The sequence below is a fragment of the Alteromonas macleodii ATCC 27126 genome (assembly GCF_000172635.2).
In the GTDB taxonomy this organism is placed as follows: Bacteria; Pseudomonadota; Gammaproteobacteria; order Enterobacterales; family Alteromonadaceae; genus Alteromonas; species Alteromonas macleodii.
The window spans coordinates 4,556,047-4,613,717 of sequence record NC_018632.1 but is presented as its reverse complement, the minus strand read 5'-3'; the positions used below and the strand labels follow the sequence as shown (position 1 = coordinate 4,613,717).

The 57,671-nt window shown below is 45.3% G+C and carries 50 protein-coding genes and 1 pseudogene (2 of these 51 only partly in view); 21 read left to right on the top strand and 30 right to left on the bottom strand.

Going from position 1 to position 57,671, the window contains the following annotated elements; genetic code table 11:
- Both pyrE and tusA read left to right on the top strand, forming a co-directional pair.
- A protein-coding gene (gene pyrE / locus MASE_RS19605) for an orotate phosphoribosyltransferase (RefSeq protein WP_014951431.1) crosses the window boundary here: on the top strand, positions 1–42 show its 3' portion. The gene continues 600 nt to the left of window position 1, outside the view; the window shows 42 of its 642 coding nt (coding positions 601–642); the start codon falls outside the window, past its left edge; its stop codon occupies positions 40–42.
- Positions 32–292: a sulfurtransferase TusA gene (gene tusA, locus MASE_RS19600; RefSeq protein ID WP_014951430.1), complete on the top strand. Its 261-nt coding sequence runs from the start codon at positions 32–34 to the stop codon at positions 290–292. The genes pyrE and tusA overlap by 11 nt, the downstream gene beginning before the upstream one ends.
- Before the next feature lie 21 nt (positions 293–313).
- Here the strand turns inward: tusA and MASE_RS19595 are convergent, their stop codons facing one another.
- From MASE_RS19595 to MASE_RS19570, 6 genes are all read right to left on the bottom strand, one after another.
- Positions 314–493 carry a hypothetical protein gene (locus tag MASE_RS19595; RefSeq protein ID WP_014951429.1) on the bottom strand — a complete coding sequence of 60 codons (180 nt, stop codon included), beginning with the start codon at positions 491–493 and terminating at the stop codon, positions 314–316.
- 25 nt (positions 494–518) lie between these two features.
- Complete coding sequence (locus MASE_RS19590; protein WP_014951428.1) at positions 519–980, bottom strand: hypothetical protein; 462 nt, start codon at positions 978–980, stop codon at positions 519–521.
- A 162-nt stretch (positions 981–1,142) separates the two neighbouring features.
- Complete coding sequence (locus MASE_RS19585; RefSeq protein ID WP_014951427.1) at positions 1,143–1,733, bottom strand: YqaA family protein; 591 nt, start codon at positions 1,731–1,733, stop codon at positions 1,143–1,145.
- 24 nt (positions 1,734–1,757) lie between these two features.
- On the bottom strand, positions 1,758–3,050 hold the full coding sequence (locus MASE_RS19580) for an amidohydrolase family protein (protein WP_014951426.1): 1,293 nt from the start codon (positions 3,048–3,050) through the stop codon (positions 1,758–1,760).
- A gap of 149 nt (positions 3,051–3,199) precedes the next feature.
- The gene (locus MASE_RS19575; RefSeq protein ID WP_014951425.1) at positions 3,200–3,784 is read right to left on the bottom strand and encodes a DUF1285 domain-containing protein; all 585 of its coding nucleotides are present in this window, start codon (positions 3,782–3,784) and stop codon (positions 3,200–3,202) included.
- Positions 3,771–4,631, bottom strand: a complete 861-nt coding sequence (locus tag MASE_RS19570; protein ID WP_014951424.1) for a DUF3014 domain-containing protein — start codon at positions 4,629–4,631, stop codon at positions 3,771–3,773. The genes MASE_RS19575 and MASE_RS19570 overlap by 14 nt, the downstream gene beginning before the upstream one ends.
- Positions 4,632–5,012: 381 nt before the next feature.
- Between MASE_RS19570 and MASE_RS19565 the strand changes: the two genes are divergently transcribed.
- Together MASE_RS19565 and MASE_RS19560 are read left to right on the top strand one after the other, a co-directional pair.
- A complete protein-coding gene (locus tag MASE_RS19565) occupies positions 5,013–5,405 on the top strand; it encodes a hypothetical protein (protein WP_014951423.1) in 393 nt (130 codons plus the stop codon).
- A 90-nt stretch (positions 5,406–5,495) separates the two neighbouring features.
- A complete protein-coding gene (locus MASE_RS19560) occupies positions 5,496–5,804 on the top strand; it encodes a DUF6482 family protein (protein WP_014951422.1) in 309 nt (102 codons plus the stop codon).
- 174 nt (positions 5,805–5,978) lie between these two features.
- Here MASE_RS19560 and MASE_RS19555 read toward each other — a convergent pair whose 3' ends face one another.
- The 4 genes from MASE_RS19555 to MASE_RS19540 form a co-directional block, all read right to left on the bottom strand.
- Entirely contained in the window at positions 5,979–7,346 is a 1,368-nt protein-coding gene (locus MASE_RS19555) for an ABC1 kinase family protein (protein ID WP_014951421.1), read from the bottom strand.
- A 375-nt stretch (positions 7,347–7,721) separates the two neighbouring features.
- The gene (locus MASE_RS19550; protein ID WP_014951420.1) at positions 7,722–8,141 is read right to left on the bottom strand and encodes a hypothetical protein; all 420 of its coding nucleotides are present in this window, start codon (positions 8,139–8,141) and stop codon (positions 7,722–7,724) included.
- Positions 8,142–8,424: 283 nt separating this feature from the next.
- Complete coding sequence (locus tag MASE_RS19545; protein WP_014951419.1) at positions 8,425–9,009, bottom strand: DUF6702 family protein; 585 nt, start codon at positions 9,007–9,009, stop codon at positions 8,425–8,427.
- A complete protein-coding gene (locus MASE_RS19540) occupies positions 8,999–11,461 on the bottom strand; it encodes a M1 family aminopeptidase (RefSeq protein ID WP_014951418.1) in 2,463 nt (820 codons plus the stop codon). The genes MASE_RS19545 and MASE_RS19540 overlap by 11 nt, the downstream gene beginning before the upstream one ends.
- A gap of 193 nt (positions 11,462–11,654) precedes the next feature.
- Between MASE_RS19540 and proB the strand changes: the two genes are divergently transcribed.
- The 4 genes from proB (at position 11,655) to MASE_RS19520 (ending at position 15,250) form a co-directional block, all read left to right on the top strand.
- Positions 11,655–12,755 carry a glutamate 5-kinase gene (gene proB, locus MASE_RS19535; protein ID WP_014951417.1) on the top strand — a complete coding sequence of 367 codons (1,101 nt, stop codon included), beginning with the start codon at positions 11,655–11,657 and terminating at the stop codon, positions 12,753–12,755.
- A gap of 125 nt (positions 12,756–12,880) precedes the next feature.
- The gene (locus MASE_RS19530; protein WP_014951416.1) at positions 12,881–13,318 is read left to right on the top strand and encodes an acyl-CoA thioesterase; all 438 of its coding nucleotides are present in this window, start codon (positions 12,881–12,883) and stop codon (positions 13,316–13,318) included.
- A 3-nt stretch (positions 13,319–13,321) separates the two neighbouring features.
- Positions 13,322–14,338 carry a D-2-hydroxyacid dehydrogenase gene (locus MASE_RS19525; RefSeq protein ID WP_014951415.1) on the top strand — a complete coding sequence of 339 codons (1,017 nt, stop codon included), beginning with the start codon at positions 13,322–13,324 and terminating at the stop codon, positions 14,336–14,338.
- Positions 14,339–14,347: 9 nt separating this feature from the next.
- On the top strand, positions 14,348–15,250 hold the full coding sequence (locus MASE_RS19520) for a DMT family transporter (protein ID WP_014951414.1): 903 nt from the start codon (positions 14,348–14,350) through the stop codon (positions 15,248–15,250).
- Positions 15,251–15,266: 16 nt separating this feature from the next.
- On the opposite strand, the gene MASE_RS19515 is transcribed toward MASE_RS19520, so the two are convergent.
- A complete protein-coding gene (locus tag MASE_RS19515; protein WP_014951413.1) occupies positions 15,267–15,542 on the bottom strand; it encodes a hypothetical protein in 276 nt (91 codons plus the stop codon).
- Between the two features lie 210 nt (positions 15,543–15,752).
- On the opposite strand from MASE_RS19515, the gene MASE_RS19510 reads away from it, so the two are divergent.
- On the top strand, positions 15,753–16,259 hold the full coding sequence (locus MASE_RS19510) for an RNA polymerase sigma factor (RefSeq protein ID WP_014951412.1): 507 nt from the start codon (positions 15,753–15,755) through the stop codon (positions 16,257–16,259).
- The gene (locus tag MASE_RS19505) at positions 16,252–16,872 is read left to right on the top strand and encodes a hypothetical protein (RefSeq protein ID WP_014951411.1); all 621 of its coding nucleotides are present in this window, start codon (positions 16,252–16,254) and stop codon (positions 16,870–16,872) included. Before MASE_RS19510 ends, MASE_RS19505 begins: the two co-directional genes overlap by 8 nt.
- A 42-nt stretch (positions 16,873–16,914) precedes the next feature.
- Here MASE_RS19505 and MASE_RS19500 read toward each other — a convergent pair whose 3' ends face one another.
- The 6 genes from MASE_RS19500 to MASE_RS19475 form a co-directional block, all read right to left on the bottom strand.
- Positions 16,915–20,787 carry a translocation/assembly module TamB domain-containing protein gene (locus MASE_RS19500; RefSeq protein ID WP_014951410.1) on the bottom strand — a complete coding sequence of 1,291 codons (3,873 nt, stop codon included), beginning with the start codon at positions 20,785–20,787 and terminating at the stop codon, positions 16,915–16,917.
- On the bottom strand, positions 20,784–22,622 hold the full coding sequence (locus tag MASE_RS19495; RefSeq protein WP_014951409.1) for an autotransporter assembly complex protein TamA: 1,839 nt from the start codon (positions 22,620–22,622) through the stop codon (positions 20,784–20,786). Before MASE_RS19495 ends, MASE_RS19500 begins: the two co-directional genes overlap by 4 nt.
- Positions 22,623–23,017: 395 nt before the next feature.
- Positions 23,018–26,446: a M36 family metallopeptidase gene (locus tag MASE_RS19490; RefSeq protein ID WP_014951408.1), complete on the bottom strand. Its 3,429-nt coding sequence runs from the start codon at positions 26,444–26,446 to the stop codon at positions 23,018–23,020.
- Positions 26,447–26,639: 193 nt separating this feature from the next.
- Positions 26,640–27,050, bottom strand: coding sequence for a hypothetical protein (locus tag MASE_RS19485; RefSeq protein WP_014948440.1), 411 nt, complete (start codon positions 27,048–27,050; stop codon positions 26,640–26,642).
- A 79-nt stretch (positions 27,051–27,129) separates the two neighbouring features.
- Positions 27,130–28,059 carry a PA2778 family cysteine peptidase gene (locus MASE_RS19480; protein ID WP_014951407.1) on the bottom strand — a complete coding sequence of 310 codons (930 nt, stop codon included), beginning with the start codon at positions 28,057–28,059 and terminating at the stop codon, positions 27,130–27,132.
- 4 nt (positions 28,060–28,063) lie between these two features.
- Positions 28,064–28,444, bottom strand: coding sequence for a PA2779 family protein (locus MASE_RS19475; RefSeq protein ID WP_014951406.1), 381 nt, complete (start codon positions 28,442–28,444; stop codon positions 28,064–28,066).
- Positions 28,445–29,047: 603 nt separating this feature from the next.
- Here MASE_RS19475 and MASE_RS19470 point away from each other — a divergent pair.
- Positions 29,048–30,583, top strand: coding sequence for an esterase/lipase family protein (locus MASE_RS19470; protein ID WP_014951405.1), 1,536 nt, complete (start codon positions 29,048–29,050; stop codon positions 30,581–30,583).
- Between the two features lie 144 nt (positions 30,584–30,727).
- Positions 30,728–32,320, top strand: a complete 1,593-nt coding sequence (locus tag MASE_RS19465) for an ABC-F family ATPase (protein ID WP_014951404.1) — start codon at positions 30,728–30,730, stop codon at positions 32,318–32,320.
- Between the two features lie 96 nt (positions 32,321–32,416).
- On the opposite strand, the gene MASE_RS19460 is transcribed toward MASE_RS19465, so the two are convergent.
- The 3 genes from MASE_RS19460 to MASE_RS19450 are packed head-to-tail and all read right to left on the bottom strand — an operon-like array spanning position 32,417 to position 35,384.
- A complete protein-coding gene (locus MASE_RS19460) occupies positions 32,417–33,322 on the bottom strand; it encodes a hypothetical protein (protein ID WP_014951403.1) in 906 nt (301 codons plus the stop codon).
- 47 nt (positions 33,323–33,369) lie between these two features.
- Positions 33,370–34,512, bottom strand: a complete 1,143-nt coding sequence (gene nagA / locus MASE_RS19455) for an N-acetylglucosamine-6-phosphate deacetylase (protein WP_014951402.1) — start codon at positions 34,510–34,512, stop codon at positions 33,370–33,372.
- Positions 34,509–35,384: a glucosamine kinase nucleotide-binding domain-containing protein gene (locus tag MASE_RS19450; protein WP_014951401.1), complete on the bottom strand. Its 876-nt coding sequence runs from the start codon at positions 35,382–35,384 to the stop codon at positions 34,509–34,511. Before MASE_RS19450 ends, nagA begins: the two co-directional genes overlap by 4 nt.
- A 253-nt stretch (positions 35,385–35,637) precedes the next feature.
- Between MASE_RS19450 and MASE_RS19445 the strand changes: the two genes are divergently transcribed.
- Positions 35,638–36,435, top strand: coding sequence for a MipA/OmpV family protein (locus MASE_RS19445; protein WP_014951400.1), 798 nt, complete (start codon positions 35,638–35,640; stop codon positions 36,433–36,435).
- A gap of 78 nt (positions 36,436–36,513) precedes the next feature.
- Here MASE_RS19445 and MASE_RS19440 read toward each other — a convergent pair whose 3' ends face one another.
- The 4 genes and pseudogenes from MASE_RS19440 to MASE_RS19425 all read right to left on the bottom strand — a co-directional run bounded on the left by MASE_RS19440 (position 36,514) and on the right by MASE_RS19425 (position 41,378).
- Entirely contained in the window at positions 36,514–37,056 is a 543-nt protein-coding gene (locus tag MASE_RS19440) for a CreA family protein (protein WP_014948438.1), read from the bottom strand.
- Positions 37,057–37,124: 68 nt separating this feature from the next.
- Positions 37,125–38,708, bottom strand: a complete 1,584-nt coding sequence (gene hutH, locus MASE_RS19435; protein WP_014948437.1) for a histidine ammonia-lyase — start codon at positions 38,706–38,708, stop codon at positions 37,125–37,127.
- 2 nt (positions 38,709–38,710) lie between these two features.
- Positions 38,711–40,448 (bottom strand): annotated as a pseudogene (gene hutU, locus MASE_RS19430) (urocanate hydratase).
- Positions 40,449–40,553: 105 nt separating this feature from the next.
- Positions 40,554–41,378: a UTRA domain-containing protein gene (locus MASE_RS19425; RefSeq protein WP_080589195.1), complete on the bottom strand. Its 825-nt coding sequence runs from the start codon at positions 41,376–41,378 to the stop codon at positions 40,554–40,556.
- A gap of 192 nt (positions 41,379–41,570) precedes the next feature.
- On the opposite strand from MASE_RS19425, the gene hutI reads away from it, so the two are divergent.
- Both hutI and hutG read left to right on the top strand, forming a co-directional pair.
- On the top strand, positions 41,571–42,830 hold the full coding sequence (hutI, locus tag MASE_RS19420) for an imidazolonepropionase (protein WP_041693681.1): 1,260 nt from the start codon (positions 41,571–41,573) through the stop codon (positions 42,828–42,830).
- Entirely contained in the window at positions 42,823–43,791 is a 969-nt protein-coding gene (hutG, locus tag MASE_RS19415; protein WP_014948433.1) for a formimidoylglutamase, read from the top strand. The genes hutI and hutG overlap by 8 nt, the downstream gene beginning before the upstream one ends.
- Before the next feature lie 35 nt (positions 43,792–43,826).
- Here the strand turns inward: hutG and sstT are convergent, their stop codons facing one another.
- From sstT to MASE_RS19400, 3 genes are all read right to left on the bottom strand, one after another.
- The gene (sstT, locus tag MASE_RS19410) at positions 43,827–45,047 is read right to left on the bottom strand and encodes a serine/threonine transporter SstT (RefSeq protein ID WP_014948432.1); all 1,221 of its coding nucleotides are present in this window, start codon (positions 45,045–45,047) and stop codon (positions 43,827–43,829) included.
- A 141-nt stretch (positions 45,048–45,188) separates the two neighbouring features.
- Entirely contained in the window at positions 45,189–46,451 is a 1,263-nt protein-coding gene (locus MASE_RS19405) for a sensor histidine kinase (protein WP_014948431.1), read from the bottom strand.
- A gap of 1 nt (position 46,452) precedes the next feature.
- Positions 46,453–47,127 carry a response regulator transcription factor gene (locus MASE_RS19400; protein ID WP_014948430.1) on the bottom strand — a complete coding sequence of 225 codons (675 nt, stop codon included), beginning with the start codon at positions 47,125–47,127 and terminating at the stop codon, positions 46,453–46,455.
- Between the two features lie 149 nt (positions 47,128–47,276).
- Here MASE_RS19400 and MASE_RS19395 point away from each other — a divergent pair, with 149 nt between their 5' ends.
- From MASE_RS19395 to MASE_RS19385, 3 genes are read left to right on the top strand one after another with little or no spacing between them, the layout of a single operon-like run.
- Positions 47,277–48,281, top strand: coding sequence for a glycosyltransferase family 2 protein (locus MASE_RS19395; RefSeq protein ID WP_014948429.1), 1,005 nt, complete (start codon positions 47,277–47,279; stop codon positions 48,279–48,281).
- Positions 48,278–49,699: an ArnT family glycosyltransferase gene (locus MASE_RS19390; RefSeq protein ID WP_041693375.1), complete on the top strand. Its 1,422-nt coding sequence runs from the start codon at positions 48,278–48,280 to the stop codon at positions 49,697–49,699. The genes MASE_RS19395 and MASE_RS19390 overlap by 4 nt, the downstream gene beginning before the upstream one ends.
- Positions 49,696–50,094 carry a GtrA family protein gene (locus MASE_RS19385; RefSeq protein ID WP_014948427.1) on the top strand — a complete coding sequence of 133 codons (399 nt, stop codon included), beginning with the start codon at positions 49,696–49,698 and terminating at the stop codon, positions 50,092–50,094. The genes MASE_RS19390 and MASE_RS19385 overlap by 4 nt, the downstream gene beginning before the upstream one ends.
- A gap of 33 nt (positions 50,095–50,127) precedes the next feature.
- Here MASE_RS19385 and MASE_RS19380 read toward each other — a convergent pair whose 3' ends face one another.
- Together MASE_RS19380 and MASE_RS20095 are read right to left on the bottom strand one after the other, a co-directional pair.
- Entirely contained in the window at positions 50,128–51,549 is a 1,422-nt protein-coding gene (locus MASE_RS19380) for a S41 family peptidase (protein ID WP_014948426.1), read from the bottom strand.
- Positions 51,550–51,674: 125 nt separating this feature from the next.
- Positions 51,675–51,839, bottom strand: a complete 165-nt coding sequence (locus MASE_RS20095; RefSeq protein ID WP_014951399.1) for an exonuclease SbcC — start codon at positions 51,837–51,839, stop codon at positions 51,675–51,677.
- Positions 51,840–52,029: 190 nt separating this feature from the next.
- Between MASE_RS20095 and MASE_RS19375 the strand changes: the two genes are divergently transcribed.
- Together MASE_RS19375 and MASE_RS19370 are read left to right on the top strand one after the other, a co-directional pair.
- Positions 52,030–54,021, top strand: a complete 1,992-nt coding sequence (locus MASE_RS19375; RefSeq protein ID WP_014951398.1) for an alpha/beta hydrolase family protein — start codon at positions 52,030–52,032, stop codon at positions 54,019–54,021.
- A gap of 140 nt (positions 54,022–54,161) precedes the next feature.
- A complete protein-coding gene (locus tag MASE_RS19370) occupies positions 54,162–55,409 on the top strand; it encodes a multidrug effflux MFS transporter (RefSeq protein WP_187289704.1) in 1,248 nt (415 codons plus the stop codon).
- Positions 55,410–55,542: 133 nt separating this feature from the next.
- Here the strand turns inward: MASE_RS19370 and ilvC are convergent, their stop codons facing one another.
- Entirely contained in the window at positions 55,543–57,021 is a 1,479-nt protein-coding gene (gene ilvC / locus MASE_RS19365; RefSeq protein ID WP_014951396.1) for a ketol-acid reductoisomerase, read from the bottom strand.
- A gap of 157 nt (positions 57,022–57,178) precedes the next feature.
- Between ilvC and ilvY the strand changes: the two genes are divergently transcribed.
- Positions 57,179–57,671 carry the 5' portion of an HTH-type transcriptional activator IlvY gene (gene ilvY / locus MASE_RS19360; protein ID WP_014951395.1) on the top strand. 380 nt of this gene lie beyond the right edge of the window, so the window shows 493 of its 873 coding nt (coding positions 1–493); the start codon lies at positions 57,179–57,181; its stop codon lies beyond the right edge, outside the window.

Genomic DNA, 57,671 nt, shown 5'->3' with positions numbered 1-57,671 from the left:
ATCAGCGCCATTAACACCTATCGTGAAAATTATGGCATCTGATTTTGACAGCGCATTTAGCGCGGCTAGTCAGCATTTAGATGCGCTAGGATTGCGTTGCCCAGAGCCAGTAATGATGGTGCGTCTGAATATTCGAAAGCTGGCCGATGGGGAAACTTTATCGGTCACGGCTGACGATCCCTCAACGGCCAGAGATATTCCTAGCTTTTGCCGCTTTATGGACCACACGCTGGTTGCGTCTCAAACCGAGACCATGCCTTACCAATACGTTATTAAGAAAGGGCGCGCTTGAGCGCCTTTTTTGTTACTGATTCTATTCGCGGCCGCTAGCAGCCTGCAATAAAAGTTGCTTCAAAACTTGCTTGCTTCGCGAACAGGTACAGTGAATATCTGTCATGTGTAGCACTTCACCATTAAGCATTTTTTGAAGTACAGAAGCTCTAACGTTTAATGAGACAAAGCCGTCTTCGCTTGAAATTTGTTTCGACGCCATAACTATCTCCTTTGATCTAAAGTATTTAATGCACGGCCACAGAAGCGAGTCGTTTGCTTGCTTGGGGGACATAGGTTTGCTCAAGGGTATGCTGAATGGCCGCGATTAGCCTGCATATAGAAGGATTGGTGGCATGCAGGGGTAATATGGCAATAAGCTGTTGCTGACATTCTTGTAAAATAGCGTGAGATTCTCGCTTCCTATGTTCTTCGGCAAGCAGAGAAGATAAGTACATTCCCATGGTGGAAAAAGCGAGTACGTCTTCTTGAACTACACTGACTTTCTGCAAAGAGGTAGGCTGAAGCGCATTAAGGATAACCTTTGCGGCCTCAAAGGTTTGATAGCCTAACTCTCTCGCATAATCCAATCTGCCCTGTTGATGGGCTTGCTGCGTCTGGGCTTGCATAGCATAGCGATGCTGTCGCGCGTTTGAAGGGTTTAGCTGTAGCCACTTTTTGTAAACTGGGCATAGCCGCTGAACATTCATATAAGCACCTCCTGTTTTTTATTACATTAGTGCAAATAGGAATCATTATCAAATGTAAAGTTCAAAAAATCTATTGGGTTGATTTGATATTTACGTTGTCGTGAACCAACGGCATCGTTTGTTTCGCCTATTAAGTGCTTTGAGTCACTAGTACAGGCAAGCTTATTGGCTGATTAAATTTGAAAGCCACCATAAAAGAAGCACTGCAACTGTGATAGCAATAACCGCTTTCATTTTGTAGCGCTTAATGAGCTGCTCAGCTTTGTCTCCTGCGTAATAGACCACGGCTGCGAGTCCGAAATAGCGAATTGAACGTGCAATAACAGTAGCTAAAAGAAAAAGCGGAAGTGAGTATTGGGTTGCACCTGCTGCAAGCATCGCAACCTGAAAAGGGATAGGGGCAATACCTAAGGTCATTACGAACCAAAAACCTTGGTTTTGCATCTGCTGTTTAACATTATCAAATTGTTCCTGGCTGAAAAAAGTATCTATAAGCCACTGACCAACCATATCGAAAAGATAATAGCCAAGAGCATAGCCGAAGACTGCGCCAATCACGCAGCCTATGGTGGCCATCAATGCAATTTGCCAAAGCGACTCCCGTCTTGCTTGCATTAGTGGCACCATTACGGCTTCTAGTGGTATAGGAACAATGGTTGATTCTAAAAATGAGGCAAGAGTGATGCCCTTTAACATATGCTTAGAATCGACAAGTTTTTTGGTTTTGTGCTTAACCTTTTTACCTAGTTCCATGTAATCCCTACCACTTTATTTTCTCTACTGCTTGTAAACAACTCCGTCTTTCATCACAAAAGACACGCTTTCCATAAGCGATATATCGTCAAGCGGGTTGCCTTGAACCGCAACAATATCAGCCAACTTACCCTCTTCCAGCGTGCCAAGAATATCGCTGATACCTAGTAAATTCGCGCTATTCACGGTGGCACTTAGCAGCGCGTCGGCAGGCTTCATACCAGCTTCAACCATTAATGAAAACTCTTGCGCATTGTCGCCGTGGGCTGATACACCACTGTCTGTACCAAAAGCAATTTTTACGCCTGCTTTATGCGCTTGTTCAAACGTATTTTGGATAAGCGGGCCGATAGCGGCAGCTTTCGGGCGCACCAATTCCGGAAAGAAGCCATCAATTTTGGCTTTGTCTGCTACAAACTTTCCTGCCAGTATTGTTGGTACATAGTAGGTGCCGTGCTTCTTCATTAATTTGCGGATTTCGTCATCCATATAAGTGCCGTGTTCGATAGAATCTACACCGGCTTCAATAGCCCGCTTCATGCCTTCTTTCCCATGAGCATGCACTGCTACTGTCATACCGTAGTCTTTTGCCGTTTCAACAATTGCTTCTAGTTCATCGGTCATGAACTGCGGGTTTTGGCCGCTTTTGGCAACGCTTAATACACCGCCGGTTGCCGTAATTTTGATCAAGTCCGCGCCATCTTGGTAACGAGTCCTTACTGCTTCACGGGCTTCAGCTTCGCCATTAACCACACCTTGCTTAGGGCCTACGTCTGGGCGAAGTAAATGAGATAAGCCATTACTTGGATCGGCATGTCCACCTGTAGTAGCAATAGATTTAGCAACGGTATAAATACGCGGGCCTGTTGCATAGCCTTTACTAATAGCGTTCCTTAGCGCAACGGTTTCGTTGTAACCATCCCCTAAGTTGCGAACCGTGGTGAAGCCCGAATCTAACGTAATCTTAGCGTAGTTCGCTGCTCGTAATGCATAGTCGGCTTCATTTAGTGAAAAGCGCTCCAGATACGTTTGAGGCCCACCATGTTGAGAAGACAAATGAACATGCATGTCCATCAGACCAGGCATAACGGTTGACGTCTTCAAGTCGATGACAGTATCGCCTTCTTGGGCTTCAGCAAACCCCTTCTTTACTGCTTTGATCTTGTTGTCTTCAACAACAATAGTCACATTTTCCTGAAGAGAGTTTGATGTGCCAGTAAACACTTTTCCTGCATGAATCAGCGTGTCGGCTACAGTGGAAAAGGGCGATGAGAGTAAGGCACTGGCAACAGCCAGCGTAATCAGAGGCTTTTTCATGATATAGGTCTTCTTGTTGATTGTTTTATAGACTATATCGAATGTAATGCAGTCAGAGGTATAACGCAAAACAAAGCGCTGTTAACGGTGCTTTATTGAAGATGAATTACGTTTTGATATGTTCGAAGAGACAGAAGCAACAAAGTAGGCTAGTTGCTTACTTCACCTAAAATAAAGATGATGCCGTTTGACTGAATACTAAATTGCGTGCCGGCTTCATCCGGTTTTTCATCAGCTTGTTCAAGCAGTTGATAATAGGCATTTTGATGTAGTCTTGCCCACAAGTTTCTGCGAACGCATAGGTAGGGAATGGGCGTTGCCTCTGGATCTTGTATGGCTTTAGGCGGAACGCGAAGTTCGAGCTGATCAGCACGCTCTAACCTTACGATGTCGCCTGTTTGTGTGGTAAACACATAGGTGTTATCACTCGCTGATTCACCCTCTTCCCTATGCCATTGAGTTACAAGAAAAGGTGTGTCTTCAACGGTAATGCCTACTTTCTCTACGGGAGTAACTAAGAAGTACTTGTCACCTTCCCGCTTTAACACCGAAGCAAAAAGCTGAACCAAGCTTGCGCGCCCAATAGGACTGCCTTCATAAAACCATCTTCCATCAAGCGCTATAGTTAGATTAATGTCACCGCAAAAATCGGGGTTCCATTGTTCAACAGGAGGTAAAGGGCGCGCTTTTGACGACGTGCCCTTAAGCTGCTGCTGAAATCTAGTTAGATCCACGCTCTTCAACCAATACTTTCAGTTCGCGTAGCTTTGCCTTTATGCGACGCATGTTATCTGGGCCAGTACGAAGAAGTTGTTTCTGTGGCTCGTTTAAACTCTCTAGACGATCATCAGCATACTTGTAGGCGACCGAGTCGGTGTAAACCTCTACAGGAACCGGCACTTCAGGTGTATCAAGAAGCTGATCAATCGCTTCAAGCAATACGCTGTTGAAGTCTTGGTCAGGGCTTCCAATTTCGGCGTACTTCGCCTGAATATCGTCTTTATAAATACCGTATATGTTAAGCAGTGCTTCGTTATTGAATGACTCCAACATATCTACGTATGGTGTATAACGTTTATAGCTTGCTGCATCAATCCATTGCTTGCCTGCTTGAGAGTATACGCGGAAGTTCTGCTCAGGTGGCGTTAGTAACTGGTGATTAGGCGCCATTTCATCATTTGCTAGATTCGTAACCGACACCACAAACCGTTGAATTAGACCTTCATCAACCAGCATGCGGTTAACGGTTTCTTTGCTTGCAGACGAACTCTCAATAAGTGAAGCTTTCACAGCAGGATCGCTGGTATCCAGAGGTTCCGGTTCTGGTTCAACTGGCTCAGGAAGCGGCTCAACCTCGTCTTTTTCTTCAAGCTCTACTGTTGGGGCGGGCTGAGTAGGCTCAAATACTTCAGGCTCTTCTGGCGTAGTCACTTCAGGTTCAGTCACTTCGGGCTCAGGAGTAACTACAGGCTCAGGCTCATCGTCGCTGGGCCAAAACACAACAGCCAGAATAACAACAAGAAGGATGCCTACAATGATAAAGTGTGGGCCTAACGATTTCTTTTCCGACGATTCGCTCATAATGACTCCGCTACAAAACTATCCTTTTGGTAATACTACCAGAGATAACACTCAAATTTAGAAAATCAATCAAGAGAAATGTTCCCTTAGATTGTAAATTCCTTATTTTGAACACTTTTTAACGTAAAAAAGTCACTTTCCGATTTCTTTTTATACAAATTTAGTGGAAAACCCTCATTTTTTCTTCTCATTCACATTCGATATTATGTAAATGCAAAAATAATTTTAAAACAAATGTTTAACAAATTGGGTTTGTGTACTAATGTGTTGATTAGTCATTGAAAAGCAAATGCTAGCTCGTTGTTATCTATAATAATTAATGAATATTTCGAGCCTCACGACCCCGTTTCAACTTAAATGTGCCCTTATAGGATAATTAGCGTGAGTAAGTTTAGACAGTATCACCCTAAATTACACCGAGCAGTAAAACGCTACAGTGTTATGCAGCATCTAATCATGCTGGGAGTAATGCTTTATCTCCTTTTAAATATCAATAACTTGTCAACTAAGCATCAGATCATTGCTGTAGCGACTGTCATTGTTATGAGTATACAAAATGGCTTTATACTGTCCAAAGCGAAAGTCGCTTTAGCTGTTGAAGGCCCTAGGTTGCTGGTATTTCCATTACTATGGATTGCTTCTGGAATGGGAACGGCGGCGTTCCTATACAGTGCCTGCTCTCTTGCATCCTTACTGGTGTTGGCAAATGCAGTACGGTTTAAAAACCATCGACCTCCGCTAGATCTATCTAATGAACCTGAGCACCTTGCCTAACGTATATATTCTGCTTTTTAGCCCTAACTTCCATCATTAAATAAGAATATAGGGCGTGCAAGGTGCATACTTGGTTCATGAGGTAGAAAAATGCAGAAGTTCTATTTTCGAGATATTGAAGAGTCGCCTACCGCGATAGATTATCTGGAAGTTCAGTCGTATGAGATGAATGTTTACCTGGTTTATCTCACTATCGGCAGTCAAAGTGGCATGCTTTACGACAACAAAGATAAGCCCATGCGTTTTTTTAGTGCCGGCCACATTCGCGAAGCCTTCGCGCATTGCCATGTTCAGCAGGCGGTAATGAAGCACGATACGCCATACGATGAAATGATTGGCAACCCGCCAAAAAGTAAAGAGCAGATGGCGCTACCGTTCAGCATGGATTTGCCTTACTAGACTGTTGTGCGAGTGCTATAGGCTTTTGAAGTGGGTCCTATTTGAGTTCTGTAAGGTCGCAGCGCAACGTTTTCACAGTAAAACATGACACAGCACCGCAAAACCGATACAAACGATAGATAAGCTGTGTAATAAGTAGTTTCTTACTCGCTTAACACACCAACGAAGTGCAGGTTATAGATTCAGCCATGTGCCTGCTGCCTTTCGCATATCTACTTTAGCTTTCAATCGTTTAGCCAACAGAAATAAGCCACCTAGCTTCCTGTGTATAAACAGGGCATCTACTGGCGGCGTATGCCAAAAATTGTGCTCCATAGTCAGCGCCATTCCCTTTTCGTGAAGCCTTGCAATAAGATCGCTTTGTCCAAAGTCATAAGCGCCCTCGCAGCGAATCGCTTCACACGCCTCCATACCAATGTTTATGACGGCGTCGACTTGCGTTTGAGAGTGGCTTTCGTCAATTAATCCTATGCGAAACGCGGCTTGCTGCATCATCGCTCTATCGTTGGCTGCGGCGCTGTTGAGTAACGCTTGATACTGGGCTGAAATGGCGTCAGGCACATCCCGTGTAGCACCAAAATCTAACAGAACGATTTCTTTTGTATCGGGTTTAAACTGGTAGTTGGCTAAGTTAGGGTCGCTCTGCAGCAGCTTAAAATGAAAAATTTCATTAAAAAATAAAGTCATTAGCGCCGTCATCACGGCATCTCGGACGTCCTGAGGCTCGTTTAATAGCGCATCTAAGTCTTGCGCCTCTATGAAATCCATCGCTAACACGGTACTGGTGGTAAGGGGAGCAAAGGTTTGCGGAATGACAAACGCATTATTCCCTTTGCATAGGATGTCGGTGCTTTCAACCAGCGCGCGATAACGGTTGAGCATGTCAGCTTCTCGCACATAATCAGCTTCTTGGTGAAGCTGTGCTTTAGCCTCTTGTAAAAGCGGGTTGATATCTAATGATTTAGGTACCAAGCCAGTGAGTTTTATGAGTGTAGCTACGTTGTCTACATCGCTATCTATGCTTTTTTTCACACCAGGATACTGCACTTTTACTGCTAACATCCGACCGTCCATCGTAATGACTTTATGCACCTGACCAATAGAGGCCGCAGCTATAGGGGCAAAGGAAAAGTAAAGTAAGTCATCTTGCCATTTTTCGCCCCAAGACTGATTCAGCGTGGCAATTAGCTGGTCTTTTGGCATCGGGTCAGCGTCGTCCCGTAATCGCCCTAAAATTACCGCAAGCTCTTCGGGGAGAAAATCTCCTGCATCCATTGAAATAAGCTGCCCGAGCTTCATAGCTGCACCACGCATACTGGCAAGCTGATCTGCAATGTTTGAAATGTTTTTGGGCGTTAAGAGCAGCGAAGACAACGCGGGCTTCTCGCCCTTTAACAGTTGTCCTGCACCTTGTGATACTACGTTACCTGCAATTCTACCTGCCAGTGAGCCCAAGCGGCCTATGCGCGATAAACGCGACGACGGTACCGCTCTACTAGAGCGGGTTGGTGATTCAGCGGATTTATTGGGCTTCTCTGCCATAGGCTCACTCAGTTTTATTAAGGGCGAAGGGTAACGTTTGGTTTTTTATTGGCTAAACATAACCTAAAAAAGTAACTGGATTTTATAAATTATACTGTCGGACAAAACGTCTGGATCGGGTTTCCAGCCAAAAGTCATTGAGGACCTGTTGACCATTGCTGTACATCAAAGATCAACAGGACTTAATGTTTAGGAAGTGAGGTTGCCAACAGGGCAATCAACGGATAAGACAGCTGTTTAAACAGAAGTCTGATTTAAAAGCCGCGTTTAGATTGCCCATAATGTACTTAAAAGAAATGTGTACTTGCCGTTCCTAGTCGCTCAGCGGTTTCTTACTAGGCGAGTTGCATAAGGCAATTGTATAAACACTGTGTGCTAGATTATCTGTGAAATAAATTGAATCACTAGTCCAACAACGCTTCCATAAGCAAACCCAGCCCAGCCACTTGTCGCTCTATAACGCCAAAGTGCTGCACCAAAAAAGCCACACCAAAGCATGGCAGAATAGGTGGAAACAAGGCCGCCGCCCATCCCTGTATCTGGCAAAAACAGCATGACGACAAAGGTTAGCGCCATTGCGCCACTTAACAGCACCCACATGATATTTTTCTTATCAGCGAACGCATTGTTTTGTTTGACGTTCTTTGCATCGGCATCTTGCATTTGCTGCGCATCTTCTGCTTGAACAGCGCACTGAGCTGCTTTGGATGCACGTAGTTTTCGTGCACTACGCTCACTTCTTGATTGGGGTTTCTTGACCTGTGAAGGCAACGGTGATGCAGCGCTATGGGTCATGATGTACCTCATTAACTGAATTTAGTAACTGTTTATCCATAGTTAAGGTAGAGCATGCATGCCAAGATGACTATACGACTTCGGTCTCACACGACAATTAGAAAACGTGTTTTAGGATTTTCCCTATTCGAATGCGGCGCTCGAATTAGAGGGGCAAAGGCTGAGGTAGGCATACATTATCTATAAGAACACCGTGAAGCACGTAAACAAAAAAGCCCACCCGCAATCACTGCCGTTTGACAAGGAATGCGGGTGGGCTTTCATAAACTTATACCGTTAGGTATTAGTGATGGTCGCTATTTTGGCTTTCGAAGCTTACTTCCAGCAAATTTACGCTATCAGCAAATGTCAGGGTTTTGATATCACCCTTGCCTTCTACATTTAGCGTATTCACTTGTTTTGGCCACAAGTCACGCAATGCATCATGGCGAATTTTAACGCCTTCAAGTACAGGCGGCTCAGCAGTTTCCTGATAAACCCAAAAGTGCTTACCTTCAACTTCAAAGCCAACATCAGCAAGCTTTAATGGCTCGCCTGCTGCATTTAAAATTGCAAAGTGGTGGGCGACGTAATCAGCGAATTGTTGCTGCGTTTCTATGTCGTCCATAATATCTGCGTGCTTGTCGAACAGTGCCTTAACCGCGTGTTCAGCATCGTGCAAATTAAAGCGGTGCATCACCTCAATATTTTCTGTTCTAGGATTGAACAATACCGTGGTAATTGCTGCTTTTATTTGATGCGCTTGGGCTGCAGTGCTGTACGACATTGCGCTAACTAATAGCGCAGCCGTAATTGCGAATGCACTTACGCTTGCAAGCAGAGCATGAGCGCTCTGCTGCAAGCGAGCCAAAGACAACTTATTCGTCATCTTTGTCCTCGTCGTCGGTTTTCAGTTCGGTCCTTGAGTCGTGCATAAGGTCACGGTACTCGTAAGTGTTACGCGGCTTATTCTTATACGCTTCAATACGCGAAGGAATGATACGACGCGGGTAGTGGTTATTTTCCACATCTACGTCTGCGGTTTCCCAGTGCGGATCAACGGTTACGCTTACCAGCTCTTTGTCTTTGTCGGTAACAATAAGCTTGCTTACGGCTTTAGGTGTACGACGCCAGATTTCCGCAGGAATACGCATTTCTTCTTTCGTGCCGTCTTCAAACGTTAGTTCAAGAATGATTGGCATCACCAACCCACCCTTGTTGCTGAAATCTAGCACGTAGTAGTTTTTGTCTTCTTTCACCGCACGCTCAAACGCTTTACGCTCCCAAGGCTCAAGATCTTTCAAGAATTTCTTGTACTTGTTACGCTCTTTGTTAGTTACGGTGTAACGATCGTTTTCGTCGTAGAAGTCACTGATATCTTCAAAGCGATCTACCCAAAGCTTTTTGCCTTCTTCTTTATTACGAAGGTCGGTAAGTGACTTCGGTTTTTCCATTTCTGCTTCGCGCTCGCGAGCAAAATCGATATCTGGATCTTCAGTGTCTAAACGAAGCTTATATACGCTGTCTAGGCTAATATCTACATGGTCTGTGGTGTAAAACCAACCACGCCAGAACCAGTCTAGGTCAACGCCTGACGCTTCTTCCATAGTACGGAAGAAATCTGATGGTGTAGGACGTTTAAACATCCAACGCTGCGCGTACTCTTTAAACGCGAAATCAAACAGCTCACGGCCAAGAATAGTTTCGCGAAGAATATTAAGTGCTACTGCAGGCTTGGTATAGGCATTTGGGCCAAGGCGAAGTACTGAGTCAGACTGGGTCATAATTGGCACCTGTGTCTGAGACTTCATGTAGCCAGTGATATCACGTGGCTCAACGCCCCAAGGGATCGTAGGATCCCACTCGCGACCGGCAACGCCGTCTAGGAAGCTGTTCAGACCTTCATCCATCCATGTCCACTGGCGCTCGTCAGAGTTAACTGTCATAGGGAAATAGATATGACCTACTTCGTGAATAACCACACCAATAAGGAAACGTTTCTCAGCAAGCGAGTACGTGCGTGAACCATCGTCACGAAGCTCTGTACGCGGGCCGTTGAAGGTGATCATGGGGTATTCCATGCCGCCAACTGGACCATTTACTGATTGGGCTACTGGGTATGGGTAATCGAAGCTAAAGCGGCTATAAACATCCATGGTGTGGATGATTGATTCTGTAGAATACTTCTGCCATAGCTCGCCACCTTCTTTCGGGTAGAAAGACATGGCCATTACCAATGGTTGAGTGTCACCGCCTTGCTGATAACCACGCGCATCCCACGCAAATTTACGCGAAGAGGCCCATGCAAAGTCACGTACGTTTTCTGCCTTAAAGGTCCAGGTTTTAAGCTTAGTCGTGCCTTCTTTTTCGTTCTCAATTGCTTCTTCTGGTGAAACAATGAATACGATACGGTCAGCTTTTTCTGCCTTTTTCAGACGGTCGCGCTGTGTTTTAGTTAACACGTCTTTCGGGTTTTGAAGCACACCCGTTGACGATACGATGTGGTCAGCAGGAACTGTAATATCTACTTCGTAGTTACCGAACTCTAGCGTGAACTCACCACGGCCAATAAATTCTTTATTAGTCCATGCTTCGTAGTCGGTGTATGCAGCTAGGCGTGGGAACCACTGTGCTAGCAAGAAGATGTCGTTACCACCTTCACGTTCGTCATCTGGGAAGTGCTCGTAACCTGCACGTGCTGAAACAGCGTCTTCTTCTACAATGTTAAACGCAAAATCGATATCGAACGTAACTTTGCTGCCTGGCTTCAACGGTTGAGCCAAGTCAACACGCATTAAGGTGCCAACTACTGTGTGACGTAAGTCATTGCCCGCTTTGTCTTCAACACGAGAAATGGTATAGCCCAGCTCGTTGTCGTCAACAAACTGCTGACGGCGCAATGCACCCATGCTTAGCTTAGCTGGCGCATCGCCGCTAGCAGCTTGCGTACCCGGCCCGCGGTTACCGATACCGCCAAACGTGGTAGTAAGCGCAGACATTGAATCGTCGCGGAATTTGTTTTGGTCAAGCTGGATCCACAAGTACTTAAGCGTATCTGGCGCGTTGTTGTGGTAAGTAATGGTTTCGCTTGCTTCAATGCGGCGTTTGTCTTCAAGTAGCTTTACGTCAATATCGTAATCTACTTGTTGTTGCCAATATTGGTGGCCTGGCTCACCAGCGGCGTTACGGTATACGTTTGGAGTAGGGAGAACTTCGTCCAGCTGACGGAATTTATCTTCGAAATCGCCTTTAGTTTGTTTAATAGCGGCGGTACTAGGAAGAGAAATCAGCATAGACAACACTGGCGCTAGCCAGAAAAAGTGTCGTTTTGCGGTGCTCATGCAGGTTCCTTGCAACTTGTAAGTTAGAATTGTTATAAGATAACACCGCCTAGTATATAAGTATGCCTGTCACAATCCAATTTTTTGACCGTAAACTAACCATGTTTTAACGCAAAAAAACTGTAACAGATCGTTTTGTTTCGCGCTTTAACTGTCGTATTCTTAAGCTCTTGTTTTCTTTTTTCTTCCCCCTATGAACCGTTTTAATTGGCAACGTGCCGTTATAAAAGTTGGCAGTGCGCTTATTGCTCCTGAAGGCAATGAGTGCAGTGGGCGTTATTTACTGTCTCTTGCTCGATTTATTACTGCTAGTCGCGAAGCTGGCAAAGAAATTATTCTTGTCTCTTCTGGCAGTGTTGCCGCGGGCCGCAGCAAAGTGAAGGTTCGTCACAACGCATCTATTGCAGAAAAACAAGCCATGGCTGCGATTGGCCAGAATTTAATGATGGCCAACTGGCAGCGCTTTTTCGACTTTCCCTGTGCACAAGTATTGTTAACGGCGGATGATCTACGCGATAGAACCCGCTACGTAAATATTAAAAATACCTTGCGCGAAATTTTGAATCACAATGCGTTACCTATTGTGAATGAAAACGACACCGTAGCTGTCAACGAACTCAAAGTGGGTGATAACGATAACTTGGGTGCTTACACTGCCCTGGTCGCCCAAGCAGACACCCTCATAATCTGCTCAGATATCGACGGTTTATTTACCGCAGACCCAAGAAAAGACGCCAGCGCCACACTCATTCCACAGGTAGATAAAATAGACAGCACTATTTACGGCCTTGCCGGCGGCGCTGGAACTGCGGTAGGAACTGGCGGCATGCGCACAAAAATTGAAGCGGCAGACAAGTGCACCAGTAGCGGTATTCAAACTCTTATTGTAAACGGTCGAAAAGGCGAAACCTTCGATGCATTACTTGAAGGTAAAGTGCCGGGAACCCTATTCAATGCTAGTAGCACTCCCGCCAGCGCGCGCAGACTGTGGCTTACCCATACTCTAAAAACCGCTGGCAGAATAGACGTTGATAGCGGTGCGAAAGAGGCGTTAGTGCGAAAAGGTGCGTCATTACTGCCATCGGGTATTGTTGATGTCGTCGGTTTGTTTGAACAAGGCGACGCTGTTGAAGTGGTGTGCCAAGGCGAAGTTATTGCCAAGGGGCTTTGCCTGTATAACGCAAAAGACTTAACGCTTATAAAAGGGAAAAAGTCGAAAGAAATTGCCAGTGTGTTAGGTTATGAAACAACGGATGTTGCCATTCACCGTGACGATATGGTGCTTTACTCATAGCGCTACTCAAAAGAATCGCTGCAATAGACTACCGCACATTAAACATTAATTGGCGTTAGTCGTTCATCGATTTTCATTATTTGCGCCAACAACAAAGCGATACATTTATTCACTAAGGGACGATCATGACTGATATCACACCTACACTTGCCGACTACCCTTACAAAGTCACTATCGCCACGCGTTGGCAAGACAATGATGCGTACGGACATATCAACAATGTTGTGTACTATGGTTTCTTTGATACCGCGGTAAACCGTTTTTTAATCGAAGAAGGTGGGCTAGATATACACAACGGGCAATCCGTGGCGTATGTGGTAAGCAGTCAGTGTCAGTACATTGCTCCGGCAGCCTACCCTGAAGACATTTTTGTAGGCTTGCGCGTTATCAAAATTGGTAGAAGTTCAGTGACTTATGGTCTATCGGTTTATGCCGGAGAGAATAAGCGACGCGTGGCTCATGGCCAATTTGTGCATGTGTTTGTAGATAGAAAAACCGACAAGGCCATTCCTATTCCTGTTAATGTGAAAACAGCGTTAGAGTCGATTGTGGAAGTAATGTAGAGCATGGCAAAAATGACGAAACACAATGCATCACAAGCGATGAGCAACGGCAATCAAAAGCAGGTTGTCTTTCTAGACGCCGAAACCATGGATTTGCCCAGCCTTGATACCTCGTCACTAGATGACTTACAAACTAATTTCGGCGCAGGTATTACGCTTCATCAACAAACTCAAGCCGAAGATGTGGCCGAGCGCATTAAAAATGCCGATGCTGTGCTGGTTAACAAAGTCGTGCTACAAGCCAAAGATTTACAGCAGGCCACTCAGCTTCGCTATATTGGTGTAACTGCGACCGGCATGAACAATATCGACCGTGATTACTGCGAACAGGCTGGTATTATCGTTCAAAATGTAGAGGGCTACGGCACTGATAGCGTTGCTCAACATACGTTGACCTTGGCGTTGAATTTGGCCACCAATTTTGTGACGTATCAGCGCGATATGCGCAACCAAGCATGGTCTAGTTCTTCTCATTTCTGCTTACTCAATCATCCCGTGGTGGAATTGGCGGGTAAGCATGCGGTAATTGTTGGGCATGGCGAGCTTGGCAAGCGTGTAGAGGCATTGTTTAAGGCTATGGGTATGCAGGTGAGTATCGCTGCTCGCCCAGGTAAACAAGACGACCCTCGTCCAAGTCTTGCATCGCTTTTACCAAATGCCGATGTGGTAAGTCTTCATTGCCCGCTTACTGAAGCCACCGATAAGCTGATTAATGCCGAGACGTTGTCGCTGATGAAGCCAACCGCTTTTCTCATTAATACGGCTCGCGGCGGTTTGATTGATGAGGAGGCACTCTATCATGCGCTTAAAAACAACCAAATTGGTGGCGCGGGATTAGATGTATTAAGTGTCGAGCCTCCGCCTGTTGATCATATATTGCTTAAAGAGGCACTACCTAACTTGCTGGTAACGCCGCATAATGCGTGGATTGGTAATGGCGCTAGGCAAAACCTGCTAGATAGTGCTATCGACCATTTATCTGCCCACTTATCTTCTTGTTTATCAGCTTCCCAGGGCTAGAACACCGCTATGAATAACGCAACCTTATTTGCTCTGTGCTGCCTGATTTGGGGCTCAACCTGGATAGCCATCACTTACCAAATAGGGCATACCTCTGAAACGTTTGCCATTGCGCTGCGTTATTTATTGGCGTCGGCCTGTTTAGGGATTTACTGTGTTATTAGGCGTTTGCCGCTTAAGCTACCGGTACATGTTCATGTGAAAATGGCCGCAGTCGGTCTCTTTTTATACAGCTTAAATTACACGCTCCTGTATATGGCGCAAGCGCACATAATTAGCGCGCTGTTAGCCCTTATGAGTTCTTGTATTATCTACATTAATGTTGTGCTTCGGCGATGGTGGCTTAAAGAGCCTATAAGAAAAGAAGTGGTTATAGGTGCTACATTTGGCTTGCTGGGCATTGTGTGTTTGTTTGTGCCGGAGTTTTCCAAAGTCTCCATGGATGCGGCGCTTGCCACCGGCCTCGCTATAGCGTTTGTCAGCTTTTTCTGCGCCTCAACAGGTAACGTTATCTCCGAGCGTATTTTGACCTCGGGTACGCCTGTTATCCAAATGAACTTCTATGCCATGAGCTATGCCATGGTGCTGCTTTTCATCACCTCACTGGCAATGCCGGGTAAGTTGGTCATTCCTACCCATACCGAGTTCTATCTGTCGCTGCTTTATCTGGCTATCTTTGGCTCTGTGTTTGCGTTTGGCGCGTACATGAAACTGTTAAAGCAAATGGGCGCTGACAAGGCTGCATATGTGGTCTTGGTATACCCCATGGTTGCACTGGTTATTTCTACCTTTTTCGAAGGCTATACCTGGAGCGTTTTATCTGTGGTTGGGGTGGTCATTGTGCTGGTAGGCAACGCCATTGCAATGGGGAAAGTTCCCCGCTTTATGCGTCGCCCACCGGTGTCGAGCTAGGAGCTGGTAAAACCGTTTATTTGAGCGCGTTGATTTTCTTATTCAGTTCGTAAGCAGGCTCGGTAACAATGGTTTCAAGGGTTTCGATTCGCGCCATCAAAGCTTCAATCTGCGCATCTTTTTCCTCTAAACGCTGCTGCTGTTTGTCGGTCACGCTTTTAACGAACGGGTTGCTGCACTCGCCGTTCATCCAGTCGTTTAGTCGCCACTGAAATTTTGCGTCTAAGTAGCTTGCCAAAAGCACAAGCGACGTCAGGCTGCCAATTAACAAAACTATACTTAACGTAGACATAATTTTTTCCTAATCCAAATTTCAAGGTTGAAGGCTTTTAGGGAAAATGCCCTAAACGCACGTTACTGCACTTACTGTTTTAACTAGTCGTTTGTTGCTTAAAAAAATTACAGCATTGACGAAAAAAGTTTGTAATAAAAATTCGTGGGGGCAGACTGATAGAAGTAACACAATAAAATAACAACAGTTTTTGTGATTAGGGATGTGACGTTGGGGCAGGGTTTTGAAGATGTTTTTGCGCAATACGGGGCAATACTGAGCCGTGTAGCCAACAGCTATGAAGCAAACGAAGCGATGCAGCAAGAATTATTGCAAGAAATTGCTATTGCCGTCTGGCAGGGGCTGTCTCGCTTTAAGGGCGATAGCAGCGTGAAAACCTATATTTTGAAGATAGCTCATAACCGCGCAGTTACTCACGTAGCAAATCAAGTGAAGCGTCTCGATACCCATCAATATGACCACGATGATTTGGGCTCTGACAGGTTCGTGAGTACTACCCATTCACCAGAGGAAATGTCTAGTCAACACCAGTCATTAGAACGCCTACTTCGCGCGGTACGGGCACTTCCATTGCAGTCAAGACAAGTGCTAACGCTTTCTCTTGAAGGCTTAAGTTACGATGAAATTGCAGACGTCTGTGGTCTGACTAAAAATCATGTTGGTGTGATATTAAAGCGCGCCAAACAAAGTATCATGCAGGAGCAACCGCATGCATAATTCAGATAATGAGAATCAAACGAACCCGCCCGTATCAGTAGACGATGCGCAAAATGATGGCCTTTCTGCGCTATGGCAAGCTCAGCCAGTTACGACTATCAACCTCTCTGAAGTAAAAGCCAGTTTAAGCAGCGAGCGAACCAAGCAACGCTGGTATATGTTGGTTGACTCCTTAGCGTTTATCCCAGCGATCTACTTGCTAGTTGTTACTTGGGAAAAGTTCACTTTTGTCGCCCACGCGATGTTTGTTTTTATGCTGGTCACGGCTCTTCCCCTGCTTGTTTATCAGCTGTGGTTAAGAAGAGTGGCCGCATTTTCAAAAGACACTCAAACCGCTGACCACCTAACGCAGCTAATAAAGCAAATTAAGAATAACGTTAAGATTGCTGTAATCACTAAACACTCGACATGGACTGCAGTGTTATTTGGATGTGCCTTTCTGGTGGAGCGCTATTTTTATGGGGAGCTTACCCCAGAGAAAGTTATGAAGATGGCTATAGTTATGACGTCCATGAGCGTTGTGATGATAGTGTGGTATGTGTGGGCGAGCAAAAGACAAAAGCGTTTTGAGCGTCAACTCGAAACGCTTGAGAAGATGGCACAGCAGCGTTAAGGGCGCATGAGTGCAAAAGTACGATGTTGTGACTTTGAGCGCTTAATTGTTATTACTTGTGCTCGGAGTGCTCACATTATCTTTCAGATCTTGCTCTGCGCTTTCATTGGACTCGTCAGCTTCACTGTCGTCTTCATCACTATCTCTACGGGTTCTGTTATCACCCAAGAAAAACTCATAATAAAGGTCTAACGCGAACTCAGATTGGTCTTCCAGTGTGGTTTGAATGGCTTCTAAATATAAACTAGGTAGAAGCTGATATTTTACCGCCAAGTCAGGCGGCAGTTGTCTGCGTCGTAGCGTGCTATTGGCGTCGTTGTTACTTAGACCAACGTCTACATTGTATTCCACAGATAATCGCTCGTTAATCTGCCCTCTTACCGACAGTAAATCTTCGTTAGTGCTTAAACTAAAATCATCAATACCTAGCGCGCTTCCTACTTGTCCTGTCAGGGTTTTGGTGTTGGATAAACCAAAGCCTACCAGCAGCGCAGCGTAGTTAGGATCTTGTGTGCCCGAGTTCGGTCCAGAACCTGTAAGTAGATATGACAATACGCCCTGTTGATCCATCGCAGGCTCAGAGAACAGGTTAATACTCGGCGAGTCAGCCGCGCCATCAATTCGGATACCTGCAATTACGTCGTCATCGGTTTTAGCCGGGTCGCGGATGGCTTCGACCAGCAACAAAGGTTGGTCAATTGGGCCGTTAAATTGTACTTCACCGGTTTGAATAATTAACTGTTGTCCGTAAGCGTTGTATCGACCATTTAAAATTTGAAGGTCACCATAGCCCACAAGTGCAGGTTGAGTGTTTACGCGAATGCCACCATATAAACTTGCAGTAAGGCCAAACGCTTCGAGTTTTACTTCTTCGGTTTTGTTTTTGTCGATGTTGACCAATACCGAAGCGTGGACGATATCTAGCGGTTCCTCTCTATCCGGTTCGCCACGCAGGTGCACGTCTTTTGATGGGGAAACAGCACTCTCAGGTAGCGACTCTATTTCAATTCTCGCCCAAGGAATATTTACCTCGCCACTCACGTCCACTTTTTCTTTTGTGGCGGCGATATCGATATTCGGTGATACCTTGAGTCGAATGTTTGGCTGACGAATTTCGAAACCGTTTCCCTTTAAATTAAATGTCGCACTGGGGTTGGATGACCAGTCTAACTCGCCTTTTAACGCCCCTTTTCCTCCGCCTAGTAAGAAGGTGCCGTCTAGAGCAGCGGTTTGACCATTAAGCGATACTTTTTGATTCCAATCGGCCAGTGTCACAGGTGTATCTTGTATATCGATAGCGCCATTTGAAACCGTCAATTCACCGTTAAGCGTAGGGTCGTCAATGTAACCACTCAACGATACGTTCCCGTTTAACTTTCCTGTAAGGGTTCTGATAGCAGGGGAAAGAGGTTTGAATGGTGCAACATTAAGCCCTTGCATCTCTAGTTTACCATCAAGTGGTATACGCGATTCGAAAGGACGGGTATTTAAGGTTAGTGTTGCATCCCCAACATCTTGGCTTGAGATCACAGATGTTGATGCTAACTGCCCCTGCTTTATCTCTCCTTTAGTTTCTATGGAGTTAATAGTGAGCGTTAGCGGGCGCGTTTCACCAAGTTGCCATGGCGCAGAACTCATAGACGCAGTAAATGTGGCATCGATGGGATCGTTAGCTGAGTAGCTGCCTTTGGTTTTTACGGTAAGTGTTGCTTGTGAGGGACTTGAAACAACAGTAGGCGCTAACTCGTTTGCCCACAACCCGATGGGCAGCGCCGTCGCGCTGATATCCCAACTGGCTTTGTTTTGTTGATAATTCACGTTTGAAATACACAGCTCACCTTCTTTTCGAGAGGTCCAACAGTGCTGACCTATTTTAGCCGTTATAGGTGTGCTGCCTATGTCTACACTGAACGGGCTTGATAGCGTCCACTGCATATTAGCGAGCTTCAATGCGGTATCACTAATTTCCCCCACCCAGTGATTGTTCGTCCATGCACCTTTTAAAGACAGCCCAATATTATTGTTGGGCACAGCTAGGTCAATATCTGCGGTGTGATCGCGATAGGTACCGTTAACTTTGATTTCGCCGTTCAATGGTCCTTGCTGCGCGGCAGAGGCATTTAAATTGGGTGACACAGCGATATTAGATAGAGCGAGTGTGCCGTTAGCACTTGGGTTTTGCCAAGGACCGGCGGCTGTGATATTGCCACTTACCGCACCTGTCACTTCTGGGTACAGGCTTGAAATAGCGTTAACGTTTATCGCAATATTTGCATTTAAATGCCGCTTATTCAGTACTTGAGCAATGGCGCGTATCGTGTTTCGCTCTTGCTCGTGTTCTTGAATGATATTGACGTTAGTAACGAATAAGTCGCTGGGGCCAGCATAAACCGCATTCCCCTTCACCTGAAGCGGTTTGCCCTGAAGTACGCCCGAGACAGACATATCTCTTAGGCTCATGTGTAATCCGCCGCGCTCAGAGTATTGCAATATACTGTCTATTTCTCCGCTAATTTTTTCAGGCGCATAAGTGCTGAATTGCCGCCCTGATACATTCTTAAGCGTTGTCTTACCTTCCCACGCGATACTTTCATTTAGATAAAGGGTACCTGTGTTGGTTAAGCTCCCCTCCAAAGCGTTTATATTGGCTTGATTAACAAAAATATTGTTCTTTTTCAGCACCACATCAAGTGATACCGGTACATTGCCAATGTCAGGCAATGTAGCTGCGCCAGCTCCTTTAAGTACGTAATCACCCATGGTGCCGGAAAGCGTTAACTGTCCTTCTTTGAGCGTAGTGTTTTCCACTGTCGGTATGGCTTGTTCTTGCCAGTTCGCAGTGAATTCTATGGGAAGGTTACTGTCTAGAATGTTGGCCATTAGGTTAGCGTTTGCGGTTACCGCGCCTTTGGCTACAACTGACAGCGTTAAGTCGTCCAACGCACCCGCGGCCGCTACACTCAGTTCTTGTGGTGTGTCGCCAAGCTTCGTTTTCGCGTTAATAGCCACATTTAATGGGAAGTTTCCGTCAAGTGTTGCGCTCGCTTTTCCTTTCACCTCACCTTGTTCATGTACAACGGTCATTTCTTCAATAGCGACATCGCTGCCCTTAAAGTGAGCCTCTAACAGCGAGATGAATGAAATGTGTTGTTTGCTCTCCCCTTGAATTATGTGTAGATCTTCTACTAAAAAAGTACCAAGAGACAAAGGAATAGGCGTAGCTATATTTGGTAGTAAGGGGACGTCGTAGCTTAGTGAGTATGACGTAGGCAAAGCGCTATCAGCACTTGGAGCCTGTTCTTTTTTGGGAGCAGGCTGCTCACTATTAGTTTCCGATGCATTGGTCATGGCTGCCGGTGAAGAGCTGGCAGCTTCATCTTGGTTTAGCAGAGCAATGCGAACACCTTTCGCGGCGATGCTGTCAAGTATGAGGTCGCTATTTCCTTCAAAATCGGTTAGCTCTAGTTCATCAATTTCTACTGTTGTCGTAAGTAGAGCAAGTTTGATATTCGTTAGCGCTAAATACCCAACATCAATAGGCAGCGGTAATTCAATCTGGCCACCTGCAGGTGCATCATCGGAAGAGTCAGGCGCGTTTGAGCGCTGTGTAAGCGTAGCGTTTTCCAGCGTGACTTCATTGACACATACTCTAGGCTCAAACAAACAACGCCAGGTAATATCAATGTAGGTATATTGTGCAGACACCTTCCATTGCGGGTTTTCCCACTCCACGTTATGCACTTCTAGTGTGTCAGCAAACCCACCGTCAATGGCATCGATGGAAAGGTTTTCAACAAACGTGTTGGCCAGTAACTTAACGGTAGGGCCGCCTAAGGGACTTATCAAAACGGCATACAACGCGACCAGTATAAGAACCGGTGAAAGTAAAATAGCCGAAAGCGTACGTTTTCTCATAGCTCAGGCCCCAACAAAATATGTAACTGCCATGTATTCTCGTCTGGCGCAAAGCCTCTTGCCACGTAAAGTCTGACTGGACCAATTGGTGAAAGCCAATGTACACCAGGTCCAACGCTATATGTCAGCGTTGTGCTGGTGTCGTTTGTTGCTGTACCTGCATCGACAAACGCTGCCACTCTCCAATTATCTGCCACTTGATAGGCATACTCTACACTCGATGTAGCAAGGTACTTCCCTCCAATAGAGTCAACAATGAGTTCTCCTGTTTCTGGATCAATGACTTCAGCTGTCGGAGAAATTTCGCGATAGTCGAAGCCGCGAACACTTTTATCGCCCCCTGCATAGAAACGCAACGACGTTGGCACTTCATCAAAACTATTGGTTTTAATAACCCCCGCTTCACCGCGTATGGTTATTCTGTGCACATTGTTAAAGGTACGGATAAGCGTGGCTTCAACCACGGCTTTGGCAAAATCGATATCAGAACCATAACCTTCTCTGCCTATTTGAGTGAGCATTTGAAGGTAGGTACCATTATTAATGTTGAGCTCACTGTCTTTATCGCGATAGGTTAACGAGTACCCGGGTAATACTAGGGACGTGGTGTTTGTACTCAATTCCCCTTGATCATAAGTTTCACGTAGATAGGTCACCGAGCCATCGTGTTGCCATGGTGAATTGTCATGTTGCCAGTAACGGTGTGCAGACAAAGATAGGGTTTCACTCTCAAAGGAAGTGTTGCTGTACTCTATAAATTGGTAACCCGCCTCTATACTCGCGTAATCCCGCGTTATGTTTCTCATAGGTATACGGTAGTCGGCAGTCACTGATTGTTCTGGCGCTGAAATGAAAATATCAGATGAAACAGAGTGCCCTTTACTATTTACCCAAGGACGCTCCCATCCTAAGCGAACCCGTGGGCCCGTGTCAGTGGCTGCGCCAACAGAAATGTTAAATGCGTCTGTGGGTCTGTGAAGTAACGATACCTCAACCGGTACCAGCAAACCATCAGCCTCACTTACAACCGGGCGTGCAATAACGCGGGTAAAATACCCAGATTGATTAAGGCTTCTGTTGAAATCGGCAAGTGTTGCTGAAGAGTACGCATCGCCTGTTTTAAACGGCTTTAGCCGCTCAATGATGGCTTTCGCTTTGTCATCGCCAATAAATTTTAGCTCTCCAAATTGGTACTGGGGCCCGCTTTGCGCAATCAAAAGTACGTTTGCTTGTTTTTCGTCACGCACTAGGTCGAGACGCGTCGCCTGCCAAAAATAATCAAAATAGCCATTAGATAAGGCGTAGTTAAACATGGACGACTTAAACGACTCGTAAATGGTTTGGTTTAACACGTCGCCTTCTTTAAGCTTTAGTGAATTAAAACGTTCTCTGAAAGCCTTATCTTCACGTCCTGCACCTATTATTTCGCGAGTCACTTTATTTATGGTAAGCGGCGCATTCAAAGCAACATTCACTGTAACCTTGTCGCCCTCTTCAATACTTACCTTGGTCTCGCTGTTGTAATAACCATAGGGTTGAACCGCTGTCGCTACTGTTTCGCCCACTTCATCTTGCCAGTAAGGGTCAGTAAGCAACGATTTTTCCACGTCGAGACTGTTTAAATGCAGGCGGATATTATTACGCAGTTTGTCGTCTTCTACGCCCTGAATGTTATAGGAAATAGGGTCTTGGGCAAGTGAAAAAGTAAAGAGAGCACACACTAGCGTGCACAATGTACTGCCCACCAAAACTCGGACTGCTTTGGTGATTCTAAACATAAATTGTCGGAAAAGATGGTCTTGCAAACTGGCAAGCCCGCTCCAAATCGAAGGCATGAAAAGGCTAAGTCCTTAAGGTAACGCTGGGCTGTGAAGCTTACCGCTTGATGGTAAAATCCATATTATGTCTGTGGTTAATGATACCACATTTGCAATTTGTATCCGCAAACTACGACGAGAGATCAAATAATTGCGCTGACGTCGGTAAATAATACCAATCCGCATAGATAATTGCCCACTCAGAAGGCGCAGGCAAGTTTCCTAGCGAAGCGCGGGAATGAACGAAGCTAGGATACTTGCCAGACCTTCCCGGAGGGCGAGTTTAATAAAAAAACCCCATGCAGTTTTCACAACATGGGGCTTTGGTTTGTTTTATAGGCCTTTAGAAAGGCAGTTGTTGGTAGGTGACCTTTCTTCTAGTTAGCCTAGATTCTTCGTGTTTTCACGGGCGACTAATTAAGTAAGTTCAAAGGTATTACTTTCCCTGTTACGGGATTAAACTCAAACGTTACTGTTCCCGTTGTCGCATTACCATTTTGATCAACGTTTGCGTCGTTAATATCACTTACAAACTGATCAATAACAACCCGGTATGACGTCGGGCCGTTAGCCCAACCATTCACGCGAACCCGATAGGTTTCTCCGGGGACAATGCCACCGCCAACTTGCTCATTAGAGCCCAAGTTGCCGGAGCTCGCCATAATATTGCCTTCGGCATCGAGCAGTTCAAAGTCAAGATCTGGCACCGCTACTACCTCAACATCAGCGCTCAGCGTTGCAACTACACTTGATGCACTAGGCAGCGCTGTAAACGGGATATCAACATAGTCAACGCCATCAACCAATGCTTCATCCGCTGCACCAATTAAGACAACACCCGTGTGCTCCTCAATATTATGGTAAACCACAGACTGTTCTTTTGGCTCAGACGTATCAAAGGTAGGCGTTTCTCCTCTACCGGTTGACGAAGCGCCAGCTTCGTAGCCGCTGATCCGCGCTTGGAACGTAAAGAGTTTTCCATTTGAGTTATCAAACTTTAGATAACGCAGTGCAGATGTTCTGTCTACATCTAGCGATTGATCGAAACGGAACCTTGCTATGTCGCCGTTTTGACCAGTGCCACCATTATCTGCATTCAATACGGTAATACTGCCATTGCTAATATGAGTAATATCGAAATCAACTGGACCGTAAATTCTCTCGTCGCCAGTATTTATCAACGCAATATCAAAGGCAAAGATACCGTTATTGTAGTTTACATTACCCACCTTGTAGTCAACTTGCTCACTCACATCCACCGTGTTTAAGCCGGTTGAAGCAATCCCTGACATATTAGAAAAACCAACTTGCTGATTAGGGTTAAGGCTGATTGCACGCACTACGTATTCATAGTCAAACGAGTCTATGCCTTGACCTGCACCACGCCCTAAACCTTGCCCTTTGTCTATGTAGCGATTATCGCCCACAATAAATTCAACATGGGTGAAGCCAGAGAATATGAGGTCGCCGTCAAAGTATTCTCGGGTTGGTACACCCGTAAACAAACGTGCACTCGACCCTTTTTTGCGTTTTAGCAATTGATAAGCAAAAGCGTCAGGTACGGTTTCCCACGTAATTTCAATCGCGTCATCAGAAATGATATGCGCGTCTATAGCGTCTGGTGTCGATGGCTTAGCCTGGGTAGCCGTAAACTCGCTCACTGCCGTTGATATAGTCTGTCGACCGCCTAATGGTGCTTTCGCGTTCGCACCTAGCTCTCTAGCAGCAAAAACACGCTCAATTAATGCATGATGACGACCCGGTGAAGTTAAATCTAAAGGATCGGTAGGATATAAAGCGGCATCTGCAATTAACACTGCATCCCGTGCGCGCACGAAAGTGTCTGGTGCAGATATTCCTAGCACGTACATTGAGCCTAGGAAGATACGTTCCCACGTTTCTTTGCCCAAGCTAGTTTCTTGGGTAGGATCGCCGGTAACTGGGTCGGGGCGAACAAAGTCTTGTCTAGGCTGCAGCGCCACCATAAGTTCCTTTAAGTCCCACATTGCACCCGCGTAAATTTCTCCATCACGATGCACTTCAAATGCATTGTCTCTTGTGCCTAACTGCGAATAACGAATTTGGCTCTGTGCAGAACGAATAAACTCAAATGAGTCGGGATTAACCCCCTGCTCTCTTAAGAATTTTCGTAAATCGCACGAATTAACGGGGTAAGTACCTAAATCCGGTGTTTCGCCTACCGTGTATGCCCATAGGTCGGCTTGTCCTTCGTTAAGCGCGCCACCTTCTGGCTCGCCTTCAAAACCTGCGATAGGGGTAATTGTCGCATGGGTGCCTTCATGAATGGGAACCGAGAAGTCCATTGCTAGGTTGTTGAATAAGTAACCATGACCGTAAGCTGTCGGGTTAACCACGACCTCTTCACCTGCAATTTCCTGTGATAACGGCACTGCGAATGCGTTGTCCAAGCCCAATAGCTTAGCCATAAACTCAGGATCTGCTGGATTATCTGGTGGGTCGAGCACATTCGGAATATGTACCACACCAGTTAACGGTACCGCTTCGTTAGGGTAGCTATTTGGAAACGAGCCATCGCCCACGCCACGACTATGCACAGCATCGCCGTCTTTATGAAGGTAATCTAAATATTCGAGCAATGTGGTGATGTAAATAAACTGGCTGATGCCGTCAATGTGATGTGCCGTAGAAGGCGTTACATGATCATCTTCGACAGGTCTTGCCTCTATGGCAGCATCCTCGCTGAAGTGATACGTACCCGTTGCCGCTTGTGGAAAAGGCCCTTTTGTCAGCATCGCGCTTTCAATAAGCGCGTGCTTACCTGTAAGCAAACCTTCAACACCCGTCACTAAGTTAGAATCGTCAAACTTACGTAGATTAATGCGTTCCATCCCTTTCGGTTTGCCGGTGTAGCCACCTGCATCGTCCTCTATCAGACATTCACTTTGCATCGATGGCGTAATGGGTGGAAATGTTGGGAAATAATCCGCAGTCTGCTGAACTAAGCCAACCTGCCCCGTTTGCGTAACTTCATTTTCACCTAAAGGAAGAATGGTTTTGACCCGATCATTACGCGCCAGAATGTCTCCTGACTGGGCATCGATGACATACTCAAACACACCAAAGGGATTTGAAGAGTAATAGAAGAACTTCCATGCGAGTTTCAGTTTATTGTCATCTTGTACCACCACTTTCTGTGGCACTGGCTTGGCGAAAATGCCAAGGCTTTTTTCTATTTGAGAAAAGGCAGGGTTCAGTACATCAAGAGCTTCTATTGGCAATGCTCGTTTGTAAGACGCTAAATCCGCGGTTGCCACGCTGATCGCGCTATTAGCAGAAAGAACTTGAGAGTTAGCAATAGGCGTATTTATAGCTGTATCGGCAAACAGCGCTCTCACCACCTGAGACTCATCTATTAAGAGGCCGACACCTCTATCTTTGATTTTTACACCATCAATGACTTGGTCAAACCTCACTAAATGACCACCCAATGCTGCTTTGCTGCGGTGAGGGTTAAAAAGAAAATCCCCGTCACTTAGTCCACCTAAAAGGGCAGAATGTCGACTAATAAAGTCATACCCCATCTGTTCAGGCGACGTTCCTGAAACATCAATGGCAATACCAAAAACACTATCTAAATGGCCATTAGCTGTTCGTAATGTAGATGATGGGAATGTGGTTTGCAGTTGGTCTAACGCCATTTGAAACAAGCTGTTTGCTGGCGGGTTAACAACATTGTCAGTCAGATTTATTTCAGCAATGCGGTGCGATGAAGTATCTAAGGGTGCGTGTATTTTGGAGGCGCTTGCTACGAAAGGTAAAGCCGCTGCTACCGCAGCATATATAAGGGTTCTTTTTTTCATTATTCAATCCTTAAAATTTGGAGCTATCAATGCGTTCAGCGTTAATACTGAGCAACGACTAGATAGCGTTAACCAAATTAGGATCGAGCAAAAAACGCCCATCCACCATAGGGGTTAACCACTAGAGTTAACTGCACCAACCAGATGTGGGAAATGAGATAGTTAATTGCGCTATTAACTTATTACAGGCTAATTAGGAATCAGAGAGCAGAGATAGTTTGCGTTCATATTCGCGAGACAACCACAAAGAAGCTTCGTCAATATCTGTGAAAAAAAGATAATCCATACTTTTGAGCTCGGGGATCCTCTGAAACATTATTCCGCGTATAACAGGTCCTTTATAAACATAAGCTTTCGCGATTAATCCCATATCAGGAAGCCGTTTTATAATACGCTTGAGTATGTCGAAGGCCTCAGGAGTTGCACCTTCAACTTGGCTAATATCTGCCAGAAGGGAAAAGGGTCGTTGATTCAGTCCTATGACTAGTTTAAAAAGACGATCGCTGTAGTCTTCCGCACTTTTTTCATTAAACGCGCCATAGAGTCGAGTGGTGACTACTCCGTTCTCGTACGAAATTGTTGATGAGCTCAGTATTTTTGGCATAGCCTACTTTCACAATTACTTCCTAGGTTAATAGTAGACGATAAGTTTTCGTAAATGCGAATACTCTTAAAGTTTAGGTTTATTTCTCAGCCAATGTTAACAGCGGTTCGTTATTGGGAAAGCGTTCAAGCCCCTGTTTTAGAATTGTATTTGCCTTCTCGGGCATGTTGTTTTCGCGCAAAGCTAATACGTAGTTGTGAACATAAACATGTTGGTGCTGCCCCACTTCATAGCCTTTCTCAAACCAAGCCACTGCTTGGTTGTCGTTTTGCTCTAAGTAATAATTGGCAATCAGGAAATAACTTAACCAGTACGTTGGCCATGTATGCGACGCGGTTTCCAAAAACGCCAATGAACGCGCTTTATCTCCCACTTTAAGCATGTCGTAAGCCGCACTTACATAAGTGAACGGTGTCATCTCAGGCGAGGTTACATTAGGAGGAACTGGTGCCAAATACCAGTAATTTCCTCTTCCCCACGTTCTTTCAAAAAGCTCAAGCGACATTTCGTGATTAGGCGTAAGGCCGGTATGTAAAGTAACCGTCCCCTTATCACTATCGAACCCAATAACAACAGCGTAGTGCCATTGGGGTAATAACTGGATGGACAAATTTTGAAAAACAATCACTGGGATATCGTCTTTAACTAACGACATAATTGACGATAAAGTCCCTCGGTCAGAATATGGCAAAAAACCAAATTGTCGGGTAGCGCTCACCATTTCTAGTTGTAAACTCCCTTCTTTACTGGGAATGAATAACTTAGGCGCAATGTCATTTGGAGAGGTGCTTTCACCATAGTAACCAAACACTTCAGATAGTGTGGTAGGCCCGCAATAAAACTGTTCTTGGGGGAAAAACGGAACAGATTGAATAGTGTGAGATTCAGGTAAAGAGGCTAGTCCCTCTTGCCGCAGCTTGTCAGCTTGAGGTGTGGACTGACAGCCTGAAAGCAAAAATAGAAGCGAAAGGCCTGCTAACGCGCAGGCCTTTTTAACTGAATTGATCATTCAATTAGCTGTTCACTGGACGAATAAATGGGTAAACGTCAGTTACACCAATTAGATCCAAAATTGCGATAATAGCAAGTACGGTAAGCACTGCGCCCACAACGCCACCCGCTGGCGCTTGATTAATTTCATCATTTAATTGGGCAATTTCGCTGTCGGTCATGCCGTTGATTCTGGCGATAGCTTGGTTGCTATCTACACCTAAGCTAACCAATTTACTCTGCACGTCTGCACGATTAACCATGTCAATTAGCTGCTGCTTATTGTAGTGAGCGGCTTGAGTTTGCATTACGGAATCTGAGCTAATTGCTTCTGCATGCACGCTGCCTGACATTAAAACCGTTGCCGAAAAGCAACCAATCGCAATTTTTTTCAAAAATTTCATGATGTTTCCCTCTTTAAAATGCCCAGTTTTATTCTTCTTTTGCGTTACCTAACTCACGATAAACTAGAGTGAAATAAAACTTCGAACTGATTCAGCAGACGCATTTGCGCTCTGCGGTTTATTTTCAGTAGATAAGCACAGCAAGATTAAGACCAACTAAAATGGCCTTATTTTCATAATAGACAAGGTTCCATTTTTTCTCTTTAAAATAACGATTTAAGTCACCTTTATACTAAAAATGCTGATCAAAGCTTTGTTCGTTAATTCTGCATTGATGCATCACCGCGCGCTGACTTTTATGTAATATTTTCTTTATGCTGGAATTATTTGCTTGCCACTAATATAAAAGAAGCAACAAACCATAAGGGGCAATCTGTAGAATGAGCGGGGGATTCGAAACGCTTGTTTCACGCCTCATACCATATGGAGTTAAGTTTGAGGTGCAATTTTTGACAAAAACACGCTATAAAAGGTTAATACTTTTTTTAGCGTTTGGGTGAAATGCGCATCAAGCAGAATCTCATTTATTGGGTATTGGTAGCGACTGTCTGCTGTATTAGTGCATGCAGTTCAGATAAGTTTATGCGTAAATAAGTATCCCCTTTGTCTTTGGCCGGTGCATACGGATATGGCTATTTGCCCGACTTAAGCCACTTCGACAACATACAACTGGCTGCTCGGTGCACGTCGTACGAGCAAAGTACTACATTAGATATCGCGCTTGCGCTCGATTGCTACATTACCTTGTTAAAAAGAGACAGTCTTTCCGATGCGCATCGTGCTATAGGGATCGACGGGTATAACCTCGCAGTAAACAAGTTATTCCGTCTTAGACATACAACTGACAACTTAATTCAGGTTAACTACTCGGGCCCAAGCGAGCTCGTTTTAGTTTCAGAAATAGAAGCCTTAGACGCTCGCCTCTCTCCTAAGGTATTTGGTGAGCTTGGCGGTGCTGCAGTGGCTCGAATTAGCAACCAAGCACAGAATGGCCGTAGCCTTGACCTAAACTATCCACTAGAAGGTATCTACTCGCCTTACTCCCTTCAAGTTGAGTCGGTTGCATTGAAAGGGCTTAGAATTCACATATCCTTGCAAGCCCAACACGTCGCTGTGCCTACCGAAATACTGGTTGGAAACAACACATACACGCAACGGTACTCACCTGCTGCCGCTTACCTTTCCCTATTACAAAATGCCGACATCCACAATTTCAGCTGGCTAGGATTTATTAATGCACAAGACGCTGAAAAGAGAATGGGAGTCTTTAGTATTGGAGAGCTTTCTTCAGTCAAAACCCCAATTATTATGATTCATGGCCTCAATTCAGACCCGCTAATTTGGCGGTATCTCACAATGGCTATTTTCAATGACGAAGAATTATCTCAACACTATCAGATATTGCACGTGTACTACCCGTCAGGCCCTCCTCCTTTCTATAACGCCATGCGAGTTCGCAATTTACTGTACAAGCTAAACCAGCGGATAGCATCATCGGAAGGCGCTTCTTCATCTGCGGTATTGATAGGGCATAGTATGGGCGGCGTAATCGCAAAGCTGATTTCAACGCATTCAGATAACACGTTATGGGATACTACTTTCACAGAGCCTCCAGAAGCGCTACTTGCTGAAGGCGATGAAATGTTGCGAGATATATTTATATTTAATCCTGTGTATAAAGAGAATACGGTGTTTTTTCTCGACACGCCACACCGAGGCTCAGAAATAGCTAATAGCCTTATAGGATCGTTAGGCTCTTCACTCATCACACTCCCTTTTAGTTTTAAAGCGCTATTTAAAAACTTTATCGAAAAAGTAGGCGTGAGCAGATTAACCGCTGCTATGCTTCCTTTCTTGCAAAACTACGGGCCAGATAGCGTCCAAGTGTTGCGCCCCGATCACCCGCTGATGACAGCGTTAGCCGACATTCCTGTAGAAGGCGAGAGCTATTCTATTATTGGCTCAACCAGTACCTTGTATTGCCAGTCAGAAACAGAATGCGCTGCTATAACTGACTCTGTGGTCAGTTATAGCAGCGCATATTTGCCTGAGGCAAAAGACACAACAATTGTTAACTCGTCACATAATTCATTCAAAAGCACTCAGGCAATCGAGTTTATACTTGATAAGCTTCGCTAAAAGCACATCAGCGCAAAAACTGTTCAAAATTCCCTCGACATGTAGCCCTCAATTCCTTATAGTGCGCGCGCTTTTATATATTAGTGAAGTGACAACCGCTTTCACTACTATCTCTTCTCATCGTTTTACCCCTGGATACCTGTTTTGATTACCACCGCAAATATCACAATGCAGTTTGGCTCTAAGCCATTATTTGAAAATATTTCCGCAAAATTCGGCAACGGCAACCGATACGGCCTAATTGGCGCAAACGGTTGTGGCAAGTCTACCTTTATGAAAATTCTAAGCGGTAAACTTACTCCATCGTCGGGCAACGTTTCTATGGCGCCAGGCACAAAGCTAGGTATCTTGAGTCAGGACCAGTTTGCGTTTGAAGAGTTTAGCGTAGTCGATACCGTTATCATGGGTGACCGTGAACTATGGGAAGTTAAGCAAGAGCGCGACGCCATTTACAGCAAGGCTGAAATGAGCGAAGAAGATGGCATGCGCGTGGCGGACTTGGAAACCCAATTTGCCGAGATGGATGGTTACACCGCCGAAGCGCGCGCTGGCGATATCTTAAACTCTGCTGGCATCGACGAAAGCTATCATTTTGGTTTAATGAAAGAAGTCGCACCTGGTAAAAAAGTACGTGTGCTTTTGGCGCAGGCATTATTTGCCGAGCCTGACATTCTGCTTCTAGACGAACCAACCAACAACTTGGATATCTACACCATCAGTTGGCTAGCTGAAGAGCTGAACAAACGTAAATCGACCATGCTTATTATTTCGCACGACAGACACTTTCTAAACTCTGTATGCACGCACATGGCCGATATCGACTACGGTGAGCTGCGCGTTTATCCGGGTAACTACGACGACTACATTCAAGCTGCCATGCTCGTTCAAGAACAGCTTCATGCAGAGAATGCTAAGAAGTCAGCGGAAATCGAAGAGCTACAGAGCTTCGTAGCGCGATTCTCTGCCAACGCATCGAAAGCGAAACAAGCCACCTCGCGTGCCCGCCGTCTTGAGAAAATTGAATTAGCTGAGGTAAAAGCGTCTAGCCGTCGTAAGCCTTATATTGTGTTTAACCAACATAAGAAACTTCACCGGCTTGCTATTACTCTTGAAGAGCTAGGCCATAGCTACCCAGATCTTCCGTTATTCGATAACGCGAACTTGCTATTAGAAGCTGGTCAGCGCTTGGCGATTATTGGTGAGAACGGGGCCGGCAAAACCACGCTTTTGAAGTGTTTGGTTAATGACATTGAACCTACCGCAGGTAGCTATAAGTGGGCTGAAAACGCTGCGATTGGTTACATTCCGCAGGATAACGCTAAATACTTTGCCGAAGATATCACTATGTTTGAGTGGATGAGCCAATGGCGTAGCCCCAAACACGATGACCTGCAAATAAAAGGTATGTTAGGACGTTTGCTATTTACGTCTGACGACTTCAACAAACGCGTGCAGGTATGTTCTGGTGGTGAGAAAAACCGTTTGCTGTTCGGAAAGCTAATGCTTCAAGACATCAACGTTTTAGTAATGGATGAACCCACTAACCACATGGACATGGAGTCGATTGAAGCCTTGAACAATGCGCTATACAAGTTTGATGGCACTGTTATTTTTGTTAGTCACGACCGTGAATTCGTTTCGTCACTGGCAACGCAAATCATCGAAATTAAAGACAAGAAACTGAATCACTTCGATGGAAACTACGAAGAGTTTTTGGCGCATAAAGAAAACGCGTAGTTATATATCGATGCCTTCATCAATAGATGAAGTGAGCCACATAACAAAACGGGCACTTATTTAAGTGCCCGTTTTTTGTTTCAGTATATTAAAAGCTTACTGACCAGATAAATACTTGCCAACCGCTGTCGCTAAGCGGTCGAAGTAGTTAACAATCGTATTTTTAATTGGCGCTAACTCTTGTTCCGTTATTTCATCAAAGTTATCTGGCGGTGTGAAATCTTCAACACGCTCATTTTTTAGCGCATCATCTTGAAATTCGGTAAACACTGGCAGCGTTAAGATATCAACTGGCTTGTCTAAACGCTCAATACTAACGTTAAAGCTTGCCGAAGCAATATAGTGATCGGTACCCAAAAAACTACGCGTAAACAGTCCGAACCCTTTGCTTTGATGCTCTGAACATCCATAAGTACCGCACTCGGTAATAGCCACCGTCGGCGCTTCTTCAACGATAATCACAGTGGCAATGCCTTTGTCTAACAACGATTTTCTTAATGTGTTTTGTTTGTCATTGAATGCCCCGTTATTTCCTTCACCCATCACAAAATCTAGGGCGCCTGCATCGTCAACCATAGAAGAGATATCCACCGCAGTGAAACGACTGTTTTGCTCAATGGCTTTTTTGAATGTGCTATACAGCGTGTTGTTCAATTGCCAGTCGTAGCTATATTCTTTCGTAAAATTGTTAAATTTAGTGGTACCGATATGCGTATGAGTGGGAAACTTTTTAGCGCTAACCCATACCCCAACTTTTTGTTTTGGTGGCGCTACTGGCTTGCTATCTGGCTCTTTAGTCGATTCGCCTTTCGTGGTTCCATCATTTACGCTGTCGCCATCTTGCACCACATCTTCTTGCTCTGTGCTTTCAGTTGGCGTGGCTTCCTCGCTATTAGGTTGAGAAGGAACGCTTTCGCCAGAATCCATACCTCGTTGCGTAACACACCCTGCAGCCAACATTAATACGGCTAACAGAACAGTAAACTTTGTCACAAACTTCATAACACTTCCTTATTTCAAAGCCATTTAAGTTAATACTAAATTTCTACCTAAAAGACCATTCTCATATTACTGAAAACGTGGGTCAGTGCATTGGCGGAATTAAGCAGTAAAAAGTCTGCGCGCTGACCTTCGGTAATGCTGCCTATGTCACTCTCTAGCCCCATAAATTGAGCCGGCGTGGCACTCGCCATTTTGCTCGCATCTTCTAACGTTACACCGCAATCATTGTGCGCATTCAAAACTGCACTATGCATATCTAAGCACGAGCCAGCCAGTGTTTTGCCATCTGGCGTAGTCAGTTTATCGCCATGCCTAACAATCTCGGTATTAAAAAAGTGAAGACGCTCAATATCACTGCCCACATGCGCCATGGCATCGGTAACCAACACGGCGCGGTTGGCAGTTTTCACATTTAATGCCAACTCAGCACTTTTGCGGTGTAAGTGGTGATGATCGATAATAAAACCACAATATACGGTGTCATTAAGCAACGCTGCACCAACGGCTCCTGGCTCCCGGGAGGTTAATGCAGACATAGCGTTGTACAAATGCGTAAAGCCTGTAGCTCCCGCGTCGATAGCCGCCTGGACTTGCTCATAGCTGGCATTGGTGTGCCCAATTGCAACCACAACTCCTTCAGTAACCATTTCTTTTATGAAGCTAGTACTCACCGTTTCTGGTGCGACAGTAAGTAAGACTTTACCAATATCTTTACGACATAAGGTTGCAAGCTCTGCGTCAGAAGGCATTCTTATAAATTGTGCTTCGTGCACGCCCTTTTTTGCTTTGCTCAAAAAGGGCCCCTCAAAGTGAATCCCTTTTATTAACGCTTTAATGCACTCTGGGCCGCCCGCCATTACTTCCGCAATGGCATCCGCCGCCTGAGCCATTGTTGAAGCATTATCGGTAATGATAGTTGGCAACATTGACGTTGTGCCGAAACGAAGATGAGCCAGCGCCATGGTTTCTACTATAGCGGCAGAAGGGCTATGGTTAAAAAGCACACCACCACCGCCGTTCACTTGCGTGTCGAAATAACCGGGAATGAGCTTTCCGTTGTAAATACTACTGAGCTCTGCTGAGGTCGCATCGCTAATACTGACTATCTTGCCGCTATCAGCAGTAATGGTTTGGTTTTCAAGCCAACCTTTTGGCGTTAAAACCTGCTCGACAGTAATCGATTCTTTCATTCGCTTTTTACTCTTTTGGCAAAGCTGATAGCGCCATATTCAGCACTTTTTAGCGGCGCTGTTAAATTAGAAGAGATAGAAGGCGAAAGTAAAGGCGTGTAAACATCAGCAAGGCCACCAACTAAACATAGCGGCAATGTAGAAGCCTGATTAATCAATGCTTCACCCAACTGATTGAGGTAATTTGCTCCCTTTCGAATAAGAGAGGTCGCGGCGGCACACTGGTCTCGATAAGCCTGTATAACCACTGGGGCAATATCACCAAAATCTGCAGCGTTGTAATTTGCCACCAAGGTCACTAATTGCAGAGGTGACGCTAAATTAAGGTGCTCACAAATTCGCTTCTTTAATTCACTAACGGGCTCTACGCCGTCATAAGAAAGCAGTACATGCTTTATAGCTGATAAGCCCAACCACGCACCACTTGCATCATCGCCAACTTGCAGACCGTAACCACCTTTGTCAGTAAATACCCCCTTGTCGTAACGGGTTGCCGCTGAACCTGTACCGCAAATAATAAGGGCTCCAGACTGATTGTCGTGCGCGCCCAAACAAGCGGCGTGTAAATCACTTATTACCACGGTATCGGCAAATGGGTTGTCTAACGCCAAAAAAGACTGCTTTGCTTGAGGAATATTCGCCCCTGCCAATCCAGCAGCTAGCAACACTTCTTCGCATGTAATCGGCAACGAAGCACTGTCTATTGCGTCTAACGTTGCGTCTATTACCGACCCCATTGCTTGTTCGGGGTTGGTCATTATATTTGCAGGGCCTGCCGCCCCTTCACCTAATGTATTGCCATCAATATCTTGCAACAATGCACGGCACCGGGTGCCACCACCGTCAATACCCACTACATATTTGTAACTCACGGGTTACCTGCTTCTCTAAACTATTCAATACAACTTGTTGTATGCACTTTACCACACCGATTTCACAGAATAACTTGCTTTCTTGCCAGTAAAGCAGCCTTTCACGTTACCTGAAGACCCTTATACCAATCCGCATAGATAATTGCCCACTCAGAAGCCGCTGTAAAAACGTACAGCTTAGCTCAATAGGCACAAGCGAATATGATCGAAGAACACAGCAGAGCAGTATCTTGATTAAAAAGGAAATTTACCTATGAATTTAAAAACCGTTATTGGCGCAATAACTCTAGCTTGTGTAGGTGTTAGTTCTACTCCTGCTTTTGCACAACAAGCTGGCGCTCAACAGCCTCAGGGTTGGATGTGGGGTTTTGGCGTCGCAGCATCGCAAGATGTATATACCGACTTTGATAATCGCGTTGTTCCTATTCCTATTATCGGCTACACCGGTGAAAAGTTACGCGTTTACGGACCATTTATTGGCTATGAACTTTTTCGCGAAAGTGGCTTTACTCTTGACGCTCAGCTTGTCCCGATATTTGCAGGTTATGAAGAAGATGACAGTGCCGTATTTACAGGTATGGACGACAGAGATTTTAGCTACGCGGCCGGAGTTGGGCTTAACTACAACACGGGTAGCTGGGTTTATTCATTGTCAACCAATGCCGATATTCTTGGTAAGTTTGATGGCTACCAAGCGTCCGCCCGTATCGGGAAAAGGTTTAGAATAAATAACTTCATGATCGAGCCGTCTATAGGCGTAAACTACCAAGACAGCAATTACGTCGACTATTACTACGGCGTACGCCCTGAAGAAGCCACAGCATTTCGAAGTGCATATAACGGCGATAGCGCGCTCAATACGGAAGTACGCGTTGCCATCTCAACCCGACAGTTTCTGGGCGGCATGACTCGTTTAGAAGTTGGCGCCACCTTCTTTGACGATAGCATCAGCGATAGCCCGCTGACAGACGATGATACCGCGCTTAACGCCATGCTGGTTTATACACGCTTTTCTAGACTATTGCTAATAGCCTACTCTACAACCGCGTAGATGGCTTAAAGACAAGGTTCTAGCATCAAAAAAGCCCTCATGTAAGAGGGCTTTTTAATATTGAGTTGATGCGTTTCGCTACGCGGGCTTTTTAAACGCTAGCGTTTCCCACAGTGGTACCGTAGACAAACTATGTTTATAGCTGCCAGATGTCTCTTTGGTGCTGTAAGACAAGTAAATCAGCGTTTTTGAGTCGGCATCGTAAATTCTTCGAAGCTTCATGTTTTTGAAAAACACGCTCTTAGATTTTTTAAAAATTACTTCACCTGAATCTGACTTATCAATGGCGTTTAACATCTCAGCCGTAATAGGGCCGGTTTGTCTGCACGCGATTGAACTGTCTGATGGATCCGACAAATCAAGGTTCGCTTCAATACTTGAAATATGGCAGGTTACACCTGTCACTATGGGGTCTTGAAGCGCATCAATTTTAATGTCTTTTGTGGTAAAAAGACCAAGAGACACATCGCCCACTTCGCTGTCGCTACAGCCTGCCAACGTAAACACCGATGCGGCGAGTAACCCCAGCACAGTGCTTTTCACAAAAGAGCCGCTCTTAAAAGTGCCTTTCATAGAAGTACGAGCCTCGTATGAACTTAACCAACGTCCATTTGTTTTCATATCATTCCCACCTCTACTCTATTTATGATCTTTATTTGTTTACTCGAAATACCGAGCCTGTGATCATTTTAGACTAACAGGTTTAACTGTGTCTTATCCATAAGGTCGTGCTGCTTAATAAGTTGCTTGGCCTTTTCAATGTCTGGCGCAAAATAGCGGTCTTTGTCGTAAAACGGCACTTGGTCTCTTAGTAGCTGCATCAACACTTGGAGCTTTTCGCTGGTTTTAAACGGCTTCCTGAAATCTAACCCTTGGCAGGCCGCTAACCACTCAATGGCCAATATACCTGCCACGTTATCGAAAATATCTCGTAAACGCCTCGCGGCGAAGGTAGCCATAGACACGTGGTCTTCTTGGTTCGCAGACGTAGGCAACGAATCGATAGATGCGGGGTGCGCCAGGGTTTTGTTTTCACTAGCAAGCGCCGCACAGGTAACCTGCGCAATCATGAAGCCCGAGTTTACCCCACCATTTTCAACCAGGAACGGTGGCAAACCACTTAAATGCGTATCAATCATTAACGACATTCTGCGCTCCGACAGTGCGCCAATTTCAGATAGTGCAATAGCCAGCATATCTGCCGCCATTGCCACGGTTTCCGCATGAAAGTTTCCGCCAGATAGAATATCGCCAGTTGGCGTATCAGCGTCATCATTATTTTCAACAAAAACCAACGGGTTGTCACTTACTCCATTAGCTTCAACCACCAAAATCTCTTGGGCATAGCGCATTTGCTGTAAACACGCTCCCATCACCTGTGGCTGGCAACGCAGAGAGTATGGGTCTTGCACTTTTTCACACCGTTGATGTGAATGGCCAATCTCTGAGGTGTCTAGCAATATTCTAAACGCAGTCGCCACATCGCTCTGGCTTTTGTGGCCACGCACTTCGTGGATCCGCGCGTCGAACGGCACGCGGGAACCTAACGCGGCCTCAACAGTAAGCGCACCAATACCAATAGCACTATGAAGCGCATTTTCAGTATAAAACAGCCCCTGAAGTGCAAACGCTGTCGAGGCTTGTGTGCCGTTTAACAGTGCTAAGCCTTCTTTGGGTGCCAGCGCAATTGGCTGCATGCCGGCTATTTCAAGGGCTTGGGCTGCACTAATTCTCTCTCCTTTATAAAAAGCTTCCCCTTCCCCTAACAGCACCACACTCATGTGTGCTAAAGGCGCTAAGTCGCCGCTGGCGCCTACCGAGCCTTTTTCAGGAATGGCGGGATAAACCTGTGCATTAAACAAGGTAATGAGCGCTTCTATTACGCTGAGGCGAATGCCAGAATAACCACGGGCCAAGGAGTTAATTTTTAACAGCATGAGCAGGCGCACAGTATCTTCTTGCATAAAGTCGCCCGTACCGGCCGCGTGCGATAACACAATACTGCGCTGTAATAGCTCTAACTCATCAACATTAATACGAGTATTAGCCAACAAACCAAAGCCGGTATTGATGCCATAGACAGTCCGGTTTTCTTTAATGACATTAAGCACTACTTGCTCGGCGGCGTTTATAGCGGGTACTGCGCTTTCATCTAACGATAAATGAACGTGGCTTCGATGTACTTCCCGTAACTGATCTAACGTCAATGTACCTGGCACAAGATTAAGCTGCTTAACACCACCGTTTTCAGTAATAAAAGACGAATGCGACATGACTATTTCTCCCCACCAAAGCTTTTGTTCGCGCTTGAATGTGTGCTTGTTCCATCAGGGCTTTGATTATTAGCCGCGTTATTGATCATGGGAAGATCCAAGTTGTGCTTGGCAGCACAGTCTTTTGCAATGTCGTAGCCTGCATCTGCATGACGCATTACGCCCGTGGCAGGGTCGTTATGAAGAACCCGAGCAATACGCTCAGCCGCTTCGTCCGAACCGTCACAAACAATCACTACACCCGAGTGTTGGCTAAAACCCATTCCTACACCGCCACCATGATGAAGGCTTACCCAGGTTGCACCACCCGCTGTATTTAGCAGGGCGTTCAGCAGCGGCCAGTCCGAAACGGCATCTGAACCATCGAGCATGGCCTCGGTTTCTCTATTGGGTGAAGCTACCGAACCAGAGTCGAGATGATCCCGTCCAATCACAACTGGCGCGCTTAGCTCGCCACTGCGAACCATTTCATTAAAGGCAAGCCCCAGCTTTTGTCTTTCACCCAGCCCCACCCAGCAAATACGCGCGGGCAGGCCTTGGAATTGAATGCGTTCTTTGGCCATATCTAGCCAGTTATGTAGATGGGGGTTGCCGGGTATAAGCTCTTTAACTTTCGCGTCCGTTTTATAGATATCTTCCGGATCGCCTGACAGCGCAGCCCATCTGAAAGGCCCTATGCCCTGACAAAAAAGCGGTCGAATATAAGCAGGAACGAAACCTGGGAAATCGAACGCATGCTCAATACCCTCTTCTAGCGCCATTTGTCTAATGTTGTTGCCATAATCAAGAGTAGCAGCGCCAGCTTGTTGGAAACCAAGCATTGCTTTAACTTGCAGCGCCATCGACTGTTTAGCACTTTCACAACACCCGCTTCGTCTTTTTACGCTGCGCCTCAGCTTGATCTAGCGTCCACCCCACTGGTAGATAGCCATTCAACGGATCGTGCGCACTGGTTTGGTCGGTCACAACGTCGGGAACAATCCCTTTAGCTAGCATATCGGGAAAGACTTCAGCGGCATTGCCTAATAGGCCAATTGATACAGGCTTCCCAGCTTCTTTGGCTTCTTCTAGGAGTTGCATGGCTTCATCTAACGAATGCGCTTTTTTGTCCAAATAGCCCGTGCGAATTCTGAAATCTATGCGAGTTTCATCCACCTCCACAGCTACCATTGAAAAGCCAGCCATGGTTGCAGCTAAAGGCTGTGCTCCGCCCATACCGCCCAAGCCACCAGTCAAAATCCAGCGTCCTTCAGCGCTTCCTTCAAAATGCGTTTTGGCCACGCTCACAAACGTTTCATAAGTACCCTGGACAATGCCTTGCGAGCCTATGTATATCCATGACCCTGCGGTCATTTGCCCGTACATCATCAAACCTTCTTTATCCAGAGCGTTAAAGTGCTCCCAGTTTGCCCAATGCGGTACAAGGTTAGAGTTAGCAATTAACACACGAGGTGCATTTTCGTGAGTGGGAAATACCCCAACAGGTTTGCCTGATTGAACCAGCAACGTCTCATCAGTATTTAAACGCTTGAGTACTTCTACAATTTTGTCGTAAGACGCCCAGTCACGGGCCGCACGCCCAATACCGCCGTAAACCACCAAATTTTGCGGATGCTCCGCAACGTCTGGATCCAGGTTATTCATTAACATGCGAAGCGGCGCTTCAGTTTGCCAGCTCTTCGCATTTAACGTACTGCCTCTTGGGGCACGTATTTCTCTTGTAGGGTCGAGGCGTTTCATAAACTTCTCCTAGGCATATTCTTACGTTTGCCGATTTGTTTTTTATTAGGAAGTGTCATCTTTTTAGAAAGTAATGAGTTGCTAGCGCCTTTGGCGCAATGACACTTAGAACTCCAAGTGTCCTCCCAAGCGGTATCGACTACCTGGGTGATACAGCACCGCGTGGCTAACCACTGCGCTTGAACTCGCTTTGGAGCTATTATTTAAGGGTGAATCTGACGTAGCCCTTAAACCGTTCTTTATCTGAGCATTTGCCGTTGACGACTCGCCAATATTGCTCTCATCGCTGGTTATTGCGCTGGGCACTCGAGAGAAGGTTCGTCGCGTAATTTTCAGGCACGGCTCTTTAGGCTTAATCAATAGTGCTTGTGCAATATCTTTTTCAACAACCACAGCTTCTACGCTGTGATCGGCTTGTGAAAGGGGCGCGACCTGATTCAAATAAAAGTTTGCAGTTTGAGCTTTAAAATCTTTATCTAAATAGTCGTTAATCCACGCTGGGTTAACCCACCTGTCTTCATACTGCACGGGTAGATTGTTCTCGCAGTGTACGATAATGCTATGGAATACTGGCTCTCCCACATCGATTCCCAGTCGCTGAGCAATAGCATCACTGGCTGGCGAGGTTTCCAACACCAATATTTCGTTGGTGTATCTATGCCCCCGCTGCTCTATTTCATCGCGAATACTTTTAATCTCAAGCATTGAGCTCATAGGGCGACTATCTGACACAAAGGTGCCTATCCCCTGGCTGCGCATTAAAATGCCCTCGTCCACCATTTCACTTAACGCTCTTCTAGCAGTCATTCGGCTTACACCGTGCTGCTGGGCAAGTTGGTTTTCTGAAGGCACTTGGCTACCCGGCTTCATCTCACCACTTTCGATGGCATCCAAAATTGCTGTCTTAATTACTCTGTACCGAGGTTGCATATCGTGGCCATTCACAACTAAATTGTTAATAATATGATAACAGCATACTTGTATATACAAGTATGCACAAGTACACTGAACTCAAAATTTACACTGCGTTTCAGTAAAGATTCTGGACAAAGCCAGAAAAAGAGCTAGACGACCAATTAAACGAAAAAACCAGACAAGAGGTGGCTTAGAGTGGAGCACGATATGGGTTATCAGTACGACACGCTTATTTACAATGTTCGCATTGCGTCTATGCAAGACAACAAGTTGCCCTATGGCGAATTACCGCCACACGCCATTGCCATAAAAGACGGCAAAATTGCTGCGTTACTTCCTTGCGATGACTCACTAGACGACGTGTTTGAGCAGGCCAAAAGCGTAATAGATGCCACTACCCTAATTCCCCAAAATGAAGGTTCGACGCCCAAACACCCGTGGCTATTGCCTGGCTTCATCGATTGTCATACGCATCTAGTGTATGGCGGCAATCGCGCCGAAGAATTCGAAATGCGATTGCAGGGCGCAAGTTATGTAGACATTGCGCAGCGCGGCGGTGGCATTAAAGGGACGGTTGAAAAAACTCGACGCTCTGACGAAAACACTCTGCTTCACACTGCGATAAAACGCGCAAAGCGACTGTGCGAAGAAGGTGTTACCACCATTGAAGTCAAATCAGGTTACGGGCTGGATTTAGACACTGAAGTGCGTATGTTACGCGTGGCTAAATCCCTTGAGCAGCATCTTCCTGTGAGTATTAAAACTACCTATTTAGGCGCTCACGCCCTGCCCAATGAATTTGCTGACGACTCAGAAGGATATATCGATTTCATTTGCAACGAGGCACTTCCTCACATTGCTTCGCAAAACTTAGCTGACGCCGTTGATGTATTTTGTGAAACTATTGGATTTTCAACTTCACAAACAGAACGAGTGTTTAGCTGCGCACAGCAGCACGGTTTACCCATTAAAGCTCATGTAGAACAGCTTAGCGACAGCAAAGGCGCAGTGCTAGCAGCTAAGTACGGCGCACTATCGGTAGATCACATTGAATATTTAGCTGACAGCGATATTCCCTTACTTGCCCAAAGTGGCACCGTTGCCGTACTTTTACCAGGCGCTTTTTATTACTTAAGTGAAGTTCAAAAGCCGCCGGTAGACGCCCTAAGGGCGCACAATGTGCCCATGGCCTTAGCCACTGACTTTAATCCAGGTAGTTCGCCGTTAGCCTCAATCCTTACCGCGATAAATATGGGGTGTGTGCTGTTTCAACTTACGCCAGAAGAAGCGCTACGCGGCGCCACTGCACACGCGGCTAGCGCACTTGGGCTGCACGACCGAGGTGTTATTGAAGCAGGTAAGCTTGCTGACTTAACACTTTGGGATATCGAAACGCCGGCAGAGCTCGCCTATTGTATTAATGGCCACCGCCCCGTTGCGGTGTTTAAGGAAGGTAAACATGTTTAAGTGGCAAGGCAGAATAGACAGTGAAGACGGCATTGAGGGCCTACGTTGGCATCAAAAAGTTAACGAACTTGAAGTCGGCGAAGATAATTCATTAGCCAACGCCGTTACCCTTGTTGGTTTTGAGAGTGATTTAGGTGTGGCATTTAACAAAGGCCGCGTAGGTGCAGCTGCTGGTCCAAACGCTATTCGCCAGGCACTGGCAAACTTACCCTGGCACTGGCCAAGCGCAGCATTGGCTGATTTAGGGAATGTTACCGCTAAAGAGAACTTAGCCCAGGCACAAACCCAATATGCTGACGCCATTTGCTATGCGCTCAAGCAAAATGATGGTTTGGTCATCGGTCTGGGAGGGGGACATGAAATTGCATGGGGTAGCTATCAAGGGGTTTTCAATGCTAAGCCCGAAAGCGCCCGCATTGGAATTATTAATTTCGACGCCCATTTTGATTTAAGAAAGCCTTCACCAAACACCAGTTCAGGTACGCCGTTCAGGCAAGTGTATGATCACTGCCAGCTACACGACACACCGTTTCATTACGCTTGTTTGGGCGTATCGAAAGCAGCCAATACACCAGCGCTGTTTAACTTTGCCAATACTTCCAACACGCGCTATTTAACCGATGTGGCGTTAAATGATGAATCACTGTGTATGCAGCGAATAGATGAGCTACTATCTCCGATGCTAAAAGACATCGATGAGCTTTACGTCACTGTATGTTTAGATGCATTTCCAGCAGCACAAGCACCTGGCGTTAGCGCGCCCAGTGCATTGGGAATATCCCCCACACTTGTTATCAACACGCTACACTTTTTAGCACAGCACCAAAGTACTTACGGATATCAATGGAAACTGTGTGACGTTGCGGAAATGAACCCCAATTATGATATTGATAGCCGCACAGCAAAGCTGGCTGCACGGCTAATTTTTGAAGCAGTAGATGCAGTAAGTTCGCACACCTAAACTGTTTAACGCTGTTATGTTTGACGCTTTTATGTTTACTGGCCGCCTGCCCTTTCACACGCAGCGGCGGTAAACAAGACATCGGTGGAGCTATTTAATGCTGTTTCAGCAGAATCTTGCAGTACGCCAACAATAAAGCCCACCGCAACCACCTGCATAGCCACTTCATTGGGTATATTAAACAGGCTACAGGCAAGCGGAATAAGCAGTAGCGAACCACCTGCAACACCTGAACTTCCACATGCCGATACCGCAGCGATAACGCTTAACAATACAGCAGTAGGGAAATCTACAGCGATTCCCAAGGTATTAACCGCAGCTAGCGTCAACACGGTTATTGTGATTGCAGCCCCAGCCATATTAATCGTGGCGCCTAACGGAATAGATACCGAATAGGTGTCTTCATCAAGCTTTAAGCGTTTACACAGCGCCATGTTTACCGGAATATTCGCCGCCGAACTACGGGTGAAAAACGCTGTAATACCGCTTTCTTTCAGGCATTTGAACACCAAAGGATAAGGATTCTTTTTGGTTGCCAGAAATACTAACAAGGGGTTGGTCACAAGTGCGATAAATAGCATCGCGCCAATCAGTACCGTTAGTAAATGAGAGTAACCAAGCAATGCTTCAAAGCCCGTTGTAGCAATGGTATTAGCTACCAAGCCGAAAATACCGAAGGGCGCGAGTTTAATAACAAAACCCACCACGGTTGTTACGCTATCTGCCATATTTTGAAGTAGCGCTTTCGTTGCCTCGCTAGCATGACGAAGACCTAAACCTAGACCTACAGCCCACGTGAGAATACCAATGTAATTTCCATTTACTAATGCATTTACCGGATTATCTACCATGTTATAAAGCAAAGTAGTAAGGACTTCCGATACACCTTTCGGCGCAGCTTGGCTAACTTCTGAAGTCACTAAGCTTAAGCTTGTAGGAAAAGCAAAGCTTGCCAACACGGCGGTGAGCGCGGCCAGTAGTGTGCCCATCAAATAAAGCACAAGCACGGGTTTGATAAAGGTTTGCTCGTTTTGCTTATGGTTGGCAATGGATGCCATGACCAAAACAAAAACCAATAAAGGAGCTATTGCTTTTAAGGCTTTTACAAATAAGTTACCCAATAGCCCTGCTGATTGAGCAGCTGAAGGTGAAAAACTCGCTATCGCAATACCGCATACGATACCAATGATAATTTGCAGTACCAAACTGCCATTCATGTAGCGCTGAAACAGGCTGGGGCGTGACGTTGAATCCATAAATGTTGGTCCATTATTATTTTGACGACGCACCATAAAGGATAACGTTACACAAATGAACCTGTTTGGTCTTAGTTACTCGCAAATAACCGTATGCTTGCCGTTTATAAGGGTTTACGTATTAGGGTGGCTGTAAGGAAGTTAGGTAAAGGTTATGATTGCGCGGCAACCTCTCGATTCATGGGGCTGTAGTGAAAATTGCCATCCATAGCGCCGACATAAATCGTCAACAATCAGTAACCCTAGCCCATGGCCACTTTTGCTGCTTTCATTGGACAGGCCCGCTCCATCATCGATTACTTCTATTGCATTGTCGTTAACTAAAATGTCAACTTCCCCTTTCTGGGATGCAGCACAAGCGTTTCTCAGTATATTTCCCACTACCATGCTTAATATTGCCTGCGAAGCTTTGATTTTGGGACTGCTTCTGAAATCCACATTGATTCGAATTTGCTTATCCACGGCATGAAGATTATTAGCTTCGACAATTCTGATTATTTCGCTTTTGTCTACATCTCGCACCTCAATATCGCCCGAGTTCCGCTCGTACCTTACAATGGAAAGCAACGCATCAACCATTTTTATCATTTCTGATACCGCATCATTAATGCGAGCTACTTGTCGTTCTTGCCCCTCTGTTAATTCACTCCGTGACAATAGGTTATTAGCGCCCTTAACAATGGTTAAAGGCGTACGAAGTTCGTGGCTAGCATAGCGGGCAAACGCTTGCTCTCTCTTTAAAACAAGGCGTAACTCTTTGCGATATTGATTGAGCCTGGTAGTTAGTAATTGAAACTCACCCACTGCGCCTTTGCCAATCTTAAACGCACGCGTCGCATCACCTGAAGAGTCGTTGAGTTGATGAGCAAGCTCATTGACTGGCTCAATCAGTTTTTTGGAAACTTTAAACAGGAAAGCACCGAACACAAACATGAGCAGTGCGATAAAAATGATAACAACGATAGCAACAAACGCCATCTCTTCACGACTGAACTCAACTTTATCCACAAAACTTAAAACAACAATATCCTTTTGCTGACCATTTTGGGTGTAAACGCCCTTAAATACCATGTGGCCTGAAGGTGAATCTAATGTGTCCACTTCGCCTAGATAAGTATTTTTATTTTTTAAAAAAGACTTGAATGGCTCTGGCACTTGCGCTTCGTCGTTGTAGGCCGTCGTCAGAGTATCGAGCTTTATGACGCCATGCTCTCCATTTGTAAATCTCTCAACGGCACTGTCGCGATCAATAAGAATGCGTCGCTCACCAACTCTGTCTTCTGACCATTGAAGGGCATAATAAAAAAGTAAAAACGTTAAAACACCGATGACGCATGACATCACTGTAAAAAACAATGCCAACTTACCAGTAAGTGTGCGTGCGTTTGAAAATATGCCGAACAATTTACACTTCCTCCAGCCTGAAACCTATTTTAGGAACGGTAATTAGCATTGGTGAGTGAAACGGCTTGTCAAGCTGGTTACGTAGCTGATAGATGTGGCTGCGTAACACATCATTTTGCGGTTCATGTTCTTGCCATAGCTTCTCAGCTATTTCTTGACGAGACACTATCTCTGGTGCCTTTTGACACAGTAATTCTAAAATAGTGTAGGTGGTAGGGTTGAGCACCAATAACTTGTCATCCCGATATGCTTTGCGAGATTTTTGTATGATCTTAAGCGTGCCAAACTGCAAAATTGATGTTGCTACTTGTCCCTTGTAGCGTTTAATCAATGCATTGGCACGAGCGTCAAGGACGTCAAAATCAAATGGTTTTGTTAAGTAATCATCTGCACCATGCTTAAAGCCATTTAACATATCTTCCCTGTTATCGAGCGCCGTTAACATCAGTATGGGCGTTGTAATACCTTCATCCCTAAGCTTATTGCATAGCGTCAACCCGTCCATTCGCGGCAGCATTAAATCGAGTAAAATCAAATCGAAACTCTCAGCTTTTGCAAGCTCAAAGCCTAATTCGCCATTATCAGCATAATCTAGCTCAACGCCTTTACTTTCGTAATACTCAAATAAAATCCCTGCGACTTCTCGACTATCTTCTATCAACAAAATTTTCTGCATTCAGCTCTCTTCTTCTCGTTCTTATTTTCCGCTTACTGGCGTGAAAAAAATGTGAACAACAATCTTTTCACATCTAGCTTGTTAAGCTCCTCAACTCTGACAGCAGTTTGCTTCTGTAGTTTTAAATTTTTAGAGGTTTGGTAAGTGTTATGGGAAAAATCTCATCTGTTCAAAGTCGCATTAGCCCGCCTACTACATTGAGTGTAGTCGTTCCGTACTTTAATGAAGAAAGTGTGCTTTGTGAGTTTCATGCTCGGTTAACACGAGTATTGGATACCCTTTCAGATACTAGCGAAATTGTTTATGTCAATGATGGAAGCACGGATAACAGCCAATCGTTAGTTGAAAGCTTCTCTTCTCATACCTCCTCAATAAAGTGTATTGCGTTAAGCAGAAATTTTGGAAAAGAGAGCGCCTTAAGCGCGGGGCTCGCTCATAGTTCGGGGCTTGCCGTTATCGCAATTGATGCTGACCTACAAGATCCTCCGGAGCTCATTCCTGCTATGTTAACCAAGTGGCGAGAGGGTTTCGATGTGGTAAATATGCAGCGCTCTGAACGACTTGGAGAAAGTTGGCTTAAAAAGAAGTCTGCAGCAGTCTTCTACAGTTTACTAAACATAATGTCCCAAACAGATATACCTGAAAATGTTGGAGATTTCAGGCTGATTGCCCGGGAAGTCGTCGACCATATCAATGCGTTGCCGGAGCGAAACAGATATATGAAGGGAATTTTTTCTTGGCCAGGGTTCAAGCAAGCAACACTTCCATTCACTCGCGATCCACGTTTTTGTGGTGAGTCTAAATGGAATTACTTCAAACTAGTGGGTCTGGCGATTGACGGCATTACATCATTTAGTATCCGTCCACTCAGAGCTGCAACTGTGCTTGGTTTAATTATCGCTAGCAGCGCCTTTCTATATGGACTTTTTGTAGTGTCTAAAACTCTTCTATTTGGTGAACCGGTTTCTGGCTACCCATCACTTATGGTTGTGCAACTTGCTCTTGGCGGAATTCAACTTATCACAATAGGTTTGCTAGGCGAGTATATAGGAAGAATTTTCATCGAAACGAAACAAAGACCACTCTACCTCATTCAGTCTTACTCTGAGAAAGGCGCTGTTCATAAACAAACCCTTAGCGAGAAACGCGCATGACACTAAGTAGGAAAACGCTATTTTGGACTCTCACTGCAGTGCTATCAATTCGTTTGCTATCACTTAGTAGTTACCCGCTTATGGATACTACCGAAGCAAGGTATGGCGAAATGGCGAGGCTGATGTTCGAAACAGGCAACTGGATAACGCCACAGTTCGACTACGGTGTACCGTTTTGGGGCAAGCCTCCGCTCTTTACTTGGATGAGTGCTGCAGGGGTGACACTGTTTGGCATTAATGAGTTTGCACTCAGATTCCCTCATTGGTTAGCAGGTGTATTTGTAATTCTTATTTTGTTCAGCTTCGCTAAACGCCTGGGTATCAGTGGGGTTGTCGCAGCAATAGTAGTGGCGTCATCGGGCATGTTTTTGATTGCTGCCGGGGCGGTAATGACGGATATGGCATTGACCCTAGGTATTACCATTGCAATGTGGGGCTTTTACCTATGCTGGGAAAGTTATGATCAGGACGTTCCAACATTACGCTGGGCATTTGTCGGATTTTCGGGACTCGGCGTAGGACTCCTAGCAAAAGGTCCAATTGTTATATTACTAGTTGGGTTAGCAATTTTCCCTTGGCTAGTAATTAACTATGGACTTGGTACAGGCATTGTGACTTTTTGGCGTCGCATTCCTATCATTCGTGGGCTGGCACTAATGACGGCCATTGCACTGCCGTGGTATGTTCTTGCTGAGCAAGCTACTCCGGGTTTTCTCGACTATTTTTTTGTAGGAGAACATTTTGAGCGTTTTGTCGTTTCCGGATGGGAAGGCGACTTATATGGTACTGCTCACACAGAAACGAGAGGTACCATTTGGCTTTTTTGGGTTTATGCGGCGGCACCTTGGTCAATCATTCTTCCGCTTGTGATTTTCACGCGAATTGGTAACGTTAAAAAGATCATCTCTAACAATAAAAAGCTATTTAGTTTTTTAGCTTGTTGGATGGCATCACCTTTAGTATTTTTTTCATTTGCAGGCAATATTCTGCCCGCCTATGTGCTACCAGCTATTCCCCCGCTCGGGCTTATTTTTTCATTGATTCTCGCGAACCGCATTTGGCAAACTTTATGGTTCCCAGTTGCTGCTAGTATTGCGCCGCTTTTACTTATTGTTACCAGTATTTATATACACGTACACTGGGGTGAAAAACGCAGCGATAAAGCGCTACTTGCGCATAGTAACCCTAGCCTCCCCATCTACTATATCGGAAAACGTCCTTTTTCAGGACAGTTTTACAGCCACGGGCAAGCTAAAGAAATTGATATGAAAGCGACTCTTCCTGAGCTGAGAAGCGCTCAGTTCATCGTTACCCAAGAATCGCTACCCAAAATTACCGACTCACCATTCTTTGACTGCAAATTAGTTTTTGAAGCACATAGCGGGCGCTCTCTTTATGAATGCCAAACTAAACTATGAAGAAAGAGGTCTTTCGATTTATCGGCGTGGGAATATTAGGCTTTTCTGTTGATGCTGCTACATTTTCTATATTTGTATACGCATCACATTTAAGCCTAATTCAAGCACGCATAATTGCTTTTTTGTGCGCGGCAACGGCTACTTGGCTTGGCAATCGACACATTACTTTTCAGAGAGATGACGCTCCTGTTTTGCAACAATGGTTTCGATTTATGACGGTCGCCACAGTTTCTGCACTGCCTAATTTTATCTGCTTCTCCATTGCGAATGTGAAGCTTGGGCAAACTGGAATCATGCCATTGCTCTCCTTATCAATTGGCATCATTGCTGGCGCAGCTTGTAACTATACGCTGTGCAAGTACTGGGTATTTAATGGAAATAGTACTACGAGGTAACGAGAGTTCTTGCTCTTCTCGAGTTCATTTCCATTACATGCCTTCAAGTATCTTTTGCGTATAAGACGTCCACTGGTAAAGAGGAAGTTCTCCATCAATATAATAGTCTGGCTGAATGCCTACCCCATCAATGGCCATATGCGGAATGCGTAAACTTTTAGTCAGGCTGTAATACAAAGTAAAAGTACCGCTCGGCGAATCAGTTTGATACATGTTAGAAATATCGAGTACACCTGCGGTAGTTTGCCCAAACAACTTTACTTTTTTGCTTTGTTTAGCCGCCAGTAAGAACTGCTCAGCGGTGCTGCCATTACTTGAATCAACAAGTACGCCAATACTCTTCGGCAAGGGTTCAATTTTATCGAATGTCTCCACCGTTACGTCTTCATCAATATTGATGTAGCTGCCGATGTGTTGATTAAGAATGTCATACCCGTCTTTTGCCCATAGCTTTTCTTCTTCACTAAAATGAGGGTTTTGCAAAAAGCCAAGCATTCTAGAGTTGTTAAGCTCGGTAGATAAGTATTCCATGCCTACAGTGCGAATAGGGTTGGTGTATAAAATAGGGAGTAAAGACGCATAGCTTACGTCACTACCACCACCGTTTCCTCGGATGTCGATAATGAAGTTTTCAGTTTTTAAAATCGTGTCTAGGTGCTTAGCGATAACCGCGTCGATGTCTTTTTTGAAGGCATGATCGAAAGCCGGTATGCGAACTAACACAGTGTTCTCTGAAACTTTCTCGAATAGCGGAGCTTTTGTACTAAGCAGGCGAACATAGCGTGTTATTTCAGGGGATGATTCTTGTCGCGGTTCCTCACGCGACATAACAATAAAGCTATTGCCTAACACCACTTCATTGTTACCCAAGTACGTAATGGTATCGATTTGTCGGGCGGAGTGATCGCCCATAAAAAACGTCACTTTTGCAGTATTGCTGTCTGCAGGGTCGTTAAGGATAAACTTTACTTGTCCCGCCTTCCATGAAGGGTTGGTACTTTCAACGATATAAGCTTTATGGACATTGCCCTCTTTTTTTAAGGCAACCGTATAGCTTGAGAATTGCCAAATCCCCTCAAGAGTTTCGTCACGTTGGCTTTTCAAATGTTGTTTAAATGCCGATAAGTCGAAATCATGCACTACCGATTCGCGTACCGCTTCCTCTGAGCCATTCGTATTTAGCGCAAGACCAATGTGCCCCTTGCGAAAAAATGTAAGCCAGTCGCTAAGCACTGCGTGGCATTGCGCTTCGCTTTTCGCGCTTTGTACTCGCGCCAAAATCGCACTATTGTGGGCCGAATAAAGGTCCTGCCCTTTTTTCTCTGCGGTATATTGAAAGCCGGCATCGTTGTTTTCAAACGTGCTTTTTAGCCATGCAAACTCACTTTCACACTGAAAGGTACTACCAAACGAACAGAAAGAGGCAAAAAGAGGGTATATCGCAAATCGTTTCACTAAATATGATGTCCATATCTACTTTTAATAACGATAAAGTATCATAAAACCATGATCTTGCGAGCATTTACCAAGCACATACTTGTAAGCAAACGTTTTAACTACTAATTCCTAAAGCGGTGAGTTCACCCCACCGCATAAGGTTTTTCTAGTGCGCTTAAGCCTACACCGTTGCGTTTAATCACTTTAAGCTGAGTAGGAATACGCTCTTTCATGGCTTCAATATGGCTTATCACACCAATCATCTCGCTGAGTGGGTAATGATCTATGCGGATTGGTATAGCATGCACTCAACGTATTTTCCTAACTAGAATGCCCGTCTTCAGAACATATCCGGCACATCCACTCACTGAACATAGAGCCTAGCATTGCTTTGTTTTTGTACATCTGGGCATGAGTGAGTATACTCTGTGTAACTTAACTTCGAGTTTTTTGCCTAAGCTAAGTTCCACTAACAATAAAAAACAACAAGGGAATGTTATGTCTTCTAATAAGGCTCTCTTACCTACGACACTAGTTACTTTGCTACTGTTGGTTTGCTCTTTCTCCACACTGGGCGCAGATCAAACTAAGGCAGAACCCGAGTACGAAAAATTCAGTTCTTTGCCAACGTATTGGACTCCGTCGCTGTCACCCGATGGCTCAAAAATCGCTTTTGTTCAAAACGTTGAGCAAGAAGAAGCGTTTGCCATGCTTGCCACTTACGACTTAAAAAAGGGTGAAAAGCACTACCTACTGCGATCGGACAATGAACGCGTAAAAATAAACTGGTACAACTGGGTGAACAATGAACGGCTGGTGGTTAGCGCTCGTTACGAAACCCGCCGTGGCACCACGAAAGTTCACGACACACGGTTGTTAAGCATTAAGTTTGACGGTGAAGGCGGTGCATTCAACTTGGTTGAATGGGAGAGAATAAAGCGTCGAGCAGGTAACCCGAACCACATTCCTCAATTTCACGATGACGTTATCGACTGGCTGCCTGACGATCCAGAACATATTCTAATTGCCTTAGACGCTGAGGTGTTGGGGCTGCCGTCGGTTTACAAAATCAATGTTAATGATGGTGGCGTAAGTCGCATTATTCGCGGGAAAAAACGCATTAGAGATTGGATGACGGACCAACAAAATAACGTTCGTATAGGTGTTTCGCTTGATTACGATACAGGGGAGCGAGAAGTCTTTCTAAAAGAAGGAGACGATTGGCGCACCTTATTTGCTTACAACGCTATGTCTGACAAGGGTGAATACCCAGTTGGCTTTGCAAAAGACCCAAATATTCTTTATTTCAAAGGTTATAAAGGAGACTTCCGTGCATTGTACACCTTGAACCTTACTACTAATGAGCGAACAGAGGTGTATGCTGATGAAGGGTACGATGTTAATGGTAGCCTTATCTATTCACCGGTTACCCGAGATGCAATAGGAGTACGCCATGACGGTCGACATTATTGGGATGAACGTTACGTCGCTCTTCAAAATGGTATCGATGCTGGTCTTCCTGATTACGACAATACCTTAGTCAGCTTTAGCGACGACGAACAAACATATGTTGTTTATTCAGAGTCAGACACCTTACCAGGAGTTTATTTGTTGGGTGACCGTAAAGAAGGCACGTTAGTGATGCTTTTTGAGCAGTATGCTCAAATAGATCCGGCAAAATTATCTGAGCATACGTTAATTGAATATGAAGCCAGAGACGGCATCAAAATCGAAGCGTATTTGACTTTACCAAAAGGCGAAGGCCCGTTTCCTACCATTATTCATCCCCACGGCGGCCCCGGAGCAAGAGATTTCAGTGGTTTCGACTATTGGACAGCGTATTTTACGTCGAAAGGTTATGCAGTACTAAGGCCTAACTTTAGAGGTTCTAGAGGGTATGGGTACAGCTTTGCGCAAAGCCAAATGAAAGGTTGGGGCTTGGCTATGCAAGATGATATCACCGATGCGGCAAACTGGATGGTAGAGCAGGGGCACGCTGAGCAAGACAACATGTGTATTGTGGGCGCTAGCTATGGCGGTTACGCCGCCCTGATGGCAACTGTCAAAACCCCGGATCTGTTTAAGTGTGCGGTGAGCTTTGCTGGCGTAAGTTCACTTAAACACGTCATTATTCATTCTCGCCGTTTCCTGAACAACGAATTTGTGAAAAACCAAATTGGGGATGATTATGATGACCTTGAAGCGCGCTCGCCTTACTACAATGCGAAAGGGATAAAGACGCCAATTTTGCTGGTACATGGAGATGAAGATAGAGTTGTCCCTCCACTTCATAGTCGCTACATGGCTGACGAGTTAGATGATTACGACAAGGTCTACAAATATGTAGAGCTTGAAAGTGGCGACCACAATTTGTCTATTCAGCGAAATCGACATATTTTCTTTAAGGAAATGGATGCATTTTTAGACCAACACCTTAGGCCAGCGAGTAAAGCGAGTGCTGCAACGGCAAACGTTTCAGCTTCCGAGTAACACCCGTTAAATGCACCAGTATTTACGACAAGATTTTGCTTGGCTGGCGGCTTTTTAACCAAGTTTCAGGTATACTCAACAAGGCGCGTTAATTTCGCGCCTTTTTAATTTCCCCCACTTTATTTCATATTCGAGACTTTATGCCCCAGACTTCTAATGGCGTATCTGAGGATACTGCAGTTGTGCAAAAGCCAGCGCTTGGCCTTGTTGAATTTGTTGCGCTAATGGCTACGATGACATCCCTTGTCGCGTTGAGCATTGACGCTATGCTGCCTGCGTTGATTCAAATTGGCGAGTCACTACAGGTCGCCGAGGCGCATCAAACCCACTTAATCGTTACCGTGTTCTTTTTAGGCATGGCACTGGGTCAAATGTTCTTTGGGCCTTTTTCCGATAGCCGCGGCCGTCGCCTAACTATATTAGTGGGCCTGTGTATTTTCGCCTTAGGTACATTTGTTTGCATGATGGCCACCAATTTGGAGACCATGCTGGTAGGTCGCGTTATTCAAGCATTTGGGGTGTCTGGGCCACGAATAGCCTCTATGGCAATTATTCGCGACCTTTACGTTGGCGATGCGATGGCAAAAGTCATGTCGTTTATCATGATGGTGTTTATATTAGTGCCTATGTTGGCGCCTATTATTGGGCAAACGGTGATGGAGTTGACCTCATGGTTCCATATTTTCACTATGTTTCTCATTGTGGCTACCATGGCCGGCATTTGGTTTTTTTCTCGTCAAGGGGAAACCCTGCCAAGAGCAAGGCGTAAAAAGTTTTCATGGGCGCAGTTTTTCGCATCTTCAAAGTTCATTCTCACTAACCCAGCAGTGATGGGTTACACCTTTGCCATGGGCTGTATTTTTGGGGCATTCTTGGCGTATTTAAGTGCTTCGCAAACCATATTTACTGTGTTTTACAACGTAGGTGAATGGTTTCCCTACATCTTTGCAACGCTTGCTTTTTCAATTGGTCTCGCCTCTTACTTTAACGGCAAAATGGTAATGCGTTTTGGGATGCGCAAGCTTTGTCGTTTTGCACTTAAAGGAGTTAACGGGTTTGCTGTTGTGTATTTAGCGTTGCTGTTGGCGTACGACGGCTTGCCGCCTTTAATTCCTACGGTTACGGTTATGTTTGTAGGCTTTTTCTTTGTGGGCATACTGTTTGGTAACTTAAACGCCATGGCGATGCAGCCGCTTGGCGATATGGCAGGTTTAGGCGCGGCCATAATTGGCTCATTTTCTAGCCTTTTCTCGGTGCCTGTTGCACTGTTCGTCGACAGTTTCTTAAATGGAAATTTAATGCCTATCGGCTGGGGATTTCTCGTCTTTTTTGCTTTGTCTTACGTATCCGTACGCTATGCTGAGCGCGTTCGTGAAGGTTCTATTTAGAAGGTGTATCGGCGTGTCGCAGAGGTCAGTTGCGTAAGAAAGATACTTATTAGCAGGCTTACGGACATAAAAAAGCCCGACCAAAATGGTCGGGCAAGAGGGCTTAGTTAAGCACCTAACGACAGAAACTGTCCTAACCTATGATGGCCTTCATGTCAGTCATGTAGCCACGTAAGGTCTTACCTACCGATTCCACACCGTGTGAGCGGATGGCTTCGTTAATTTCAACAAGGCGTTTGTTCTCTACCTGATTAGAAGTAGCGGCTAAACCCTTACCGATAACGCTGGTATCAATGGTAGGCATAAATTTCTCACGCAAAATTGGAATTGCTGCGTTAGCAAACAAATAGTTTCCGTATTCTGCTGTGTCTGAAATAACCACGTTCATTTCATACAAACGCTTACGTGCGATTGTGTTAGAAATAAGCGGTGTTTCATGCAGTGATTCATAGTACGCAGACTCAGGTAAAATACCGGCTTCAACCATTACGTCGAACGCAACTTCAACACCACACTTGATCATGGCAACCAGTAAGATGCCGTGGTCAAAGAATTCTTGTTCACTGATTTCACCTTCATAAGCCGGTGCGTTTTCAAACGCGGTTTCACCGGTTTCTTCACGCCACTTAAGCAGGTTCGCATCGCCATTGGCCCAATCTTCCATCATGGTGCGAGAGAACTCACCGCTGATGATGTCGTCTTGGTGCTTTTCAAATAGCGGACGAAGTAAATCAGTTAACTGCTCAGAAAGCTCAAACGCTTTCACTTTTGCAGGGTTTGATAGACGGTCCATCATGTTAGTCACACCGCCAATCTTAAGTGCTTCAGTAATAGCTTCTAGGCCGTACTGAATAAGTGCACCTGCGTATCCTGGCTCGATACCGTCATCAACCATTTTTTCAAACGCAAGTACCGCTGCAACTTGTTGCATACCACACAAAATGGTTTGCTCGCCCATGAGGTCAGATTTAACTTCAGCCACAAATGATGACTCAAGTACACCTGCGCGGTCACCGCCCGTTGCACTTGCAAGTGCTTTGGCCTGATCCCAACCTTTACCTTCAGGGTCGTTTTCTGGGTGTACAGCAATCAGAGTTGGTACACCGAAGCCACGCTTATATTCTTCACGTACTTCAGAACCCGGGCTTTTCGGCGCACACATGATTACTGTGATATCGCTACGAATTTGCTGCCCTTCTTCAACGATATTGAAACCGTGAGAGTAACCTAGCGTTGCACCTTCTTTCATAAGCGGCATAACGGCTTCGACTACGCTAGCGTGCTGCTTATCAGGTGTTAAGTTATATACTACGTCTGCTTCTGGAATGAGCTGTTGGTAAGTACCAACGGTAAATCCGTTACTGGTTGCGCGCTTATATGAGTCGCGTTGCTCATCAATGGCTGCTTGACGCAGCGCATAAGAAACATCTAACCCTGAGTCACGCATATTCAGGCCTTGGTTAAGGCCCTGCGCGCCGCAGCCTACAATGACAATTTTCTTGCCTTTTAAGAACTGACAACCGTCAGCGAATTCATCGCGTGCCATGAAACGGCAGCGGCCAAGCTGATCTAACTGCTGGCGAAGTGACAGGGTGTTGAAATAATTAGCCATAAAAATTTCCGAACAACATTCATTTTTGTCAATATCAAACACCGACCTTGGTGTTGACAGACCTCGTCTATGACGACTTGATATTGAGACTAAAAGATTTCTTTTGTTTTGGAAAATGATATATTTGCAAGATAATGTTGCATAAAGTGAAATATTTATGGATTTTCGCAGTCTACAGCTGTTCAATCACCTAGCTACCAGCCTACATTTTGGCATTACCGCCGAGGCCATGTATGTGTCGCCTTCTACATTAAGCCGCGTGATTCAGCGCCTTGAGGACGAGTTAAGCTGTACACTGTTTAAACGTGATAACCGCAAAGTGGCGCTAACCCACAGTGGGCACAAGCTGCTGTCTTTTTCAAAGCAAGCGCTGAAGGATTGGCAGCAGCTAAAGGTCGACTTAAAAGAAGATAACGACGCATTGCAGGGAGAGCTCAGCGTATTTTGCTCGGTTACCGCTAGTCAAAGCCACTTACCCGCTATGCTTAGACAGTTCAGGCAACAGCACCCGGGTGTTGATATACGCCTAATTACCGGCGATCCTGCCCTTGCGATAGAAAAAGTGAAAGGCAAAGAGTGCGACTTATCTATTGCTATCTACACCCCTGATATGCCGACAGATTTACATTTCACCGCGCTTGATAATGTAC

Bases quoted from the DNA above. Each gene is read 5' to 3' on its own strand.
- MASE_RS19425 (WP_080589195.1), bottom strand. From the start codon at position 41,378: ATGCAACCTCGGTACAGAGTAATTAAGACAGCAATTTTGGATGCCATC.
- MASE_RS19570 (WP_014951424.1), bottom strand. From the start codon at position 4,631: ATGAGCGAATCGTCGGAAAAGAAATCGTTAGGCCCACACTTTATCATT.
- MASE_RS19520 (WP_014951414.1), top strand. From the start codon at position 14,348: ATGAATAACGCAACCTTATTTGCTCTGTGCTGCCTGATTTGGGGCTCA.
- ilvC (WP_014951396.1), bottom strand. From the start codon at position 57,021: ATGGCTAATTATTTCAACACCCTGTCACTTCGCCAGCAGTTAGATCAG.
- MASE_RS19500 (WP_014951410.1), bottom strand. From the start codon at position 20,787: ATGAGAAAACGTACGCTTTCGGCTATTTTACTTTCACCGGTTCTTATA.
- MASE_RS19515 (WP_014951413.1), bottom strand. From the start codon at position 15,542: ATGTCTACGTTAAGTATAGTTTTGTTAATTGGCAGCCTGACGTCGCTT.
- tusA (WP_014951430.1), top strand. From the start codon at position 32: ATGGCATCTGATTTTGACAGCGCATTTAGCGCGGCTAGTCAGCATTTA.
- MASE_RS19390 (WP_041693375.1), top strand. From the start codon at position 48,278: ATGACACTAAGTAGGAAAACGCTATTTTGGACTCTCACTGCAGTGCTA.
- MASE_RS19460 (WP_014951403.1), bottom strand. From the start codon at position 33,322: ATGAAGTTTGTGACAAAGTTTACTGTTCTGTTAGCCGTATTAATGTTG.
- MASE_RS19480 (WP_014951407.1), bottom strand. From the start codon at position 28,059: ATGATCAATTCAGTTAAAAAGGCCTGCGCGTTAGCAGGCCTTTCGCTT.
- MASE_RS19540 (WP_014951418.1), bottom strand. From the start codon at position 11,461: ATGAGCACCGCAAAACGACACTTTTTCTGGCTAGCGCCAGTGTTGTCT.
- hutI (WP_041693681.1), top strand. From the start codon at position 41,571: ATGGGTTATCAGTACGACACGCTTATTTACAATGTTCGCATTGCGTCT.
- MASE_RS19375 (WP_014951398.1), top strand. From the start codon at position 52,030: ATGTCTTCTAATAAGGCTCTCTTACCTACGACACTAGTTACTTTGCTA.
- nagA (WP_014951402.1), bottom strand. From the start codon at position 34,512: ATGAAAGAATCGATTACTGTCGAGCAGGTTTTAACGCCAAAAGGTTGG.
- hutG (WP_014948433.1), top strand. From the start codon at position 42,823: ATGTTTAAGTGGCAAGGCAGAATAGACAGTGAAGACGGCATTGAGGGC.
- MASE_RS19505 (WP_014951411.1), top strand. From the start codon at position 16,252: ATGCATAATTCAGATAATGAGAATCAAACGAACCCGCCCGTATCAGTA.
- hutH (WP_014948437.1), bottom strand. From the start codon at position 38,708: ATGTCGCATTCGTCTTTTATTACTGAAAACGGTGGTGTTAAGCAGCTT.
- MASE_RS19385 (WP_014948427.1), top strand. From the start codon at position 49,696: ATGAAGAAAGAGGTCTTTCGATTTATCGGCGTGGGAATATTAGGCTTT.
- MASE_RS19370 (WP_187289704.1), top strand. From the start codon at position 54,162: ATGCCCCAGACTTCTAATGGCGTATCTGAGGATACTGCAGTTGTGCAA.
- MASE_RS19445 (WP_014951400.1), top strand. From the start codon at position 35,638: ATGAATTTAAAAACCGTTATTGGCGCAATAACTCTAGCTTGTGTAGGT.
- MASE_RS19440 (WP_014948438.1), bottom strand. From the start codon at position 37,056: ATGAAAACAAATGGACGTTGGTTAAGTTCATACGAGGCTCGTACTTCT.
- MASE_RS19400 (WP_014948430.1), bottom strand. From the start codon at position 47,127: ATGCAGAAAATTTTGTTGATAGAAGATAGTCGAGAAGTCGCAGGGATT.
- MASE_RS19475 (WP_014951406.1), bottom strand. From the start codon at position 28,444: ATGAAATTTTTGAAAAAAATTGCGATTGGTTGCTTTTCGGCAACGGTT.
- MASE_RS19550 (WP_014951420.1), bottom strand. From the start codon at position 8,141: ATGACCCATAGCGCTGCATCACCGTTGCCTTCACAGGTCAAGAAACCC.
- MASE_RS19395 (WP_014948429.1), top strand. From the start codon at position 47,277: ATGGGAAAAATCTCATCTGTTCAAAGTCGCATTAGCCCGCCTACTACA.
- proB (WP_014951417.1), top strand. From the start codon at position 11,655: ATGAACCGTTTTAATTGGCAACGTGCCGTTATAAAAGTTGGCAGTGCG.
- MASE_RS19495 (WP_014951409.1), bottom strand. From the start codon at position 22,622: ATGCCTTCGATTTGGAGCGGGCTTGCCAGTTTGCAAGACCATCTTTTC.
- MASE_RS19545 (WP_014951419.1), bottom strand. From the start codon at position 9,009: ATGACGAATAAGTTGTCTTTGGCTCGCTTGCAGCAGAGCGCTCATGCT.
- MASE_RS19525 (WP_014951415.1), top strand. From the start codon at position 13,322: ATGGCAAAAATGACGAAACACAATGCATCACAAGCGATGAGCAACGGC.
- MASE_RS19555 (WP_014951421.1), bottom strand. From the start codon at position 7,346: ATGGCAGAGAAGCCCAATAAATCCGCTGAATCACCAACCCGCTCTAGT.
- MASE_RS19560 (WP_014951422.1), top strand. From the start codon at position 5,496: ATGCAGAAGTTCTATTTTCGAGATATTGAAGAGTCGCCTACCGCGATA.
- MASE_RS19595 (WP_014951429.1), bottom strand. From the start codon at position 493: ATGGCGTCGAAACAAATTTCAAGCGAAGACGGCTTTGTCTCATTAAAC.
- MASE_RS19490 (WP_014951408.1), bottom strand. From the start codon at position 26,446: ATGAAAAAAAGAACCCTTATATATGCTGCGGTAGCAGCGGCTTTACCT.
- MASE_RS19580 (WP_014951426.1), bottom strand. From the start codon at position 3,050: ATGAAAAAGCCTCTGATTACGCTGGCTGTTGCCAGTGCCTTACTCTCA.
- MASE_RS19530 (WP_014951416.1), top strand. From the start codon at position 12,881: ATGACTGATATCACACCTACACTTGCCGACTACCCTTACAAAGTCACT.
- sstT (WP_014948432.1), bottom strand. From the start codon at position 45,047: ATGGATTCAACGTCACGCCCCAGCCTGTTTCAGCGCTACATGAATGGC.
- MASE_RS19585 (WP_014951427.1), bottom strand. From the start codon at position 1,733: ATGGAACTAGGTAAAAAGGTTAAGCACAAAACCAAAAAACTTGTCGAT.
- MASE_RS19590 (WP_014951428.1), bottom strand. From the start codon at position 980: ATGAATGTTCAGCGGCTATGCCCAGTTTACAAAAAGTGGCTACAGCTA.
- MASE_RS19485 (WP_014948440.1), bottom strand. From the start codon at position 27,050: ATGCCAAAAATACTGAGCTCATCAACAATTTCGTACGAGAACGGAGTA.